The following is a 56,930-nucleotide window of genomic DNA, read 5'->3' as shown; positions in this document are numbered from 1 at the left end:
GCGTCGGAGTCGTTCGCCTCCGCCGGCGGATACGCCGCCAGGGTCAGCGATTGCATAGACGACGCGGGCGATTCCGGCGTCGATGAGAGCTTGGGCGCAGGGGCCGGTGCGTCCGGTGTGATTGCACGGTTCGAGAGTGACGATGGCAGTGGCGCCCGGGGCTTTGCCGTTCGGCACCTTCGCCAGGGCGTCGACCTCGGCGTGCGGAGTACCGGCGCCGCGGTGCCAGCCCTCCGCGAGTGTGGCTCCTGCGGCATCGAGGATGACGCAGCCCACCTGGGGATTCACGCCCGTGGCCGGTCCGTTCGTCGCGAGTTCGAGGGCGCGCCGCATACTGCGTGCGAAATCTGCCTGCCCGACCATTCCATCCTCATTCGTTGTGCACGAATTCCGGGGTTGGGGCGTCGCGAGTACACGAAACCAGTCGAACGGTCATAAAAACCATTCGACTCGTGCGCCTCCCATCCGGACTTTAACCGTCGGTGCTGGAATTTCACCAGCTCAACCACTTCTCCGGTAAGGGGGAAGCGGCTCGCGGACTTTCACCGCCGGTTCGGACTCTCACCGACCCCGGAGCACGTTTCTTACTTCTGATCTTAGGTCAACGGTGAGGCGGCACGAATAATTCCTCGGCCGGAACCCGTTGTTTCGCCGCACTCAGTTCGTGCCGGCGGCGGCCTGAAGCAACGCGCGCGCGGTTCCTTCATCGAGGATCAGGTCTGTCACCAGGCCGGCCGCGAGCGCGCCCTGCAGGCTTGACACCTTCGCCGCCCCCGAGGCGACGCAGATGCGCCGGGGGGTGCGACGCAGCACCTCGAATGCAGGTCCGGTGGACCGGGCGTTCACTGTCACGCCGTCGGTTGAGCCGTCACCACGGAAGAACACCGTGGCCACGTCCCCGACGGCACCCTCGCGAGCCAGCTGATCATAGTCGGCAGCGTCCAGGTAGCCGCCGCTGTAAACGTGGCTCGGAATCTCAGAAAAGGGTGAGCCGAGACCGAAGAGAACCACGTCCATTCGGGACTGCAACTCGAGCAACCGTTGGGTGCTGCGCTCTCGCCACATGGCGGTCTTGGTGTCGGGGTCGTCGAAGAAGGCGGGAACCGGAAACTGTTGCACATGGGCTTCGTAGGCTTCGCCGAATCGGCGCAGGATCTCACTCGCGTAGGCAAGCCCCGTCGTACGCGTATTCCCAGCGCCATTCAACTGCACGATTTGAGAGTTGTGAGTTTGCTTGGGCAGGAGGTGCAGCGAAATGGCTCGCACCGTCGAACCCCAGGCGATCCCCATCGACATGTTCGAGTCAAAAAACTGCCCGAGAATTCGTGCAGCAGAGAGGCCAACTCTGTTCAAGCGGTCGACGTCGCTGACTTGATCCGGCACGGGTACAACGTGCGCCTGAACGCCAAACCGCGCCAGAATGTCGCCCTCCAATCGGGCGGGAATGTCGAGGGGGGAGCGGATCTGGATATCGACCAGCCCACTCGCTCGGGCCTGACTGAGCAGTCGCGAGACCGACGAGCGTGAGGTGTGCAGTTCGCTGGCGATGGCGTCCATCGTGAGGTCTTGCATGTAATACAGATGGGCAGCGCGCAGCGCCTCGCCTGTCTTATCGAAGCGTGGGTGAGTTAAATCGGCCATGAACCTATTGTGCACGTATGTGCGGGCAGGTTGAAAGAATGTGTCGAACCACTCAGGATGGAGATGCTCGTGACGACGCTCTCTGCGCAGTCAGGGCCCACTGAGTGAAGGACAGAGCATGACCGCACAATCGCCAGCGCCCACGGCCGCACCCCGTTCCAACGTGAACAGCCTCAGCACCCGCCCGTCCGGTTCGGTACTCATCATCGGCGCCGGAATCAACGGCATTGCGACGTTTCGAGATCTCGCCCTGCAGGGCGTCGACGTGGCGATCGTCGACCGTGGCGACTACGTCTCGGGCGCGTCGGCGGCCTCCTCGCACATGATTCACGGTGGCATCCGTTACCTCGAAAACGGCGAGTTCCGCCTGGTCAAGGAATCCGTCGAAGAACGCAACGGTCTTCTGAAGATCGCGCCGCACTACGTGAAGCCACTGAAGACGACGGTGCCGATCTTCTCGACGTTCTCGGGTGTGCTCTCGGCCCCGCTGCGCTTTCTCACCCACAAGCAGGGCAAGCCGCAGGAGCGCGGCGCGCTGCTGATCAAGCTGGGACTTTCACTCTACGACTCGTTCTCGCGCGACGGGGGCACCGTTCCGCGCCATGAATTCCGTGGGGTGAAGAAGTCGCTCGCCCAGCTTCCCGAGCTGAATCCAGCGCTCAAATACACGGCCACCTACTACGACGCCTCGATGCATGACCCCGAGCGCCTCGCCCTCGACGTGCTGCGTGACGGTCTCGACGCCGGGCCGCACGCCCGTGCCGCCAACTACGTCGAAGCGATCGGAATGGATGCCGACGGGGTGCGCCTGCGCGACACCGTCACCGGCACCGAGTTCAGCTTTGCCGCCGATGTCGTCGTCAATACCTCCGGACCCTGGACCGACCTCACGAACCAGGCCCTCGGTGAAGCCAGCACGTTCATGGGCGGTACCAAGGGATCTCACGTGGTGCTCGATAACCCCGCTTTGTTGGCGGCCACCGGCGGCCGCGAGATCTTCTTCGAGCACAGCGACGGCCGTATCGTGCTGATCTATCCGCTGAAGGGTCGAGTGCTCGTCGGAACGACTGACCTCGAGCACGACATGACCCAGCCGATCCGGTGCACAGACGCCGAGGTCGACTACTTCTTCGAGCTCGTGAAGCATGTCTTCCCAGCCGTGACCGTCGACCGCTCCGACATCGTCTACCGCTTCGCCGGTGTGCGTCCGTTGCCCCGTCACGACGACGAGGTCCCCGGCTTCGTCTCCCGTGACTACCGCATTGAGTCTCGCCCCTTGGGTGCGCGCCCGGGCACACTACTCAGCCTCGTCGGCGGCAAATGGACCACGTTCCGCGCCCTCGCCGAGCACCTGAGCAATGACATCCTGAACCTCCTCGACACGCAGCGAGTCGTCTCGACCGAGGGACTCGCCATCGGTGGCGGGCGTGATTTCCCCACGACGGATGCCGCGCACCGCGTCTGGGTCGCCGCCCACGGCGACGAGGTGGGTGCGCACCGTGCCGCACAACTCCTGGCCCGCTACGGAACCCGAGCCGCCGATCTGATCGACTTCATGATCGAGGGTCCTGATGCGCCGTTGCAGCACAACGTCGACTATTCGCGTCGTGAGATCGAATATCTGGCGACGACGGAATCCGTCGTGCATCTCATCGATGTGCTGTTGCGCCGCACGAGCCTGGCCTTCGTCGGAGGTCTGAACCGTGACCTTCTCACCGAGCTGGCAACGCTGGTCGCCCCCGTGCTGGGCTGGAGCGACGAGCGCCGTCGCGACGAAATCGAGGCCGCGGCACAGGAACTGAGTGAGGCTCACGGCGTTGAGCTCGGCAGCAGAGCGGATGGCCTATTCGCGTCGGCGTGAAACCGTTGAAACTGCACGGACGTGCAGTCGCTACCGGCTTCTGCTGGTGAGTGAATCGCTAGGGTTCAATATGTTGCTCGGTGGTGAGTAGCACTCTTTCAGCATCGAAAGGACACGTGGGCATGAACACACACAGCGCCGTTGAGGCCCAATACATCCTCGCGATCGATCAGGGCACGACGAGTTCCCGGGCGATCATTTTTGACAAGGCCGGCTCGGTTATTTCGGTCGGTCAGCTCGAGCACAAACAAATTTTCCCGCAGGCCGGCTGGGTGGAACACAACCCCACAGAAATCTGGAACAACGTCCGCGAAGCGATTGGCCAGGCCCTGTCGAAGGCGAACTTGACCCGGCACGACATCGCCTCCGTCGGGATCACGAACCAGCGCGAGACTGCAGTGGTCTGGAACAAGAAAACGGGTGAGCCCGTCTACAACGCAATCGTCTGGCAAGACACGCGCACGCAGCCGATTGTCGACCGACTGGCCGCCGAGGGTGGTGTCGATCGTTTCAAGAAGCAGGTTGGTCTGCCGTTGGCCACCTACTTTTCTGGCACAAAAATCGTCTGGATTCTCGAAAACGTCACGGGGGTTCGCGAGGCGGCCGATGCGGGCGATCTCTATTTCGGCACGACCGATTCCTGGGTCCTGTGGAATCTGACCGGTGGTGTTGACGGCGGCGTGCATGCCACCGATGTGACCAACGCCAGCCGAACTCTGTTCATGGATCTGACAACTCTGCAGTGGGACGACGAGATCTTGGCTGCGTTCGACGTGCCCCGGTCGATGCTGCCTGAGATCAGGTCTTCCTCCGAGGTCTACGGCACCGTGGGCGAGCACAGCCTGCTGCGCGAGGTGCCAGTGGCCGGAATTCTCGGTGACCAACAAGCTGCGACGTTCGGCCAGGCCGCGTTCGATCAGGGTGAGGCCAAGAACACCTACGGCACGGGAAACTTCTTGATCTTCAACACGGGTGAGGACATTGTGCACTCCTCGAACGGACTGCTCACCACGGTCGGCTACAAACTGGGTGATGCCCCGGTGCACTATGCGCTCGAAGGCTCGATCGCGGTGACTGGGTCATTGATCCAATGGTTGCGTGACAACCTCGGCATGATCGAGTCCGCGAATGAGATCGAGGCGCTGGCTGCCTCGGTTGACGATAATGGCGGTGCGTACTTCGTTCCCGCCTTCTCGGGTCTGTTCGCGCCGTACTGGCGAGCGGATGCCCGGGGTGCGCTCGTTGGCGTCACCCGTTTTGTGAACAAGGCGCACATTGCCCGGGCGGCGCTCGAATCGATCGCCTTCCAGACCCGTGAAGTGCTCGACGCTGTGAACGCCGACGCCGGGGTTCCGCTCACCGAGCTGAAGGTCGATGGAGGTGCGACAGCGAACAATCTGTTGCTTCAGTTCCAGGCCGACATCCTGGATGTCCCCGTCGTTCGCCCGGTGGTTGCTGAGACGACGGCCCTCGGTGCCGCCTATGCCGCAGGCCTCGCGGTCGGCTTCTGGAATGGCCTCGACGAGCTGCGTGCTAACTGGCAGGAAGACGCGCGCTGGGAGCCGAACATGCAGGCGGACGAGCGTGACCGCCTGTTGCGCAGTTGGAAGAAGGCCGTCACGAAGTCGATGGACTGGGTCGACGACGACGTGAAATAGCGCCGAACGACGCAGGCGTCGCTGACCGGCCCGCCGCTGCTCTCGGCGCCTAAGGCACCGCCGAACGTGCCGACCGCGGCCGCACGTGCCGCCTACCCGCGACACGTGCCGCCTACCAGCCGCACGTGCCGCCTAACCACCAGCACCACCGGCGGCAGCCGACCATAGCTCCTGCATCTTTCGGAGCCGCAGCAGTGGAACTGCGTCGGCGTGGGGTGGCACGCGCCCGACGGCTACTTTCTGCAGGAGTTGTGGGTGGGGTGCCGGCCGTGGCCGATGGCTCGATGTACTAGCTGCCGCTGCCGCTGCCGCTGCCGCTGCCGCTGCACTCGCTGACCTGCCACCGATTCACTCGCCGAGTGACCACCGCCGATGCAGCCAGCGACCACAACTCCTGCAATTTCCGGATCCATTGCAGTAGAACGGCGTCGGCGTGGGGTGGCACGTGCCTCACGGATTCGTCGGGCAGGAGTTATGCACAGCCGCGCGGCACGAGGAGTAACTCACAGAAGTGGCGGAGTACCCGAAATTGACCGCCGTGCAGGGACATTCTCTGCGATATGCACACCTCACCTCACCACGGTTCTGATTTGCAGCGCATCTACCGGCGCTCTGAACTTCTAGCGAATGGCCTCACTGCTGGGGCAATTACCCACGCCGTTCGTGCTCGTACGTTAATTCGTGTTCGACGTGATCATTACGCGTTGCCCGACACCGATCGCCATACACTCGAAGCAGTTCGTGTCGGTGGCCGGCTGGGATGCGTTTCGGCAGCGGTGGAACTCGGAATCTTTGCCTTCGACGCGGCAACTACTCACGTCCATCTTGAGCGGGACGCCTCCCGGCTGAGGAGCCCTCGCAGTCGCCGCCATCGATTGGCAGATCTGCCCCGCGAGGATGTCCAGCTCCACTGGTGGCCGCTGATCGACCCGATGGAGGGGAACGAGTTCTGTATCGGCGCGCGAGACACCCTCGCGCAGATCATCCGCTGTCAGCGGCGCAATTTTGCGCTTGCAGCGCTGGATACCGCGCTACACGGGAATGTTATTGCGCACTCTGATCTACCGGTCATATTTGCCCATGTGCCCGCAAAATATCGAGCACTGTGGTCGCTGATTGATGCTCGCGCGGATGCGGGGCAAGAGAGCGTCCTTCGACAACTGATCCGAGACGCCGGCTTCAACTGCGAGATCCAAGTTCAGATCGGTGGAGTCGGACGGGTCGACGTTGTGGTTGAGAAGTGCGTCGTGGTCGAAGCCGACAGTCGCGGATTTCATAAGACGTGGGAGCAACATGTTCGCGACCGCACACGAGACCGTCTGCTCGCTGAGCGCGGTTACGTGTCACTCAGGGTTCTCTATCAGGACATCATGTTCGACCCGGACGGAGTGATCCGTGCCATCAGCGAACTGATCACACTGTGCCGGGACGGCAGCAGTCGCTCATAACTCCGGCAGACAGCGTCGAACTTCCGCGGCGAGACCGCATTCTGCGGCCATTCGAGTCGCTTGAATTAGATTTGCAGGAGTTATGCGTGCGGATGTTGGGTGTTGGGTGCTGGCAGCTGGACTCTGGTGGCCGGGGCGTACTGCTGTTGCGCCTGGCTAGAGGCGCGCCCGGTAGAACGGGGGGGGGGGGGGGGGGGCTTTGGTACGCCTGGTCAGCGAGCCCGGCCGGGCGAGGGTGAGCGGTAGGCAGGGGCGCCTGTTGGTGCGCTGGTTTAGCGAGCCAGGCCGAGAGCGAATGGAAGCTCCGCCAGCCCCTCGATGCGAATGACGCCAACCTGCTCGGCCTCGTTCGCCTCGGCGGCCTGCTCCGAGTCGAGTGCCTGCTGCGCCCCATCCGCAGCCCCCGGCGCTGCAGCGCCGAGCTCAGCGGTTGCACTCTCAATGGAATCCGCTACTGCCCGGACGGATGCAGCGGCATAACGGTTCAGCCACACCCCCGTGAGGCCGGCCCGCGCGGCTCCGATCGCGTCAGTACGCAGCCGATCGCCCACGTATGCCGCGGCGGCCGGCTCGACTCCGAAGAGCGCGCACGTGTGCCTGAAGATTGCGGGATCCGGCTTGGCAACGCCCAGTTCGCCCGAAGCGACGACGTGTTCGAAACGGCTGTCGAGCCCCGTCGCCTGCAATTTGCGGCGCTGAAAGGCCAGGTCGCCGTTGGTGATCAGACCCAGGCGGATTCCGGTTGCCGCCAGGGCATCGAGGCAGGGGAGAGCATCGTCGTGCAGTGTCCAGCTCTCTTGATAGTGCAGAAAATACGCGTCGAACCACGCGCCCGCGTCGGCCTCAGCCAGCTCGACACCGTGCGCCGCAGCGAAGTCCCGCGCCCGAGCCCGTCGCTGCCCCTGAAAGTCGAGTCGACCCGCGAGGTAGGAGTGGTAATGCCGCTCTTCGAGAGAATTCCACAGCGTGATTGCGGCAGCGGGCTCGGCCTGCGCGAACACGCCACCGGTCGAATGCATGTGCTGCAGGATGCCGTCCGCAACGGCCCGGCGGTGCGCGAACAGCGTGTCGTCGAGATCGAACAGCACGACCTGCAGGGCCGGGGCCATCATCGGCTCAGCGCCTCCGTCGGCCAACCGGGCTGGATGGACCGGTCGTCGGGTGCGTGGAGCCAGCCCTGCCACGATTGCGGATGCGACCCGTCACGATATGGCGCAATGGACGGCGCTTCGCCCGCAAAGGTGAAGCCGGCCTTCTGGGCGACCCGGGCCGAAGCGGCGTTGCCCACCAGGCATTCCCAATGAATCGCCGAGACGATGCCGTTTTCGAACGCCCAATCGGCGACGAGACGCAGCGCTTCCGGTACATAGCCGTGACCCCGGTGTGGGGCACCCAGCCAGAAGCCGACCGACCCGCTGGGCAGTCGCAGGCCGATGATGCCGAGGAATTCGCCCGTCTGGGGTGCTCGCAACGCCCAGGTGTATTCGTCGTTAGACTTCCAGCCGCTCGGAATGACGAGACTGATGAAGGTCTCGGCATCTCGGCTGTTGTAGGGCCATGGCACGGTCAAAAATCGCTCGAAGACCGGATCTTGGCAGAACTCGTACATCAGTGTGGCGTCGGCCAACACCGGCTGGTCGAGTTGGAGCAGCGGGGAACCGAGTTCAACGGGCTGCATGATTAGCGTTTCGGGAGCAAGCCGACGCGGTCGTACGCCTTGGCCAGCGTGGCGTCGGCTACCGCAGCGGCACGGTCGGCATTCTGGGCGAGCAGGCGGTCAAGCTCGGCCGGATCGTTCGTGAGCTCGAGCACGCGCTCACGAATCGGTCCGAACGTTCCGGTGACGACTTCGGCCAGCCCCTTCTTGAGATCGCCGTAGCCGCGCCCGGCGTACTCGTCTTCGAGCGACTGGACTGTGCGTTCGGCCATTACCGAGTAGATGGTGAGCAGGTTGGCCACACCCGGCTTGTTCTCGCGGTCGAAGACGATGCCGCCATCGGCATCGGTCACGGCGCGCATGATCTTCTTGGCGGTCACCGACGGCTCATCGAGCAACCAAATCACGCCCGCGTGAGACTCGGCCGATTTCGACATCTTCGCGGTCGGGTTCTGCAGGTCGTAGATCTTCGCGGTCTCTTTCACGATGTCGACCTCCGGCACCACAAACGTCTCACCGAATCGCGCATTGAAGCGCGTGGCGAGGTCGCGGGTCAGCTCGACGTGCTGGCGTTGGTCTTCGCCCACCGGCACGATCGCGGCGTCGTAGAGCAGGATGTCGGCGGCCATGAGAGTGGGGTACGTGAAGAGGCCCACTGTCGTTCCATCGGCGCCGTGCCGCTGCGACTTGTCTTTGAACTGCGTCATGCGGCTGGCCTCACCGAAGCCGGTGATGGTGTTCAACACCCAGGCGAGCTGCGCGTGCGCGGCGACATGCGACTGCACGTACAGCGTCGACTCGGCGGGGTCGATGCCGGCTGCGATGTACTGCGCGGCCGTGCGCCGCGTGTTTGTACGCAGCAGTTCCGGGTCTTGCGCCACGGTGATGGCGTGCAGATCGACGATGGAGAAGAACGCGTCATGGGTCTTCTGCAGCGCCTTCCAGTTGAGAAGGGCACCGATGTAGTTACCGATCTGCAACGAGTCGGCCGAGGGCTGCATGCCGGAGTAAAGGCGGGTCTTGGTCATAATCTGAACTTTCGTACAACGTCGGGGGCCCGAGCGGGCAGCGGGAGAAGGGGGGAGCGGTTAGAGTGCGTAGTCGACAACGACGGGCGTATGGTCCGACCATCGCTCGTCGTAGGCGGAGGCCCGGTCGACGGCATAGTTGGTGACGGATGCCGCGAGCGTGGGCGTCGCCAGCTGATAGTCGATGCGCCAGCCAGTGTCGTTGGTGAAGGCCTGGCCGCGCCACGACCACCAGGTGAACGGGCCGTCGACGTCGCCGGCCCATTTGCGGCCCACATCGACCCAGCCCAGGCCGGCTCCGGCGTTGTAGGCCGGATCGTCTTCGCTGCCCAGAATGCGGTCGAAATACGTGCGTTCGTCCGGTAAAAACCCGGCGCGCTTCACGTTGCCGCGCCAGTTCTTGATGTCGAGCCGGCGGTGCCCGACATTCAGGTCGCCGACGACCACGGCGCGCTCATTGTGAGCCTCGAGCGCCGGCAGTCGTTCGAGCATGGCGTCAAGAAAGGTGTACTTTTCGACCTGCTTGGGAGTATCGACCTCACCGGAATGCACGTAGGTGCTCACCACGGTGACGGATGTGCCGCCCACGTCATAGTCGGCTTCGAGCCAGCGGCCGGCGCTATCGAAATCGTCGGCGCCGAAGTCGACACGGTGAACGGTGGCCGAGGAGCGGCTCGCCAGCGCGACGCCGGCGCGCCCCTTCGACGTGGCTTCGTCGTGCAGAACATGCCACTCGGGCCCGAGCAGCCGCTGCAGGTCTGCGGTGGAAGCCCGAACTTCTTGAATGGCCAGGATGTCAACGTCGCGCGCGGCCAGCCACTCGCCCATGCCTTTGCGGTACGCGGCGCGCACCCCATTGGTGTTAATGCTGGCGATTCGAAGCTGCTGTGGTGACGATTGCGACATGCTGCCAGTCTAGTTTGGGCCGGCGACACCGTGTCGGTGGGCGTATTTTCGTGCGGCACGAAGCCGTCGGTCAGCCGACCAGACGGAGTACCACGGTGCATCCGCTCGTGCCTGCAGCGCGTTGCGCAGCTCCACCTCGGCCGCAATCCGCAGCGCATCGTTTTCACGCTGTGCGTCGTGCTCTGCCTGCTCGCTCTCGCTCTGTTTGTGGGCGGTGAGGCCGGCATCGGCCATCCCGACGGCGATCCAGGATGCCGCAAGCAAGATTGCCGTGCTCGTGAGCTTGAACCAGATCAAGAGGCCGATGATCACGGCAAATGCGGCGAGAAGCGGGTTTGCGCCGGCGCCGCGCAGCAGAACGCTGCCCAGAACCTTCAGCACGCCGAGCCCAATAGCGCCCAGCACGGAGCCGACCAGGAGGCGCCGGAACGGGATGTGAATTTGGGAGAGTACGCGAAAGAGCACGGCCAGAGTCACGGTATCGATCACAAGCACGATGGTGAGCCCGACGACGCGCACCGTTGCGTCGAACCAGAAGGAATCCACCGGCAGTCCGACGAGCGGAAAGAGGAGCTGCAACGCCTCCGTGCTGGCCACCGAGAGGGCGGCCGACGCCAGAAGAACGAACCCAAAGAGAAGCCCGAGGCCGAGTTCGCGCGCCTTCAGGAGCAGGAAGAATGTCGTGTTGGGCGGCATCCGAAATATGGTGCGTATCGCCTGCGCCGTGATCGACATCCAGCCGAGAGCGGTCGAGAGCAACCCAAGGAGGGCGATGGCGGCCGACCAGCTGAGCGCGGTGGAGTTGGTGAGCTCCGCGGGGTTGACGATGCCGTCTGCGCCGATCAGATTGGGGATCGACTGATTGATCGTGTCATAGAGAGCGTGCTGCAGTGCCGGGTTGGCGGTGAGCCACAAACCGGCGACAGAGAATGCCACCCAGAGCGCTGCGAACACCGCGAAGATCGACTGGTAGGACATCCCGCCGGTGAGGAGCGCGCCGCCGCTTCTCCCGAAATGGGCGAAGACGCGAACCGGACGCAGGCCGTTGACCCACTGGGTGACGGACTGCACCGCTCGGTTTACCTTGTTGATCATGGCGCTTGTTTTCACCCTCACAGCCTAGTCAGCGTGCGGCTTGGACGGCGGCAGGGCGCTCGAGCCTGGCGCCGCGAACAACACACCCCCATTACAGGGGGAATCTGGTTCTGAGGGTTCCTCGACTCTTGCCTGGCGCGGGGGCGTGAGGGAGGATGCTGAGTGCTGACCCGAACTGAGCCGGCTATCCATAACCCGAATGTGGATGGTTTGACATTGATCTCACTAACGCCGCGGCGATCCCGCGTGAAGGTCCCTCGACCTTCACGCGTTCAGTACGCCGCCATTGCGTTCGTGGCTCTGCTCGCCCTGCTCGGTTTGGGTCAGTTCTCCTCTGCCCAGGCAGTGAGCTCGTCCGATGTCCCGAGGGGCCCTGCGCATTCGTCGTCGGTACTGTGGCTTCACGCCCCGCGAGCCACAGGGCCCGGCGTCACGTCCGGCGGCGTCCCGTCCGGCGTCCCGTCCAGCGTCGACACGTCCAGTCGCGACGCCGTCAGCCTCGCCCGAACCGTGTCAGCCGAGAGCAGCGAGCCGATGCCTGACATTCCCGGCAGCGACGTGCAGCCGATCTGGTTGCTGCCGTTGGGAATCGGCGCGGTGACGCTCGGGGTGGTCTTTCTTGTCGCGCTCCGCCGGCAGAATCGCGACGATCGCGACTGATCAGGGGCGCAGACGTAAAAACGCATCCGCCCGAGAATTCGAGCGGATGCGTTTTTACGCGAACGGCAGGCTAGGCCTTGCCACGCATGATGGCCTGCTTGACCTCGGCGATGGCCTGGGTCACCTGGATGCCACGCGGGCAGGCCTCGGTGCAGTTGAAGGTGGTACGGCAGCGCCAGACGCCCTCTTTATCGTTCAGAATGTCGAGGCGCACGGCGGCGTTCTCGTCACGCGAGTCGAAGATGAAGCGGTGGGCGTTCACGATCGCGGCCGGTCCGAAGTACTGGCCGTCGGTCCAGAACACGGGGCAGCTCGAGGTGCATGCCGCACAGAGAATGCACTTGGTGGTGTCATCGAACCGCTCGCGCTGCGCGACGGACTGGATGCGCTCCTTGCCGTCCTTGGCCGGCTTGGTGGCCATGAGGAACGGCTGCACCTCCTTGAACGACTCGAAGAAAGGCTCCATGTCGACAATGAGATCCTTCTCGAGCGGCAGGCCCTTGATGGCCTCCACGTAGACGGGTTTCGTGATGTCGAGGTCCTTGATCAGCGTCTTGCAGGCCAAGCGGTTGCGGCCGTTGATGCGCATGGCATCCGAGCCGCAGACGCCGTGCGCACAGGAACGACGGAAGCTCAAGCTGCCGTCCTGCTCCCACTTGATCTTGTGCAGTGCGTCGAGGATGCGGTCCGTCGGGTACATCTCGACGTCGAAGTCCTGCCAGTGCGGCTCGTCGTCGACCTCGGGGTCGAAGCGTCGAATGATGAGGGTGACGGTGAACGGCTTGATGGCGTCGGAGGCGGGGGCCTCGGGGGTGATGGTGCTCACCGTTAGTACTTCCTCTCCATCGGCTGGTAGCGCGTGATGGTCACGGGCTTCCAGTCCAGCGCAATGTGGTCGGCGGCATCCGCGGAGTGCGGGTCGCCTGTCAGGTACGCCATTGTGTGCTTCATGTAGTTCGCGTCGTCGCGGTCGGGGTAATCGTCGCGCATGTGTCCGCCGCGGCTTTCCTTGCGGTTGCGGGCCGAGTAGACGACGACCTCGGCAAGGTCGAGCAGGAAGCCGAGTTCGACGGCCTCAAGCAGGTCGGTGTTGAACCGGCGACCCTTATCCTGCACACCGATGTTCTTGTAGCGCTCGCGCAACAGGTGGATGGTCTGGGTGACCTCGGCCAGCGACTCGTCGGTGCGGAACACCTGAGCCTTCTGATCCATCATCTCCTGCAGTTCCTTGCGAATCACCGCGATGCGCTCGGTGCCACTCGACGAACGGATGCTCTCAAGCAGGCCGCTCACAAAGCCGGCGGGGTTCTCGGGCAGCGGCACGAACTCGGCGGTCTTGACGTACTCGACGGCGTTGTTGCCGGCGCGCTTGCCGAAAACGTTGATGTCGAGCAGCGAATTGGTGCCGAGGCGGTTGGAGCCGTGCACCGAGACGCAGGCGCATTCGCCCGCGGCGTAGAGGCCCGGAACGACGGTCGTGTTGTCGCGCAGCACTTCGGCGTTCACGTTGGTGGGGATGCCGCCCATGGCGTAGTGCGCGGTCGGCATGACCGGAACCGGCTCGGTCACGGGGTCGACGCCCAGGTAGGTGCGGGCGAACTCGGTGATGTCGGGAAGTTTGGTTTCGAGAACCTCGGCACCGAGGTGGGTGCAGTCGAGGTAGACGTAATCCTTGTGCGGACCGGCGCCGCGGCCTTCCGCGACCTCTTTCACCATGCAGCGGGCGACGATGTCACGCGGAGCGAGGTCCTTGATGGTGGGGGCGTAGCGCTCCATGAAACGCTCACCGGACGCGTTCCGCAGAATGGCTCCTTCACCGCGGGCACCCTCGGTGAGAAGGATACCGAGGCCGGCCAAGCCGGTCGGGTGGAACTGGAAGAACTCCATGTCTTCAAGCGGCAGGCCCTTGCGCCAGATGATGCCCACGCCGTCACCCGTCAGGGTGTGCGCGTTCGAGGTGGTCTTGAAGATCTTGCCGAAGCCACCGGTGGCGAAGATAATCGCCTTGGCCTGGAAGACGTGGAGTTCACCGCTCGACAGGTCGTAGGCGACGACGCCGGAGGGCTGGTCCACACCGTCGACGTTGGTCATGATCAGGTCGAGCACGTAGAACTCGTTGAAGAAGTTGATGCCGCGCTTGACGCAGTTCTGATACAGCGTCTGCAGGATCATGTGACCGGTGCGGTCTGCGGCGTAGCAGGCACGGCGAACCGGGGCCTTGCCGTGATCACGGGTGTGACCGCCGAAGCGACGCTGGTCGATCTTGCCCTCGGGCGTGCGGTTGAAGGGCAGACCCATGTTCTCGAGGTCGATGACCGCGTCGATGGCTTCCTTCGCCAGGATCTCGGCGGCATCCTGGTCAACCAGGTAGTCACCGCCCTTGACGGTGTCGAAGGTGTGCCATTCCCAGTTGTCTTCCTCGACATTGGCGAGGGCCGCAGCCATCCCGCCCTGGGCCGCACCGGTGTGCGAACGGGTCGGGTAGAGCTTGGAGATGACAGCGGTTCTCGCGTTCGGGCCGGCTTCGATGGCCGCACGCATGCCGGCACCACCGGCTCCCACGATCACAATGTCGAATTGGTGGTAGTGCACGCCGTCAACGACGGTGGACTCCGCGGGCGCATTCACAGGGGCATCCGTAGTCATGGTGGGTGTGTACAGCTCCTAGCTGGCCGGGCAGAACGAGGGGAGGAGGTCGGCGGGCGAGCCAGCCGGGCAGGGGTCGAACGTGAACACGACGAGCGTGCCGAGAACGATCAAGACGACAACGGCTGCGAGAATCGCGCCCTTGAAGATGCCGCGGGTGAGGCGGGCGGATGCATAGTCGTTGACGATGGTGCGCATTCCGTTGCCGCCGTGGATGAGAGCGAGCCAGAGCATCGTCACATCCCAGACTTTCCAGAACGGGTCAGACCATTTGCCTCCGACGAAGGCGAAGTCAAGTGCGCTCACGCCCGTGCCGACCATGAGGTTGACGAAGAGGTGACCGAAGATCAGCACGACCAATACGACGCCGGAGACGCGCATGTAGATCCAGCCCCACTTTTCCCAATTGACGCCGCGCGTGCCGGAGCTGCGCGGGGTACGGGTGTAGGGGCTGCGGGGGGCTTCGATGGTGTTTGACATTGTTCTTCCCCTCCTAGTGGCTGAAGACGTTAATCAGGTGGCGGGGAACGAAGCCTGCCATCGTGATCACCCAGAGGGCGATGACGATGTAGAACAGAAGCGTCGAGTGCTTCGCATTCCAGAAGTCGATCAGGATGATGCGCAGCCCGTTGAACGCGTGGAACACGATGGCGCCGACGAGGGCGACCTCGCCGAGGCCCATGATCGGGGTTTGATAGGTGCCGATCACCGCGTTGTACGCCTCAGGACTGACACGCACGAGTGCGGTGTCGAGTATGTGGACCAGCAAGAAGAAGAAGATGGCAACGCCGGTGATGCGGTGCAGAACCCACGACCACATTCCTTGTCGGCCCCGATACAGGGTGCCGGCCGGGCGACGCGACGTTGTCTTTTGCTGAGATGTCAGGGTTCCTGCCGGTTGCTGTGGCATGAACTACCCTCCCTGGCTGAATAGTCGGCGGCCCGACGAAATTGGGGGGCCTCAGGTGCTCACCGAGCACGTGGGGCCAGTCTAGTTCCCGACGGTGACCATTTTCTGGTTAGGTATGCCTAACTAGCGAGGGACGCCGGGTAGTCTGGGCGGATGCCTCACTCCACTGATGCTCTCAGTCGCTTTTATGCAGTCATCCCCGCGGGCGGGATCGGATCCCGGCTGTGGCCGTTGTCGCGCGCGGATGCCCCGAAATTTCTGCACGATCTGACCGGATCGGGCCACACGCTGTTGCGGGACACCTGGGACCGCCTCGCCCCGCTGGCCGGGGAGCAGCGCATCATGGTGGTCACCGGTCGCGCCCACCGTGCGGCGGTCGAGGCGCAACTCCCCGAGCTCGCCGACGCCAACGTCGTTCTCGAGAGCGAGCCGCGTGAGTCCACCGCAGCCATCGGCCTGGCTGCCGCGATCCTGAATAAGAGGGAACCCGGCGTGATCATCGGCTCCTTCGCGGCTGATCATGTGATCAAGAACTCGACGGTGTTTCGCGATGCGGTGCGTCAGGCCGTCGCCGCGGCAGATTCCGGGCAGATCGTCACCCTCGGCATCCGCCCCACCGAACCCGCGATCGGGTTCGGCTACATCAAAACGGGTGAGGCGCTCACGATTGAAGGTGCCCCCAGCGCGCTGGCCGTCGAGTCGTTTGTGGAAAAGCCCGACCTGGCGACAGCGAAAATGTATGTCTCGAGCGGGCAGTACCTCTGGAACGCCGGAATGTTCATCGCACGGGCCGACCGGCTTCTCGAAGAGATCGGCGCGAGCGAACCCACACTTCTGGCGGGGCTGCTCGAACTGGCCGACGCCTGGGACACGCCGGAGCGTGGAATCGTCGTCGATCGGGTCTGGCCGAATTTGAAGAAGATCGCCATCGACTACACGGTGGCCGAGCCCGCAGCCGCAGCCGGCAAACTCGCCGTGGTTCCCGGCCAATTCGATTGGGATGACGTGGGGGACTTCGCCTCGATCGCCAAGATCCATTCGGGCGGGCGTAAGCGAGACCTGGCCATTCTGGGCGAGGGCGCGCGCGTTCTGGCTGACTCGTCGAGCGGCATCGTCGTGAGCCACACGAAACGGATGATCGCGTTGATCGGCGTCGAAGACATCGTCGTCGTCGACACGCCGGACGCGCTGCTCGTGACAACGAGCGCGAATGCGCAGCGCGTGAAGGCCGTGGTCGACGCGCTCAAGCTGTCCGGATCGACCGACGTGCTCTAATCTCTCGATCATGAGTTCTTCCTGACTGCTCGTATCCCTTCCTGACTGTTCTCACCTCTCTCCAAGGAATCACAATGCCTCGTCGTCGTTTCGTATTCTCAGCCGCGCTTGCGCTGGCCTCGACTGTCGTGTTCGTCGGCTGTGCGCCGGCGCCGGAGAGCACTCCGACAGGCGCCGACGCCGGGTCCGGTGCTGAGAAGGCCTATTGCGCACGCATGGTGACGAACTCGGGGGGACTGGAGGACAGATCGTTCAACCAGTCCAGCTGGGAGGGTTTGCAGCAGGCAGCCGACACGCTGGGGATCGACACCAAGGCCATCGTGTCGACGTCGGAGACCGATTTGGCCCCGAACGTGGCCCAAGCCGTCGACACCGGCTGTGGATTCATCCTCACTGTCGGCTGGGAACTCGCGGATGCCACGCTGGCCCAGGCCACGGCGCATCCGAAGGTGCACTTCTCGATCGTCGATGAGACCGTTGAGGGCGAGAACATCAAGCCGATCGTGTTCGACACGGCTCAGGCCTCCTACCTGGCCGGCTATCTCGCAGCCGGGGTGAGCAAGACCGGAAAGGTCGCCACGTTCGGCGGCGGCAACCAGCCGCCTGTCACGCTCTTCATGGACGGTTTCGTCGACGGTGTCGCGAAATACAACGAGATGCACGGCACGAACGTCGCCGTGCTGGGCTGGAACAAAGAGGCCCAGGACGGTTCCTTCACGGGCGACTTCGAAGACGTCACCAAGGGCAAGAACCTGGCCAAGGGTCTCATCGACCAGGGCGCGGACGTCATTTTGCCGGTTGCCGGCCAGGTGGGCGAGGGCGCGGCTGCCGCGGCCATCGAAGCGACCGGGGTGTCGATCATCTGGGTTGATAACGACGGCTACGAGACTCTTCCCGCCGAGTACCGTCCGATTCTGCTGACGAGTGTGCTGAAGAACACCCAGGATGCCGTTGTGCGCATCGTGGGCGATGATCTCGCGGGCTCCTTCGACAACACGCCTTTCGTCGGCACGCTGGAAAACGGGGGAGTGGACATCGCCCCGTTCCACGATCTGACCGGGTCGGTGTCTGCCGAGCTTGGTGCAGAACTGGACCAAATTCGAGCGGCGATTATCGGTGGGATTATCACCGTGGAGAGCCCCAGCAGCCCGCGCTAACTCCGGCTGATAACGATTTCGCGCGCCTAACCGTTATCGTGACGCAACACATTTGCTCGTTTGAGCACAGAATTGTTCGCTAATCTGTAGCAACACAGCCCCCGGCGACGACGCTGGGATGCATTTTCTTGGAGGTCAGTTTTGAAGATCACTACCCGTAAGACAGCCCTGAGCGGTCTCGCCGCGCTGGGTGTCGCCGCGTTGTTCGCCGGCTGCGCTTCGGCACCGAGTGACAGCGGCAACGCCTCCGGCGCACCCGTCGCGAGCGATTTCGTTCCCTGCATGGTGTCGGACTCCGGTGGATTCGACGATAAGTCGTTCAACCAGCTCGGCTTGGAGGGCCTGACCGCCGCGGCCGACACGCTCGGCGTGAAGCCCGTTTCTGTGCAGTCGAACTCCGACGCTGACTTCGCACCGAACATCAGCAACCTGGTCGACCAGAACTGCAACCTGATCGTGACGGTCGGCTTCAACCTCGCCGCAGCAACCAAGGAAGCCGCTGCAGCGAACCCGAAGACCAACTTCGCAATCATCGATGACAACTCGATCGTTTCCGACAACGTCAAGCCCATCGTCTTCGACACCGCTCAGGCGGCCTTCCTGGCCGGCTACGCATCGGCGAGCTACTCCAAGACCGGAGTCGTCGGCACGTACGGTGGCATGCAGATCCCGCCCGTCACCATCTTCATGGACGGCTTCGCCGATGGCGTCGCGTACTTCAACCAGGCGAAGGGCAAAGACGTCAAGGTCATCGGCTGGGATGTCAAGAGCCAGAACGGTGTCTTCACCGGCAGCTTCCAGGCCGGAACCGAGTCGAAGCAGGCTGCACAGGGCCTGATCGACCAGAACGCCGACGTCATCCTTGCCTGTGGTGGCCCGATCTTCCTGAGCGCCGCTGAGGCCATCCGTGACTCGGGTAAGCCCATCTCGATGATCGGTGTGGACGCCGACCTGTTCGAGACGGACGCCCAGAACAAGGATCTCTTCCTGACCTCGATCATGAAGGGCATGAAGCCCGGCGTGGAGTCGGTCACGGTTGATGCAGCCGCCGGCAAGTTCAACAGCACCCCGTTCGTTGGCACCCTCGCCAACGACGGCGTCGGTATCGCGCCGTTCCACGACTTTGATTCCAAGGTCGACCCGGCACTGCAGGGTGAACTCGACAAGATCAAGGCGGACATCATCGCCGGCACGATCACCGTCGAGTCGCCGTCCTCGCCGAAGTAACACTCCGCAGCACACTCAGCCGGGGGGCCAGCGCAGTCACGTGCTGGCCCCCCTGCATTTATTAACGGCTTTGTCGACAGAGCCACGCTCGCGTTTGTCGTTTCACCTGTTCCAATTTTCTTTGTTTTACTTTTTCATCTGTGCGCCTCATCGATGAGCGCGTCGGAAGGTAGATTGACACCCCATGAAGCTTGAACTTCGCGGCATCACGAAACGATTCGGTTCGCTCGTTGCCAATGACCATATTGACCTCACGGTCGAACCGGGCGAGATCCACTGCTTGCTCGGCGAGAACGGCGCAGGCAAGTCGACTCTGATGAACGTGCTCTACGGCCTGTACCAGGCCGAGGAGGGCGACATTCTGCTCGACGACGTCGTGCAACACTTCGAAGGTCCCGGTGATGCGATGGCAGCCGGAATTGGCATGGTGCACCAGCATTTCATGTTGATCCCGGTGTTCACGGTTGCTGAAAACGTCATGCTCGGGCACGAAGAAACCGGATTCGGTGGGCGCCTGAACATGGCCGCCACGCGCAAGAAGGTGCGCGAGTTGTCGGACCGCTTCGGTTTCGACCTCGATCCCGATGCTCTGATCGAAGATCTGCCCGTCGGCGTGCAGCAGCGCGTCGAGATCATCAAGGCGCTCTCGCAGAACGCCAAGGTTCTCGTTTTCGACGAGCCGACCGCCGTTCTGACGCCGCAAGAGACCGATGAGCTCATGGCCATCATGAAGCAGCTCAAAGAGGCCGGCACCGCGATCGTCTTCATCACGCACAAATTGCGGGAGGTGCGGGAGGTCGCAGACCGGATCACTGTCATCCGTCTGGGCAAGGTCGTCGGCGAAGCCGAGCCGACCGCGACCAACGAAGAGCTGGCCTCACTCATGGTCGGCCGCGCCGTCGACTTGGTGATCGACAAGGCTCCGGCCAGACCGGGTGACCCAGCTCTCGTCGTCACAGACCTGTCGGTCATCGACCACATCGGCCAGCTGGTCGTCAACCGGGTTTCATTCGAAGTACGCGCGGGAGAAGTCCTCGCTATCGCCGGAGTTCAAGGCAACGGCCAGACCGAACTCACCGAGGCGATTATGGGACTCCAACACCGGGTCACCGGTGAGATCAAGCTGGCCGGCACGTCACTGCGCAAGCGCAGCGTGCGCCACGTTCTCGACGCCGGAGTCGGTTTTGTTCCGGAAGACCGCAACCAAGACGGTCTTGTGGCGGAGTTCACCATCGCCGAAAACCTCATGCTCGACCGGTCGAGCAGCGAACCGTTCGTGAAGTTCGGCAACCTCCAACTGGGCTTCCTGGCCGAGTTTGCCGAAGAGAAGGTCAAGGAATTCGACGTGCGAGCCCAGGGCATCTCCACGCCCGTGGGACGCCTTTCCGGAGGAAACCAGCAGAAGGTCGTGCTGGCCCGCGAGCTCAGCCGCGACCTGCGTTTGTTCGTCGCCGCTCAGCCCACTCGTGGCCTCGACGTCGGATCAATCGAGTTCGTGCACGGGCAGATCATCGCGGCCCGTGACGCCGGCGTCGCAGTGATCGTCGTCTCGACCGAACTCGACGAGGTCAGCGCCCTGGCCGATCGTATCGCCGTGATGTATCGCGGAGGGATCGTGGGCATTGTTCCCGGCGACACCTCTCGTGACGTACTCGGTCTGATGATGGCCGGAGAACACCCCAATTTTGCAGGAGAAGCAGCATGACTGACGTGCACACCCCTCTGAGGCCCACGCCTCCTCCCGTCGAGGGAAACCCGACGACCCAGACACCCTCGCGCTGGCGTGTCGCCGCCAACGAGATCATGGGCGGTTCGGTGATGATCTCGATCCTCTCCGTCGTTCTCGCCATGATCGTCGGCGCGGTGCTGATCGCTCTGACCGACGAAACCGTGCAAAAGACCGCGGGATACTTCTTCTCCCGGCCCGGCGACATGCTCAGTGCCGTCTGGCAGTCGGTTTCGGGCGCCTACAGCTCACTGTTCCAGGGCGCGATCTACAACTTCCGTAAGCCTGACTTCGTTGATGCGATCAAACCGCTCACGGCGACCCTGAACTTCGCCACCCCGCTGATTATGGCCGGGCTGGGTATTGCGCTCGGGTTCCGTGCGGGCATGTTCAACATCGGTGGCCGCGGTCAGATGCTCATCGCCATTGGGATCGCGGGCTGGATCGGATTCTCGTTCGACCTTCCCTTTGGCATCCACATGATCGTTGCCGTCATCGGCGGCATGGTGGGTGGCGCGCTCTGGGCGGCGATCGTCGGCCTGCTCAAGGCGCGCACCGGCGCGCACGAGGTCATCACGACGATCATGCTGAACTTCATCGCGTACTACCTGATTTCGTACCTGTTGCGCACCCCCGGCGCACTGCAGGCTCCGGGCTCGAACAACCCGAAGTCGCCGGCCATGAAAGAGACCGCGATCTTCCCGCACCTGTTCGGCCCGAACTACCCGCTGAACCTCGGCTTCATCTTCGCCATCGTTGCCGTGATCGTGGTGTGGTGGCTGCTGTCGCGCTCGAGCCTCGGCTTCAAGTTCCGTGCCGTCGGTGAGAACCCGGATGCCGCGAAGGTAGCCGGCATCAACGTCGGAAGCATTTACGTCTGGGCCATGGTCATCTCCGGCGCCCTCGTCGGACTGGCCGGTGTCGCTCAGATTCTGGGCACCGTCACGACCGGGTTCAGCTCGGGTATTGACGCAGGTATCGGTTTCGATGCCATCACCGTTGCTCTGCTCGGACGCTCGCGCCCGTGGGGCACATTCTGGGCCGCCATTCTGTTCGGCGCGCTCAAGGCTGGCGGTTTCGCCATGCAGGCGGCTGAGGGCATCCCGATCGACATCGTGCTCGTCGTTCAGTCGATGATCGTGCTGTTCATCGCCGCGCCGCCGCTGGTGCGGGCGGTCTTCCGGCTCCCGACTCCCGGGGTCTTTCCGAAATCCTCGCTCGCTCGTCAGAAGGTTGAGGTTTCGAAATGACGACAGTGACACACCACTCCGCGCCTGAAGCGGCCACTGACGCTCTGGAAACGACCGTCATCACAAGCTGGAAAGCGCCTGTCTCGTTCGCCGTGATCACGGTGCTCGCCTTCGTTCTCTTCGTGCTGAACGGGCGTACCGGAACGAGTCAGTTCCGGCTCACCGAAGACAAGAACGCAATTCAGCTGGCGCCGATTGACCTTCCCACCGTCGCCACCTGCGTCCTCCTCACGATCCTGCTCGCCGGTATCACCGTCGTGTCGGTGTTCCTGGTGCGGGCCCGACGCAAGGTTCCGCTCTGGCTGGTGGCCATCTTCGGGTTCGCCTTCCTCGTCGCGTTCCTCACCTGGGCCGGTGCCGGAGCATCCATTCCGGTCTACGGTCTGCTTCTGGGAACCGTGGCGCTGAGCGCCCCGCTCATTTTCGGTGCGATGGGCGGTGTGATCTCGGAACGCTCCGGTGTGGTCAACATCGCCATTGAAGGTCAGATGCTGGCCGGCGCCTTCGTCTCGGCTCTCGTGGCCAGCATTACACGCAACCCGTTCGCCGGCTTGGTCGGTGCCATGATCGCGGGAATGCTCGTTTCGTTCGTGCTCGCAGCGTTCGCCATCAAGTATCTCGTCGACCAGATCATCGTCGGTGTGGTGTTGAACGTTCTGGTGACGGGCCTGACCAGCTTCCTCTATTCGACCGTCATGACGTCGAATCCTCAGATGCTGAACTCTCCGCCGCGATTCAAGCCGATCAATATTCCGCTGCTGAGCGAGATTCCGATCATCGGACCGCTCCTCTTCCAGCAGACGATCATCATTTACATCATGTATGTCACGGTCGCGGTCATCTGGTTCGCCCTGTACCGCACCCGCTGGGGCCTGCGGGTTCGCGCCGTCGGTGAGCACCCGAAGGCGGCAGACACCGTCGGCATCAACGTGGCTCGGACCCGGTTCTGGAACGTCTCGCTCGCGGGAGCCGTCGCCGGTCTCGGTGGCGCCTACTTCACGCTGGGCTCGGTCGGTGCCTTCAATAAGGAGATGACGGCCGGCGCCGGATTCATCGCGCTTGCCGCCGTGATCTTCGGCCAGTGGGATCCGATTAAGGCCACCCTCGCGGCGCTGTTGTTCGGCTTTGCGACGAACCTGCAGAACGTGCTCGGCATCATCGGATCGCCGGTGCCCAGCGAGTTCATGCTGATGCTGCCCTACGTCATCACGATCCTGGCTGTGGCCGGCTTCGTCGGAAAGTCGAGGGCTCCAGCCGCAGACGGAAAGGCGTACATCAAATGACGCCCGAATCGACTGCTCAGCCGCCGGCATCCGTCGAGATCGATTGGGACGCCCTCAAGGTCGTTGCTCTCGAGGCGATGGCGCGGGCGTACGTGCCATACTCGAAGTTTCCGGTCGGCGTCGCTGCATTGGTCAGCGACGGCCGGGTGATCAGCGGATGCAACGTCGAGAACGCGTCGTACGGGCTCACGCTGTGTGCCGAATGCGCGCTCGTCTCGTCGTTGCACATGACCGGGGGCGGCCACCTTGTGGCGTTCACCTGTGTCGACGGTAAGGGCAACGCCCTCATGCCGTGCGGGCGTTGCCGGCAGCTGCTGTACGAACACTCGGCACCGGGAATGCTTCTGCAGACCGTGTCGGGTGTGAAGACGATCGATGAAGTGCTGCCGGATGCCTTCGGGCCGCGAACACTCGTCGAATTCGCGGAGGAGGCATTGTGAGTGAGTCAGGGCATGTTATTGAGGCGTTTGACACCGTCGATCTGATCCACATCAAGCGAGATCGCGGGGTGCTCAGCACCGCTCAGATCAACTGGTTGGTCGACGCTTTCACTCGCGGCTACGTGGGCGATGAGCAGATGGCTGCCATGACGATGGCCATCTTCCTGAACGGGATGACGCGCACCGAGATCCGCGACCTGACGATGGCCATGCTGCACAGTGGCGAGCGCATGAGCTTCACCGGGCTCGGCAAGCCGACGACCGACAAGCACTCCACCGGTGGCGTGGGCGACAAGATCACCCTTCCCCTGATGCCGCTCGTGGCGGTCTTCGGTGCGGCCGTGCCGCAGCTGTCGGGTCGAGGCCTCGGGCACACCGGCGGCACTCTCGACAAGCTCGAGTCGATCCCCGGCTGGCGGGCAAACCTGACGAACGACGAGATGTTCGCCCAGCTCCGTGACGTGGGCGGTGTCGTTTGCGCCGCGGGCAGCGGTCTGGCGCCGGCCGACGGCAAGCTGTACTCGCTGCGGGACATCACCGGAACCGTCGAGGCCATCCCGCTGATCGCCTCGTCGATCATGTCGAAGAAGATCGCCGAGGGAACGGGCGCGCTCGTGCTCGACGTGAAGTTCGGCTCGGGCGCCTTCCTGAAAGACATCGCGAAGTCGCGTGAGCTGGCTCGCACCATGGTGGAGCTCGGTCAGGATGCCGGGGTGGCGACATCCGCTCTGCTCACCAACATGAATGTGCCGCTTGGCCTGGCCATCGGCAATGCCAACGAGGTGCGCGAATCGGTCGAGGTGCTCGCCGGTGGCGGTCCCGCCGATGTCGTCGAGCTCACTGTCGCACTCGCGACCGAGATGCTGGCGGTCGTGGGAATCGTCGATGTGGATGTCGCGGCGGCACTGCATGACGGCCGAGCCATGGACAAATGGCGGGCTGTGATTCGTGCGCAGGGTGGCGACCCGGATGCCGCACTGCCCGTCGCGAAGGAGACCCACACGGTTGTGGCCGACCGTGATGGCGTGCTCGTCGAGCAGCAGGCGCTGCCGTTCGGAATCGGCGCCTGGCGCTTGGGTGCCGGGCGAGCGCGCAAGCAGGATCCGGTGCAGCATGCCGCCGGCATCGATCTGCACGCGAAGCCCGGAGATGTGGTGAAGGCCGGCATGCCGCTGTTCACCCTCAGCGCCGACGAGCCAGAGCGCTTCGCGCGTGCGCTCGAGGCGATCGAGGGTGCCTGGCGCATCGGTGACCCGGGGGAGCCTGTGCAGGATGGCGGCCCGCTGATCGCGGAGCGCATCGCCTAAGCCCTGCTAGAACTTCGCGAGATGCCACAAATGGCCCCTTGGAACGCTTCCAAGGGGCCATCTGCGGCAATTCGTGTGCGATTTCGGCGGGCTCTTCCGATTCGGCAGGTTACTCCGGGTCGCCGATGCGTTCGAGCGCATCGACGATGAGCGCCCAGAACTTGGCGTGGTCGAGGTCAATCGCCACCTGCGTGGTGCAGTCGACGGGCGCAGGGGAGCGGAAGTCGGCCACCGTCATGCCGAGGGTGAGCGTTCCGGTGAGCTCGACGTCGAGCGGGGCACGACGCACGGTCATCACGCTGCGGTCGATCACGAACGCAACGGCACACGGGTCATGCACGGGCGGGTAGTCGAAGCCCTGCTGATCCTTGTAGGTCTCGCCGAAGAAGTCGAGCAACTCGCCGACGAAGCGTGCCGGGCCGGTGCCGAGGGCGGCGATGCTCGCCACGACGTCGGGGGTCGCGAGCGCCTGGTGGGTGAGATCGATGCCGACCATGGTGAGTGGCCACGTCTCGTTGAAGACGATGTGCGCGGCTTCGGGGTCGATCACCATGTTGAACTCGGCCGTGGCCGACCAGTTGCCGATGTTGTATCCGCCGCCCATCAGCACGATCTCCTTGACCCGGTCGACGATGCGCGGCTCCTTGCGCACGGCCAGAGCAATGTTGGTCAGCGCCCCCGTGGGAATGAGGGTGATCGTGCCCGGTTCGTTGCCCATGATCGTGTCAATGATGAGGTCGACCGCGTGGCGAGGGTCAAGCTCGAGGGTCGGCTCGGGCAGCACCGGGCCGTCAAGGCCACTTTCGCCGTGGATCGACGGCGCCGTCTCGATCTCGCGCACGAGCGGGCGGGCGCATCCGGCGGCAAACGGCACACCGGTGATGCCGGCCACACGAGCCACCGACAGGGCGTTGCGGGTGACCTTGTCGAGAGTCTGATTGCCCATGACCGTCGTGACAGCCACCAGGTCGATCTCGGGGCTACCGTGAGCGAGCAGCAGAGCAATCGCGTCGTCGTGGCCAGGGTCGCAGTCGAGGATGATTTTTGTTGCCATAGATGAAACCTATATGAAAGTGACATTCATATGTGTAAAGTTCTGAAAATGGATGAGAGAGTTTCTGCGGGCCGCGCCCGCATCGAGTGGATCCGTTCTCGCATGCCTCTGCTCGCGCAGGCACGCGCCGAATTTGCCGTCAGCCGACCGTTTGAGGGTCGGCGCATCGGCATGTCGCTGCACCTCGAACCGAAGACCGCGGTGCTGCTTGAAGCGCTGCAGGCGGGCGGGGCCGAGATCATCGCAACCGGCAACCACGGCTCGACGCAGGACGACATCGTTGCGGTGCTGCGCTCCACCGGAATGACGGTCTTCGGCGCGCGGTCCGACAGCTTCGAGCAGCACCTGCGCAACGTGCAGTCGGTGCTGGACGCCGAGCCCGACATCGTGCTCGACAACGGCGGTGACCTGGCCGCAGGCCTGGTGGCGCGTGGCCGCACGGCATCCGTCACCGGAGGAACCGAAGAGACGACATCGGGCGGCGCGAGGCTCCGCACCGAGTTGGCCGGTGCTGTGCCGTTCCCGGTGATCGTGATCAACGACAGCCTGCTCAAAGCCATCGGCGAAAACCGGCACGCCGTCGGCCAATCGGTCGTGGAGAGTTTCATGCGCATCACAAACCTGATGGTGCCGGGCCGACATTTCATCGTCGTGGGGTACGGCTGGTGTGGGCGGGGGATCGCGCAGTATCTGCGTGCGTTCGGCGGTCAGGTCGCCATCGTCGAGGTCGATGTGCTCAAGGCGTTCGAGGCCGCCCTCGACGGCTACCGGGTTGGTTCGGCGACAGAGTTGGCCACCTGGGCCGATGTCATCATCACCGCCACCGGCCGTCCCGACGTCATCAGCGCCGACGTCTTCCCGCTGTTGCGTGACGGCGTCGTGCTCGCCAACAGTGGGCATTTCCCCACCGAGATCGATGTGCCGGCGCTGCGGGAGCAGGCCGCCTCGGTGGTCACCGTCGCCGACGCTATCGAGCGCATCGAGTTCGCCGATGGTCGCCACGTCGTACTGCTCGCCGGCGGTCGCATGGTCAACCTCGCCGGGCCTGCTCCCAAGGGAAACTCGCTCGAGTCGATGGATCTGGGCTTTCTGCTGCAGGTTCTCTCGCTCGAACGCGTCGTCACCGCGCCCGAGACGCTGCTGCCCGGCGCCCAGCCGGTGCCGCATGACATCGAGCGCACGATCGCCACGCGGTTCCTCGCTGCGCTTGACGCGTCCCGCTAGCCGCCGTGACCAGCTACGCCGTCCCCGCTCTCGATAAAGCGCTCGATATCGTCGAGCTGCTGGCTTCCCGCTCCGACGGCCTCACCCAGGCACAGATCGCGCAGGACATTGGCCGCAGCGTCGGCGAGATCTTCCGCGTGCTCCAAACGCTCGAGCGCCGCGGTTACATTCTGCGCGACCGCGTGTCCGGACTCTATTTTCTGGCGACACGGATGCTCGAACTCGCCAACCAGCATCCGCCGCTGCGTGGCCTGGTGCAGCGTTCGCTGGGTGCGATGCAGCGGTTGGCCAGCGAAACGCGGCAGTCCTGCAACCTCTCGGTGCTCGATGGAGCGAACGTACGCGTTGTCGCACAGGTCGAGAGCCCGGGCGACTTCGGCTTTCGGGTGCGTGTCGGCGCGGCGTTCGAGATCGCGGCCACGACGAGTGGCGCGGTTCTTCTCGCGTTCGCAGCGCCCGATACTCGTCGTTTCGTACTCGACGAGTTGGCCGCGCGGGGCCTCGAGCGGTCCGGGCTCGCGGCCCTGGAAGCACGGCTGAGGCGTGCCCGAGAGCAGGGCTTTCTCGAGGAGGTCGATGCGGCGCAGGCCGGGATTCTCGATCTGGTGCATCCGGTCTTCGGCCCCGACGGCACGGCCGTTGCCGCGCTCACGGTACCCTGCGTGACCACGAGTTACGGCGGGAACGACGCCCCGCGGGTGAGTGCGTTGCTCGCCGAGACGGTGCGCGAGTTGGGGGCCGGGATGCCGGAGCTCTCGGGGGACTAGTTTCCCGAGCCTCCGTGGCACGGGATGCCGCAGCCTCCTCCACCGCCGCAGGACGTGAGTTGCCGCATCCGTATTCCCTTGAGTTGCCGCAGATCGCCCCATGGGCACGCCGCACGGGGCGATTCGGGGTATCTCGCGGTGCGCGGTGCGCAGCCGCGGGACGACGAGCGGACGGGGTGCGGCAGGAGGAGCCGACGCCTGTGCACAACCCGAGCGGCCCGAGGCGAATGCCTGGCACCCTGTCTGGATGCATCGACGCTCGCAGCTTCCTCGGGACCTGACCGCGAGGCCATTCACGTGTCTGGAAGCCCGTGCGCTCGGCGTCACACCGAAACGTCTCCTCTCAGGAGACCTCGAGCGGCCGTTTTACGGCGTTCGCGCGCCCGCCGGCAGCCTGACTGATCTGGGCGACCGCTGCCGCGCATGGGCCACACGGATGCCGCAGGACCAGCTCTTCAGCCACGTCACGGCAGCTCGTTTGCACGAGATGCCCCTTCCTCGGTTCGCGCAGACCGATGTGCTGCATGTCACGGCGGTGAAGCCCGGGCGGGCTCCACGCGGAGCCGGAGTCGTTGGACACACGCTCGATCGGTGGCCCGACGTCACCTGGATCAAGGGGGTCCGGGTCGTGGCTGCCGCACAGGTCTGGTGTGAACTCGCCACCGTGCTCAGCCTCGATGACCTTGTCGCGGCGGGAGACCGTCTTCTCGGCTACCGCAGCCCGCTTGCGACACGTCAGCAGGTTGCATCCGCTGTCATCGCCTCAGCAGGAAATCGCGGGGCGAAGAAGTTGCGCGCCGCATTCGAGCTGATCCGGGAGCGTGTGGAGTCGCCGCGCGAGACCTGGCTGAGGTTGCTGATCGTGCGCGCCGGGTTGCCCGAACCCGAAACGAACCTCGAAATTCCGATGAAGCCGGGACGTAAAAGAGTGCGCGGCGACCTGATGTATCCGAAATACAAGGTTCTCGTCGAATATGACGGTGAGCAGCATCGCACTGACTCGGCCCAATACGCGCGCGATGTGGAGCGGCTGGCCCATATCGCCGAAGAAGGCTGGATCCATATTCGAGTGTTGAAGTCCACGCGGGTGGCGACGGCTCTGGCCGACCTCGACCGCGCGCTGCGCTCGCGTGGCTGGCTGCCGTAGGTCCCGCCTATCCGTCGCGAATTGCCTCAGATCACCCCGTGAACCCGCTTCGTGGGGCGATCTGGGGCATTTCGCGAGGGCACATGGCGCGGTGCCGGCGAGAGGACGGCATCCGCGGAGCGACAGTGCGTTAACGAAGGCGAGGTCGCGGGGCTCGCTGAGCTAAGCGATGGCTTCCGCAGTCGGAGGAGAGCTCGTGCGAAACAGGGAGACTCCCAGCCGTCGCGCCGGTAGATTAGACGAGTGAACACCACACCATCGCGTTACCTGCTCCCCGGCACCACGACGAGTATCAACGACCTGCCCAAGGTCTCGTTGCATGACCACCTCGATGGCGGACTTCGCCCGGCGACCATGATCGAGTTGGCCGACTCGATCGGACTCGATCTGCCCACCACGGATGCCGCGGAGCTCGGCACCTGGTTCGCGAAGCAGGCGGACTCCGGTTCGCTCGTCGACTACCTGAAGACCTTCGAATTCACGACCGGAGTCATGCAGACTCGTGAGGGACTCACTCGAGTCGCCCGCGATTTCGTCGAGGACCTCGCCGCGGACGGCGTGATCTACGGCGAAGTGCGCTGGGCTCCTGAGCAGCATCTGGCGCGCGGGCTCACGCTTGACGAAGCCGTCGAGGCCGTGCAGGAGGGCATCGAAGCGGGAATCGAGAGCGTCGCCGGCGAGGGTTCACACATTCGTATCGGCCAACTCATCACCGCAATGCGGCACGCCGACCGCGGCCTGGAGGTCGCTGAGCTCGCCGTGCGCCACCGCGGCAATGGGGTTGTCGGCTTTGACATCGCGGGTGCAGAGCTGGGCTTCCCTGCCCGCAATCAGCGTGCGGCATTCGACTATCTCGCCCAGGAATTCCTGCCGGTGACGGTTCATGCCGGGGAAGCCGACGGGCTCGACAGCATCCGTGGGGCCTTGTTCGATGGCCGAGCTCTGCGTTTGGGCCATGGAGTGCGCCTGGCTGAAGACGTGACGATTGAGCGTGTGGATGGGGAGAACACCTTTGTCACACTCGGGCCCGTTGCCCAGTGGGTGCGCGACCGTGAGATCGCCCTCGAACTCAGCCCGTCGTCGAACCTGCAGACCGGCGCGATCTCCGCGTGGGGGGATGAGATGATCGACCACCCGTTCGATCTGCTCTACCAGCTCGGCTTTCGTGTGACGGTCAACACCGACAACCGGTTGATGAGCAAGACAACTTTGACCCGTGAATTGGCGCTACTCACTGATGCGTTCGGCTATGACGCCGACGATCTTGAGGTGTTCCAGCTCAACGCTGCTGCGGCGTGCTTCCTGCCGTTGGAAGACCGCGAAGCGCTCACCGACGCCATCATCGCCGGATTCGCACAGGCCTAATCCCCACCCACATCGTGAGCCGCGCACCCCACGCGACTGACGCAGAAACTGAGAGTTCTTATGCCGATGCCGCCACTGCCGCACTCCTCCATTGCGATCGGGGTGCATGTCACCGACTGGCGTTCCGCCGTCACGGCAGCCGGTGACGTGCTCGCGCGTTCGGGGGCGACGACACCGGACTACACCTCGCGCATGATCGGCGTGATCGATGAGTTCGGTGCCTACATCGTGATCGCGCCGGGACTCGCACTGGCGCACGCTCGACCGGGCCCCGACGTGCTGCACGAGGGGCTCAGCATCGTGACGTTGGCAGAACCCGTCGCCTTCGGCCACCCGCACAATGACCCCGTGAGCGTCATTGTCGCGCTCTGCGTCACCAGCCCCGATGAGCACGTGCAATTCGTCGCGAAGCTGGCCAACGTCTTTAACGACCCCACGGTGATTCCGGCGATTGCTGCGGCAACGACGCCCGACGAGGTCTGCCGTTTGCTGGGCACGACCGGCATCGCGAGTGACGACGACGCGGCTGGCACCGGCGACCCGGCAGACGTATGAAGGTCGTCGCGCTCTGTGGGGCGGGCATCGGAACATCCGCCATTCTGAAGGTTAACGCCGAGCGGGCGCTGCAACGGCTCGAGATCGAGGCCGAGGTCGTCGCAACGGATGTCGGCAACGTACGTGAGGTCGCCGCCGACGCCCAGGTCATCTTGACCTCGTCGGAACTCGTCGACGCGATCGGCAAGACAAACTCCGACGTCATCGTGATCAACAACTACTTCGACCTGGACGAACTCACGGCCAAACTGGAAATCGCCCTCGGCTGAGCGCCGCTGAGCGCCGCGGCCGGATCTCGACACGCTCGATCAACGGTTGTTCGCTGGTGGAGCGTGTCGCGGCTTCGGGGGCCATTCTCGTGAGCGGTCACCGGATATGGACACGCTCGATCAACGGTTGTTCGCTGGTGGAGCGTGTCGCGACCTCGTAATTCCCTCTCACGACTTAGCCGATCAGCTCACGCATCCCCGCGTCGACCACGGCCAGCGCAGCGGTCGCCGCGGCCGTGCGCTCCGGCACACTGCCGATCTCGCTGCGCGTGTCGATGTAGACCTTGAGTTTCGGCTCGGTGCCGCTCGGGCGCACCATCACCCGCGAGCCATCGGCCAGACGGATGCGCAGCACGTCACTCGGTGGCAAGCCATCGAAGCCGGCGCTCAAATCGTCGATGCTCGTCACTCGGATGCCGCCCACCGCCTCGGGCGGGCTCTGACGCAGCCGCGTCATCACGCGGCTGATCTCGGAGATGTCGGTCACGCGCACCGAGATCTGGCTTGACGCGAAGTGGCCAAAGCGCGCGCTGAAACGTTTGAGGTGCTCCGCGAGCGTCACACCCTCGGCCTTCAGATCACTCACCAGCGAGAGGAAGGCCAGCGCGGCCGAAATTCCGTCCTTATCGCGCACGGTGCCCGGGTTCACGAGGTAGCCGAGGGCTTCCTCGAAGCCGTAAATCAGGCCCGGTGCCCGCGAGACCCATTTGAAGCCGGTCAACGTGTCGGCGAAGTTCAGCCCATAGGCCTCGGCCACGGCCTGCAGCGCGGGCGTCGACACGATCGAACAGGCCAGAGTGCCGATCGGGGTGCCGGATGCCGCAGCCGAAGCGACCGCGTTCTCGGCCGCCCGCCAACCGAGAATCGCGCCGACCTCGTTGCCGCTGAGGCGACGGTAGCCGTTCTCGGCGGTCGGGTCAGGAATTGCGATGGCAAGCCGGTCGGCATCCGGATCATTCGCGATGATCAGCTCGGCGTTGACCTCATCTGCCGTGCGGTACGCCAGATCCATGGCGCCGGGTTCTTCGGGATTGGGGAATGCGACGGTGGGGAATGCGGCATCCGGAGCGATCTGCGCGTCGACGAGGGTCGGCAGGGCAAACCCGGCCGCCTCGAGAACGCGGCGTGTGGTGTCCCAGCCCACGCCGTGCATGGCCGTGTAGACGGCGTTGACCGGGGCGAGCGGCGCATGCACCAGGCCGGCGGTCGCACTGATGTAGGCCTGAACGACCGACTCGGGCGCGGTCTCGTAGGCGGAACGCGGCAGTTCGGGGACCAGGCGTTCCTCGGCCACCCGTAGAATCTCGGCGGCGATCAAGCCGTCATCGGGCGAGACGATCTGCGACCCTTCGTTGGCATCGCCGAGGTAGACCTTGTAACCGTTGTCGTTCGGAGGGTTATGCGACGCGGTCACCATTACGCCGGCGCTGACGTCGAGATGACGCACCGCGAAGGCGAGCACCGGCGTCGGCAGCAAACGCGGCAGCAGCACGGCGCGCACACCGGCACCGGCGAGCAGCTCGGCGGTGTCGGTCGCGAAGATCTGCGAGTTCTTACGGCCGTCATAGCCGATCACGGCCGATGGCGTGGTGCCCGGCTCTGCACGAGCGAGAAGATAGGCGGCGAGCCCGGCGGCGGCCTGGGCGACGAGCACGCGGTTCATGCGGTTGGGTCCAGCCGCGATCTCGCCGCGCAACCCGGCCGTACCGAACGCCAGGCGAGTGTCGAAGCGGCTATGCAGATCCGCGAGGGCAGCAGTGTCCCCGCCCGACGCGAACGTGAGTAGTGCACGCAACTCGGCGCGGGTTTCGGGGTCGGGATCCTGAGCGAGCCAGGCCTGGGCCGCGGCGAGCACCGGGTCGGTAGCCGAGTCGGTGGCCGCGTCGGTGGCCGCCGAGGAGGCCGCGTCGGATGCCGACCCTGCGGCATCCGTTGCCGCTGCAGCGCCGGTGAGAGGGGGCAATTCGATGGCAACCGTCGCGATGTCTTCGGCGCGAATCACCGGAGGCAGGGCCGAGTCGGTGTCGGCCGTGTGCCGCCCGCGGGGGCGCTCGAAACCGGCGTCGGTCACAGCGCCGCTACGATTCTGGCGAGAAGAGCGCTGATCACGGGCTCGGCCAACTGACCGGCCTCGATGACCTCTCCATGGCTGAGCGGCGTCTTCTGGATGCCGGCGGCCAGGTTGGTGATGAGCGACATGCCGAGGATCTCCATACCGGCCTGGCGCGCTGCGATGGCCTCAAGCGCGGTGGACATGCCGACAATGTGACCGCCGATGGTCTTCGCCATCTGCACTTCGGCCGGCGTCTCGTAATGCGGTCCGCGGAATTGGCAGTACACACCCTCGTCGAGGGTGGGCTCGATCCCGCGGGCCAGCTCGCGCAGACGCGCGGAGTAGAGGTCGGTCAGGTCCACGAAGGTGGCACCCTCAAGCGGCGAGTCGGCCGTCAGGTTGATGTGGTCGCTGATCAGCACGGGTGTGCCGGGCGTCCAGGACTCTTTAATGCCGCCGGCGCCGTTGGTGAGAATCATCGTCTTCACGCCGGTCGCGGCCGCGGTGCGCACGCTGTGCACGACCCGGCGCACGCCGTGGCCTTCGTAGTAGTGAGTGCGCGCGCCGATCACAAGCGCACGCTTACCGCTCGGCAGCAGCACCGAGCGGAGGGTGCCGGCATGTCCGGCCAGCGCGGGGGCGCTGAACCCGGTGATCTCCTGTGCGGGAATCGTGTGGGTGGTCTCACCGATCAGATCGGCGGCCTTGGCCCATCCGCTCCCCAAAGTCAGGGCGATGTCATGGGCGGAAACTCCCGTGGCGGCGGCGATCTCTTGGGCGGCGACGGCGGCGACCTCGAACGGATCGGTGCCCACGGCATCCAGCGGGTTGGTGTCGGTTTTTTGCATCCCACCACTCTAATTGGCTCCCGAAAATACGGCAGGATTTCTCGAAAATCCGCATATGAGCAGAGGATTGCGACAATCGCACAATTTTGCTGCACGGATGCGCTCACGCGCCGGTCGGAGATTCGCGCCGTGGTCGTCCGCACGGGAGAATGGACGCATGGCCTACGAGTTCGAACGCAAGCAACGCATCGCAGTACTCGGTGGAGGGCCCGGTGGTTTCGAAGCCGCTCTGGCCGGCGCCCAGCAAGGGGCCGAGGTCACGCTGATCGAGCGCGTCGGAGTCGGCGGCTCGGCCGTCATCACCGATGTGGTGCCGTCGAAGTCGCTCATCGCCACGGCCGAAGCCTCGAACTCGATTCGCGAAGCCACAGACCTCGGCGTGCAGTTCTTCGTGCGCGGTGAATCCGGAAAACCAGCCCGCCCGGACGTCGCTATCAACCTCGCCGCCGTCAACAAGCGACTGCTCGGCCTCGCCCGCCAGCAGTCCGAAGACATGAAGGCAATCCTGATTCGCGCCGGTGTGCGTCTGGTGCAGGGCCAGGGGCGTCTCGACGGCGCGTCCGGGGTCATCGTGTCGACGGCCCCCGGTGATTCTGGCACCGACTTCGACCGCATCGACGCGGACACCATCGTTGTCTCGGTCGGCGCGAGCCCGCGTCTACTTGCGTCGGCGATGCCCGACGGTGAGCGCATCCTCACCTGGACGCAGCTCTACAACCTCAAGGCCGTGCCCGAACACCTCATCGTCGTCGGCTCGGGGGTGACCGGCGCCGAGTTCGCGTCGGCCTACCGCGCGCTCGGCTCGAAGGTCACGCTGATTTCGAGCCGCGATCAGGTGCTGCCTGGCGAAGACGCGGATGCCGCAGCCCTCATCGAAGACGTCTTCATCCGCAACGGCATGGTGCTTCTGGCGAAGTCGCGCGCCGAATCCGTCGTGCGCACGGCCACCGGCGTGCTCGTCACGCTGTCGGATGGCCGCACCGTCGAGGGCAGCCATTGTCTGATGGCCGTCGGCTCGATCCCGAACACGGCAGGCATCGGACTCGAAGAGGCCGGCGTGCAGCTGAACGAGTCCGGGCACATCCGGGTCAACCGAGTCGCCCGCACCTCGGTGCCGAACATTTACGCGGCCGGTGACTGCACGACCAGCCTGCCGCTGGCCTCCGTCGCGTCGATGTCGGGCCGCACCGCGGTCTTCCATGCGATGGGTGACGTGGTCAGCCCGATCGAGGTGCGCAACGTCGCCGCGAACATCTTTACCCAGCCCGAGATCGCCACCGTCGGCTGGACCCAGAAGCAGATCGAAGAGGGCCTCGTCCGCGGCGAAATCTACAAGCTGCCGCTCGCCTCGAACCCCCGCGCCAAGATGATGGGCATCAAAGACGGCTTCGTGAAGCTCTTCGCGAGTGTCGGCAGCGGCGCCGTCATCGGCGGCGTCATCGTCGCGCCGAAGGCCAGTGAGCTCATCTTCCCGCTCGCGCTGGCGGTCGAGCACCGGCTCACGGTCGACGAGGTCGCCCGCGCGTTCCCGGTCTACCCGTCGCTGACGAGCTCGATCACGGATGCCGCCCGCGCCCTGCACGTGGTGCAGTAGGCCCCGCGTCCCGCTCGGACCGTCGCTGGGGCGTCACGAGTAACGACTTCGCATCGACGTGACGCTCTCTCTGGTGTGTCCAAAATACAACGCGGTAACCTTAAAAAACGTCTGAGGCGACTCATTCGTTCACAGGGGGCTCCACATGCGATACACACGTCCACTAGCGACTCTCATCGTGTGCGCCATTGCGCTGACGGGATGCGCCGCAGCGCCGATTCCGACCCCGCCGCGGAGCCCGAGCAGCGCGCCGTCTGACGGGCCGCACGCCGCGCCCCGTGCGACTCCTGAGCCGCAGACCGTGGACCCGCTGGCGGCGGTCACATCAATTGTCGTGCGCCCCGAGAATCTCGATCTCAACGATGCGGACGGCACCACGATTCAGGAACTCTCTTACGATGCCGATGCCGCGGAGTTCGTTGCGGCGCTGAGTGGCGTGTTGCACGCCACTCCGGCCGTCGCTGAAAAACCAGGCGGCATCGAATGGTCGCCGTCGACGGAGTACGTCTGGCCCGGCGTGACGCTGCGTGACGACCACGAGCGGGGCGACTACCAGCAGGACATGAATCTCGAGGTGGAGTTCAGCCTGCCGATGGTGGGATTGGGGGTCTCCGTCGCGACGATCCAGGGCTTCCAGCCCGGCGCTGACCTGGAATGGCTCGCCCGTTGGATGGACGAACCGTTCAGCGCCGAGAATTTCAATGTGGTCCAGGCCGAACACGGACCAGAAATCGGACCGCGTACACACGATACGTATGCGAACGCGAACTCCGTCGCTGTTCGGGACTTCACCGGTTCCACAGTGATCTATGCACCGTGGAACTTCGGCATCGGCCACGTCTAACCGGGAACTCCGCCCGGGCGCTCCACCCCAGCGATCCATCCCGGAGACCTGCCTCGGCGACCTGCCTCGGCACGGCGACCTGCCTCGGCACGGCGACCTGCCTCGGCACGGCGAGCCGCTCCAGAGACCGGGATCCGCCTTCCCGTTTACTGTCCCCGGATTCGGTGTGTGGTGCGACACGCCGTCTGTGGACGTGCGACGCGCCGGAAACTGTCTCGATTTCCGAATCCGGGGACAGAAAAAAGTGGCCGCTGCCCGAACCGGGAGCGGCCACACTTTCGTGCGCGTGAAGCGTCGGTTACGCGGCGACCGCGTCCAAAACCGTCAGCAGCAGATGACCCGACGAGACTGTGGCGCCGACCTCGGCCGAGAGCGAGCCGACGACGCCGTCTTTATGAGCGGTGAGCGGCTGTTCCATCTTCATGGCTTCGAGCACGAGCAGCAGGTCGCCCTTGACGACGACGTCGCCCTCGGACACGAGCAGCTTCACAACGGTCGCCTGCATCGGAGCCTTGACCGCGTCGCCGGTCGCCGTGTTCACCGAACTGCTGCTGCCACGACGGCGCGGTGCGACGCCGGCGGTGTGCTGCGATGCTGCGCCGGGCAACAGTCGGGTGGGCATCGTCACTTCGATGCGGCGGCCTTCGACCTCGACGACGACACTGTGGCGCTTCTCTGCGCCGGATGCGTCTTCCATCGTTCCGCTCCACGGCTCGATGTCGTTCTCGAATTCGGTTTCAATCCACCGGGTGAACACCGAGAACGGCGCGCCGTCGGCCGGGGCGAATGCAGGGTCGCGCACGATCTTGCGGTGGAACGGCAGAACGGTCGGCAGGCCGGCGACCTCGAACTCGTCGAGGGCACGGCGTGAACGCTCGAGGGCCTCTTCGCGGGTGGCACCGGTGACGATCAGTTTCGCCAGCAGTGAGTCGAATGAGCCAGAGATCACGTCGCCGGCTTGCACGCCGCTGTCGACGCGCACGCCGGGGCCGCCGGCCGGCTTGAAGACGTGGATGGGGCCGGGGGAGGGGATGAAGCCTCGGCCGGCGTCTTCGCCGTTGATGCGGAATTCGAATGAGTGACCGGTGGCGACCGGGTCGTCGTAGTCGAGAATGCCGCCGGCGGCGAGGCGGAATTGCTCGCGCACCAGGTCGATGCCGGTGATCTCTTCAGAGACGGGGTGCTCCACCTGCAGGCGCGTGTTGACCTCGAGGAACGACACGGTGCCGTCCTGCCCGATCAAAAACTCGCAGGTTCCGGCGCCGACATAGTTGACCTCGCGCAGGATGGCCTTCGATGCGCGGTACAGCTCGGTGGTCTGCGCCTCGGTCAGGAACGGCGCAGGCGCCTCCTCGACCAGCTTCTGGTGGCGACGCTGCAGTGAGCAGTCGCGAGTCGAGACGACCACGACGTTGCCGTGCGCATCCGCCAGGCACTGGGTTTCGACGTGTCGGGGGGAATCCAGGTATTTCTCGACGAAACACTCGCCGCGCCCGAAAGCGGTGATCGCCTCACGGGTCGCCGACTCGAAGAGCTCGGGAACCTCGTCGCGGGTGCGGGCGACCTTCAGGCCGCGTCCGCCGCCGCCGAAGGCCGCCTTGATGGCGACCGGGAGGCCGTGGATGTCGACGAAGTCAAGAACTTCTGCGGCATCCGCCACCGGGTTGAGCGTGCCGGGGGCCAGCGGTGCGTTGACCTTCTGGGCAACGTGCCGGGCCGAGACTTTATCGCCGAGCTGCTCGATGGCCTCGGGGCTGGGGCCGATCCAGATCAGGCCGGCATTGATGACGGCGCGGGCGAAGTCGGCGTTCTCGGCCAGGAACCCGTAGCCGGGGTGCACGGCGTCGGCACCGGAGCGGCGGGCCACCGAGAGGATTTTGTCGATCACGAGATACGTTTCGGCACCGGTGGTGCCGTCGAGGGCGTAGGCCTCGTCGGCGAGGCGCGCGTGCAGGGCATCGCGATCCTGGTCGGCGTAGACCGCGACCGAGAGGATGCCACTGTCTTGGGCAGCCCGAATTACCCGGACGGCGATCTCGCCCCGGTTGGCGATGAGGACCTTCGTTATGCGAGACACAGTGATCTAGCTTAGGGCGCGCTTCACCTGCGCTTTTGGTTCAGTTCAACAAAATAATGCCCGGAACTACCACGGATACCTACAACTGCCGCGCTGAGGGAGCCGCGCTAAGAGCCGCCACAACGCTCACAGCGGTGCGCGCAGCCGTGCGCTCAGCAGCACTCACCGCCACCGCCACCGCAGCCGCAGCCGCTGGCTCAGGCGTCACGGTTCCAGAGTGAGGTCCACTCGTGGCCGAGCTCACGCACCAGCGTGCGAAGAGTGGGCAGCGACAACCCGACCACCGTGGACGGGTCGCCCACGATGCCGCTGATGAACGGGGCTCCCAGGCTGTCAATGGTGAACGCCCCCGCCACGAAGAGCGGCTCGCCGGTGGCGATATAGGCGTCGAGCTCCCCGTCGGTGATGTCGGCGGCGAAGGTGACCTCGGCCACCGCCCAAGCGCCAACGGCCCGAACCGACACGCCGCCGCGCTGTTCGATCAGCCAGTGTCCGGAATAAAGCGAACCGGTGTGGCCGCGCTGAGCCAGCCAGCGTTCCTTGGCGCGCTCGGCGGTGTGCGGCTTGCCATAGACGATCCCGTCGAGCACGAAGACGGAGTCCCCGCCCAGGATCAACCCGTCGAGGTCGCGGGCTGGCCCGGACGCCACGGCTTCGGCCTTGGCCTGAGCGAGCAGTTGCACGACCTCTCGGGGGTGCAGGGGAGCGCCGGCAGCCTGCGCCGCGGCATCCGCCACCGCGGTCTCATCGACGTCGGGCGCGTGGAGCACCGGCTCGATTCCGGCCGAGCGCAGCAGGGCCAGGCGAGCGGGCGAGGTGGAAGCGAGGCAGAAGTTCATGGTTCCCTTCAGAGGTGGCAGGGCTCCCGTGCGCAGGCATCCGGGCAGTGTGAGATTCTTAAAGGATGGGCACTCAGAATCAGACCGGTCAGAATGATCGACGCAACGAAGCCGGCATCGTCGGCGCCGAACTCGAACTCGACGTCACCAACGTAGCTCACGGCGGCATCTTCGTCGCCCGGCACGAAGGTCGCGTCGTCTTCGTCACCGACACGCTGCCGGGGGAGCGCGTGCGCGCCCGGCTGACCGAAGCCAACAAGAAGAGCTTCTGGCGCGCCGAGACCGTCGAGGTGCTCGACGCCGCTCCGGAGCGCCAGCCGCACGTCTGGTCCGCCGCCGCCATCGAGCGCGCGCCTGAGAACCGCGCCGGCGGTGCCGAGTTCGGCCACATCGAGCTCGCCCACCAGCGCGAACTCAAGCGCCAGGTTCTGGCCGACGCGATGAAGCGCATGGCCGGCATCGAAACGGATGTCGCCGTCGAGGCCGTTCCCGTCGGCGAGAACGCGTCCCCGGGTGACGCACTCGACGGCACGGGCTGGCGCACGCGCATCCGTCTGCAGGTGGCCGAAGACGGCCGGGTGGGTCCGTACGCGGCTCGTTCGCACCGTGTGATCTCGGTCGACGATCTCCCGTTGGCCGACCGTGGTGTCGAAGCCGCAGCCCCGCTCGATGAGTATTTCAAGGGTGCCGCGTCGATCGACGTCGTTGCTCCGAGCACCGGACGTGTGCAAGTGCTGGTTGCCGAACGCGACGCCAAGGGTAAGCGCGTTCCCACGCCCAAGCGCCCGATCATCGAAATGGTCGGCGACCGCGAATTCCAGCTCGACGCTGCCGGCTTCTGGCAAGTGCACTCCAGCGCTGCAGCGACGCTGACCTCGGCCGTTCAAGACGCCATCGATGCCTCGCTTTTCGACCCGCGGGCCGACAACCTCGATCTGTACGGTGGCGTGGGGCTTCTCGCCGCCGCGGTCGGTGACCGTTTCGGTTCCACGACACGCATCACCTCGGTCGAAAGCGACATGCAAGCCACCGAATTCGCCGGAGAAAACCTGGCCGACTGGGTCGGCGCGAGCGCCCAGACCGACCGGGTGGACCGTTTTCTGGCCCGTATCGCACGCGAAGCCACGGCCGCAGACCGGGCCCGCCAGCAGGCGGCAACCGTGGTGCTCGACCCGCCGCGCGCCGGCGCGGGCAAGGCCGTTGTCGACGCGCTCGGTGCACTGTCGCCGCGCCAGATTGTCTACGTGGCCTGCGACCCTATCGCATTGGCCCGCGACGTCGCGCTCTTCGCTGCACACGGGTATCAGCTGTCGACGCTGCGTGCCTTCGACCTCTTCCCGAACACCCATCACGTCGAAGCTGTGGCGCTTCTGACCCGATAATCGCTTCGGGATCGGTACTGTGAGGGTAGACAACCCTCGTTCTAGAATTGAAGGCACCGTGACATTGGCAGAATCGCTCAGCGCAGCCCGCACCGACACCCTGGTGCGCGTCGGAATCGTCGATGACCACGAATCGGTCAGGCTGGGGCTCGCCGCAGCCTGCGAGAAAGCGGGCTTTGACGTCATCGCGACGGCATCGACGGCCAGCGAACTTGTGGCGGCGTTGAAAGGCTTGCGCTGTGACGTGATCGTTCTCGACCTGTCGCTGGGCGACGGATCACGCGTGACCGACAACGTGAGGATCACCCAGGACACCGGTGCTTCCGTTTTGGTGCACAGCATCGCAGACCGGGTGGCTCTCGTGCGTGAGGCACTGGCGGCCGGGGCTGCCGGTGTCATCCCGAAGTCGTCACCGACCACCACGGTGATGGCTGCCGTCGCCACCGTGGCCCGTGGTGATGTTCTGAACAATCTCGAATGGGCTACCGCGATCGACGCGGATCGGGCTTTCTCGAAGGCCCAGCTCGGTCGGCGCGAACGCGACGTGCTGCACCTCTACGCTTCGGGACTGCCGCTGAAGATGGTGGCCATGCAGCTGGGCATCGCGCATTCGACGGCGCGGGAGTACCTCGACCGCATCCGCGTGAAATATGTCGAGGTGGGTCGCCCGGCCCCCACGAAGGTCGACCTGTTGCGGCGCGCGGTCGAAGACGGCATTCTGCCCGGGCTCGACTCAGGCAGCGGGAATGGCAACTTCTGAGCAGTTGATCGGTGAGCAAGTGGGATCCGAGATGCAAGCCGGTGCGGCTGACGGCGGCAGACGCGCCGTAAATAGTGGGCAGCTCGGCTCCCGACAGCCCATCAGCCGAACCCAGATCGAAGCGGTGATTTCACGGTCGGTCGCCGGCGTCGGGCTGATCTTCACACTGCAGAGCATTCCGCTCTTTCTCGATCAACTTGATCTGCGCATTGCCCCCCTGGCCCCGATACTCGCGGCGGTGATGGGGCTGGCCGTCGTGGCTCTGGTGGTCGCCGCCGTCAGCAAGCGCGCGGTACGCCCAATCGCGAGCACCGTCGCCGCGCTATACATCGTCACGCTCGTCTGCTGGCCCTCGCTCATGATTGACCCCTCGGCCGTTCTCGGGGGCGCACCGTGGATCTGGTTTCTCTGCACGGTGGCGACGTCGTGCGCGGCTATCGCCTTCCCGGTGTTCTGGGCGGGCGTTTATACCGTGGCCGTGCCGGTGATGTACGGGATCATCCGGATGCTCCCGTCGGGTGGCGACAAGGGCGTAGTTCTGGCCTCGATCGATACGGTCTACGCGATTCTGCTCGGCTTTGTCGTGCTCACGATCATCGCCATGCTCCGGCAAGCCACGGCTGCCGTCGACCTGGCGCAGACGAACGCCCTGATCAAGTACGCCGTCGCTGTGCGCCAACACGCCACCGAGCTTGAGCGGGTCGAGGTTGATTCGATCGTTCACGACAGCGTGTTGGCCACTCTTCTGTCGGCCGCCTCGGCCAGCACGCCGCACGCGTCTGAACTGGCCAGCGCGATGGCCAGCCACGCCATTGTGCGCCTGAACGACGCGGGAGAGGTGCCGTTCGGGGAGCACGGCGAGATTCCGCTCGAAAGGCTCAGCCACCGCATCCGGGCAGCCGCTGGCTCGTTTGCCACGCCGTTCACGGTGATCGAACGCGACCATGACTGTCTGAGCCTGCCCATCTCTGCAAGCGAGGCCCTCTACTCGGCCAGTGTGCAGGCCATGGTGAACAGCGTTGAGCACGCGGGATCCGCCGAGGGGGCGCTCGTTCGCACACTCACAATCGCGGCCAATCTGCGCGGCGGATGCACCGTTGTCGTGTCGGACAACGGCGTCGGCTTCGACCCGAACGCCGTCTCACACGACCGACTGGGTTTGCGGGTCTCCATTCTGGAACGCGTGGCCGGAGCCGGCGGTACCGTGCACGTGCAGTCGGCCCCCGGGCAGGGGACCACCATCACCCTCGACTGGCCGAGCACCGAGTCCGACTCGAACGCGGTTTTGGGCCTCTTCAGCGGTGACGAGATTCCGGCGCTCGGGCTCGACGATGACGGTGACGGCGGCACCGCTTCTACCGTTTCGAGCGCTTACTCCTCCACCACAAGCACCGCGTCCACTGCCGACACCGAAGCCGCGATCGCGCCCACTCAGACGGGAGAACGCGCATGATCACCGTTCCCCGCGGCCTCGTACTGGGGCTGGCCGCACTACTCAGCGGCTACCACGTCATGCTCGGGGTCTATTCACTCGGGGTGCCGGCGCATCCGGGCCCTCCACTCGTCGCGTTGACCCTCTATTCTCTTGCGACGGTGATGAGTCTGTGGCCGACGTCGCCGATGCGGATGCCGCTGTGGTTGTCGTTCTTCTCCCTCGCCGTGTGCGTGGCGTTGCCGCTCCTCGTGGGCAGCCAGCTCAACGGAGCAGACCCGAGTGGCGGCTATGCGAGCGGCTATGCCACCTGGTACGTGGCAGCGGTCGGCACCTTGATGACCATCGTCGCAACGCGTAAACGCCAGGTGGTGGCCTGGATCGGTATCGGGTTTCTGGTAGTCCACACCGTCGTCTGGGCCGGACCAGCGGCACTGGTCGGCATGGGAGTGATCGGGAGCGTCGTATGGGTGACCATCGCGGTGACTCTCTCGCGTGGTTTGGCACGGGCCGGCCGGGATGCTCGACAGTTTGCGCGCGCAGAACGGGAAGCCACAGAATGGCAGGCCGCCCAGGAGGCACGTCTCTACGAGCGCCAGGTACGGCTTGAACACACCAACCGGTTGGCGGTTCCCATGCTGCGGCGGATCGTTGCACGTCGGGGCATCCTCACCGAGGAGGAGCGCCAAGAGTGCCGCTATCTTGAAGCCGCGATTCGTGACGAGATCCGCGGACGCCAACTCTTGAACGATCCGGTTCGCGATGCGGTCATGGCGGCCCGACGCCGTGGAGCGCTCGTCACTCTGCTCGACGAAGGCGGTATCGACGACATCGAAGCGTCGGAACTCAACTGCATTCTGAACGAACTTGCCGCGGCCATTGCCCAGACGAGCGCCGACACCATCATCGCGCGCACGGTGGCCGACGGAGGTGCCACGGCGATTACGGTCGTCGGGCTGCGCAGCAGCGATCCGAGTGTCAGCGCTCTGGGGCTCGACTCACCCGACGATGAGGTCGATCTTTGGCTCGAAATTCCCCGGCTGCGGGCGACGGCGTCGCACGCCCTCGGCGCCGGAACGTCGGCCGCACGCGCCTGAGATGAGAAGGCACGCGCCCGAGATGAGAAGGCACGCGCCCGATCTGAGAGGCACGCGCCCGAGATGAGAAATGGGGACCGGCCGAAGCCGGTCCCCATTTCTGAGTTTCCAGTCTGGCGGCAACCCGAATGCCGCACAAACTTGCCTCCAAAAATTCGTCCGCTTACCCTAGTCGACGAATCAGTGGTGGTGGTCCCACAGAGAACCACCGGGCAATTACTATGCTTTCGCACAAGTACAGGTAGGAACAGTCAGCACTTCGGGGGACACCGGTTCCGGCCGCTGACCGCGGTTTAGCCCGAGAAGCTGCGCCAGCGACCGGCTCCGGGCGTCAGCGGCGCACGCACGTCGCGCTGGCTGAGACGCCAGGCATCCTGGGCACGAGCCGGGCTGACACGCAGACTGTCGGATTCCTCCTGCAGCAGTCCATGCAGCAGCGCAGACACGGCCGACACCTCGGTCGGGGTGACCCGGCGAGTGACGAAGCCGAGCTGCGCGAGGGAGTTCTCGCCGGTAGGTGCGGCGTCTGAGTTCGATGCGATTGTCATAGCGCCGCCTACAGCGGGATGTTCCCATGCTTCTTGGGCGGCAGGCTCGCGCGCTTGGTGCGCAAGGCCCGCAGCGCCTTCGTCACCGCGACACGCGTGGTGGCCGGCTCGATGATGCCGTCCAGCTCGCCACGCTCTGCGGCCAGGAACGGGCTCGCGACGTTGTAGGTGTACTCGTTGGCCAGCTGTGTGCGCACCGCGGCGACATCCTCGCCGGCATCCTCCGCGGCCTTGATCTCGGCACGATAGAGAATGTTGACGGCACCCTGGCCACCCATGACTGCGATCTCGGCCGTGGGCCAAGCCAGGTTGATGTCGGCGCCCAGCTGCTTCGAACCCATGACGATGTACGCGCCGCCATAGGCCTTGCGCAGAATCACGGTGATCAGCGGCACCGTCGCTTCGGCGTAGGCGTAGAGCAGTTTTGCGCCACGACGGATGACGCCGGTCCATTCCTGCTCGGTGCCCGGCAAGTAGCCCGGAACGTCGACGAGCGTGAGGATCGGAATCGAGAAGGCATCGCAGAACCGCACGAAACGAGCAGCCTTCTCGCCGGCCTCGATGTTCAAGGTGCCGGCCATGGCGTTGGGCTGGTTGGCGACGATGCCCACCGAACGGCCCTCGACCCGGGCGAAGCCCACGACGATGTTCGGCGCGAACAACGGCTGAGTCTCGAGAAAGTCGCCGTGGTCCACGATGTGCTCGATGACCGTCTTGACGTCGTAGGGCTGGTTGGGTGAATCGGGAATGATCGTGTTGAGCTTGCGATCGGCATCCGTCGTCTCCAGCTCAACCTCGCTGTCGAACACCGGCGGTTCGGCCAGGTTGTTGTCGGGCAGAAAGCTGAGCAGCGAGCGAGCGTAGTCGAGCGCGTCCTCTTCATCGCTGGCGAGGTAGTGCGAGACTCCGGAGATTGTGTTGTGGGTGAGCGCGCCGCCGAGCTCCTCCATGCCCACATCTTCACCGGTGACGGTCTTGATGACGTCCGGGCCGGTCACGAACATCTGGCTGGTCTTGTCGACCATGATCACGAAGTCGGTCAGGGCGGGCGAGTAGACGGCGCCCCCGGCGGCCGGGCCGCAAATGATCGAGATTTGGGGGATGACGCCGGATGCAGCGGTGTTGCGACGGAAGATCTCACCGTACTTGCCGAGGGCGACGACACCCTCCTGGATGCGCGCTCCGCCCGAGTCAAGAATGCCAATGATCGGAACGCCGGTCTTCAGCGCGAGGTCCATCACCTTGATGATCTTCTCGCCGGCGACCTCGCCGAGTGAGCCGCCGAAGATGGTGAAGTCCTGCGAGTAGACGGCGACCTGGCGACCGTGGATGGTGCCGGTGCCGGTGACGACGGCGTCGCCGTAGGGCCGCTTCTTTTCCATGCCGAAGGCGTGGGTGCGGTGGCGCACGAACTCGTCGAGCTCGACGAACGATCCCGGGTCAAGCAACAGGTTGATGCGCTCGCGGGCGGTCATCTTGCCCTTGGCATGCTGTTTGGCGATCGCCGCTTCGCCGCTGGCCGTGACGGCCTCGTGGTATCGGGCTTTCAGATCGGCCAGCTTGCCGGCTGTCGTGAACATGTCGGGGGCTGCCGCAGGAGAATTCAGAGTCACGCCGTTCACTCTACCGGCCAAGTACGGGGCTGAACCGTTGACGATTCTCTACAAAAGTGTCTCAATACGCTGGTCGATTCCACCTGGGGCGGCGCCGCTCGACCCATTTCTGCTCGTGGTCGCGCCGTCCCACGCGCGTGACTCCTGCATTTTTGCTCGTTCCGGCCCGAAAGCGGCGAATGCGCGGGGTATCCGAGAGAATTGCAGGAGTTACGCAAGGGAAGAGGCACGCATGCAGTTTGAGGTCAGTCGCGAGACGGTGTCACGGTTCGAGTATTTGGCCGAGGCCGGGTCGACCAACGACGTGTTGGTTGCGGCAGCGACCGGAATGGATGCCGATACCTGGCCGCATCTGTCGGTGGTCGTCACCGACAATCAGACCAGCGGACGCGGCCGCCTCGGACGCACCTGGCTGGCGCCCACCGGCAAATCGCTGGCGATCTCAGTGCTGCTGCGTACCGAGGCTCTGACGGGTGACACGCTCGGGTGGATTCCACTTCTCGCCGGAGCCGCCATGACGCGTGCCGTGCGCTCCGTCGTCGGCGAGAGCCTCGAGGCCCAGCGGGTGGCCCAGTCGGCCCTGAATGACACGTTGCGCGAGGTGGAGAATCCCGTCCATGACGTGTCGCTGAAATGGCCGAACGACGTTCTGATCGATGGCTACAAGGTGTCCGGCATCCTCTGTGAACTGCTGCCGGGCGCGACCGGTGTCGTGATCGGCGCCGGACTCAACGTCTCACTCGACGAGCACGACCTGCCCACGCTCACCTCGACGTCGCTGTTGCTCGTCACGCAGCGGCCGGTCGACCCCGACGACGTTCTGGCTCGGTACCTCCGCGAGCTGAGCGGGCTGGTCAACGCCTTTCTTGCTGCGGATGGCGACGCGCAGCAGAGCGGCCTGTTCGCGGCTGTCACGGAGGTCTGCGGAACGTTGGGCACCGTGGTGCGCGTCGAGTTGCCCGGCGGTGACAGCCTCGTCGGTACGGCCACCGCGCTTGACCCGCAGGGGCGGTTGGTGGTCATCGACCAGACCACCGGGGAATCGCGTCCGGTCGCCGCCGGCGATGTGACCCACCTACGCTATTAATGAAACTATGACTAAAAGCGTGGCGGGCCACAGCAACGGCGAAGCCGAGGGGCGAACTGAACAGGTCGTCGCGCGGCTCCGTTCGCACGGCCGAGCGCTATTCTGGCCGACACTGCTTTTGTTTGCGGTGTGCGGCGCGACCGGATACGTCTACGGCACGCTCCCCGAACCGTGGCAGAACGCGGCAGTGTTGATCGGGGCCGGATTGATCGTCTTGCTGCTGTGGTTCCTGCCGCTCATGGTCTGGCTGACACGCCGGTACACCATCACCACCCGCCGCGTGATCGTGCGCACAGGGTTCTTCATGCGGGTGCGGCAAGAGATTCTGCACAGTCGCGGCTATGGCGTGAGCGTGCGCACAAACTGGATCCAGGCGATGATCGGCACGGGTGACGTGCGCATCACAGCTGGGCAGGGAAATCCGATTGTACTGAAGGATGTGCCCGGTGCCACGCTGGTCCAGCAGGCCCTGCACGACCTGATTGAGCAGACGGCTCCGGCCGACTCACAGCACGCTCTCGGTGAGTGACACTCCCCGATCAGTCACGCGGATCCTTCACGAGATTTCGAGCCGCCCCCGGCGTGCGTCGTCTGGCACAGGTGCGGTCGCCGAACCCGGACCAGTCCCCTCCGCACGGCCGCGACCCGGTGCAAATACCCAGTAGCGGTAGAGCACGAAGCGGAACGCGGCGCCGAGTCCAAGCCCGATCACATTCGATGAGATGTTGTCGGCCAGCACGCTCGTCATGCCGAGCACGTAGTGCGAGAACCAGAGGCAGGCGAGCCCGATTCCCATCCCCACCAGGCTCACGGCGAAGAACTCGATGCCCTCGCGCACAGTTCGTGATTGACGGTTGGAGCTGAAGGTCCAGTAACGGTTTCCGAGCCAATTGACGACGATGGCGAGAATCGTCGAGACGATCTTCGCGTAGATCGGTCCGGCATGGACCAGGTGCGGGTCGAACACGGTGGCGCGCAGAAGATTGAAAACGGTGACATCCACGGCGAACCCGACGAGGCCGACGGCACCGAACTTGCCCACCTGCGCGCCGAGGGCGAAAACTCGTGAGCGGGTCCAAGGAGAAGTCGACATTTCAGGGTCCGGCCGGTTCATCGAAGCAACAACAGTGAGGGAAGATAGAGGTGCGAAAAGTAACTGCGCGCTCGGCAGTCTACGACGCAGCCGAGAACCTTGCCTGGGCGGGGGCTGACGGCGATATGAAAGCTCGCACAGAAATTGGTGAAGACATGACGACGATTGTTGGTGTCATCGGCGGCGGCCAGCTGGCCCGGATGATGATTCCCGCGGCGGTGAATCTCGGTATCGAGATTCGGGTGCTCGCGGAGAACGACGGCATGTCAGCCGACCTGGCCGCCTTCGGCGTGGGGGACTACCGGGACCTCGAGGTCGTGCTCGCATTTGCCGAGACGGTCGACGTGATCACTTTCGATCACGAGCATGTGCCGCAAGAGATTTTGCGTGAACTCGTCGCACGCGGTATCGCCGTGCACCCGGGCCCCGACGCCCTGCTGTACGCCCAAGACAAACTGCTGATGCGTCAGAAGCTCAGCGACCTCGGACTGCCGGTGCCCGAATGGGCGCGCATCGAAAACGTCGAGCAACTGGCCGAGTTCCTGGCCGACCATGGCGGCCGCGCCGTCGTCAAAACCGCCCGCGGTGGTTATGACGGCAAGGGTGTGCGCGTTGTGAGTCACGCCCACGACGTCGACGACTGGTTTATGGCGCTCGCCGAAGATGCCAACGGCGGCGCACTTCTGGTCGAAGAACTCGTCGACTTCACCCGCGAACTTGCCCAGTTGGTGGCCCGTCGTCCGTCCGGCGAAATCGTGGCCTGGCCGGTCGTCGAGACGGTTCAGCAGAATGGGGTCTGCGCCGAAGTGATCGCACCGGCACCGCACTCCTCCGGAAAACTGGCCGAGGTCGCCGAGGCGATCGCCGTCGCCGTCGCGGAGGGCATTGGTGTGACCGGTGTGATGGCCGTGGAACTGTTTGAGACAACGGATGAGCGGCTGCTGATCAATGAGCTGGCCATGCGGCCGCACAACAGCGGGCACTGGTCGATGGACGGCTCGACGACGAGCCAGTTCGAGCAGCACCTGCGTGCGGTGCTCGATCTGCCGCTCGGCGGAACTGCGGCGCGTGATGCCTGGTCGGTTATGGTCAACATTCTCGGTGGGCCGACGACAGGCTCACTGGTCGAACGTTACCCCGGCGCTTTCCAGGCCTACCCGAGCGTCAAGGTGCACAACTACGGCAAAGACCCTCGGCCTGGCCGTAAGGTCGGTCACGTCACCGCGGGTGGCGATGATCTGGACGATGTCGTCTACCAGGCGCGCGCCACTGCGGCGTTTTTCCAGGACTGATGCATAAGATCGACTCCGTGCCCGAGACCACCCTGACGGAGATCCCTGTGACAGACACCCCGTTCACCTCCCCGACCGACGACGCCGTCGCATCCGTCGACTCGTCGAACCGTCAGGTACCGCTCGTCGGTGTGGTCATGGGGTCGGACTCCGACTGGAACGTCATGAGTGACGCCGTGCAGATTCTGCGCGACTTTGGAGTGCCGTGCGAGGTGGACGTCGTTTCGGCTCACCGCACGCCGCAGAAGATGATCGACTATGGCACCTCGGCACGTGAGCGCGGGCTCAAGGTGATCATCGCGGGGGCGGGCGGTGCCGCTCACCTTCCCGGCATGCTCGCCGCGGTTACCACTCTTCCCGTCGTGGGCGTTCCCGTCCCGCTCGGACGACTCGACGGTCTCGACTCGCTGCTGTCGATCGTGCAGATGCCGGCCGGCGTGCCTGTCGCGACAGTCTCCATCGGTGGGGCACGCAATGCCGGCCTGATCGCGATCAAGGTGCTCGCGACATCCGATGACAGCCTGCGGATCAAGCTCGACGACTACATGGTCTCTCTGGCCGCTCAGGTCGAGCAGAAGAGCCGGGATCTGCAAGCCAAAATATGAGCAGCGTCAATAACCCGATTCGGTATCCCGAGCTTGGCTCGACCCATGTCATGACTAAACGCGGGTGGTGGCTCGTGCTGCTGAACCTCGTGGTACCCGGATCAGCGCAGGTGCTCGCCGGAAATCGTAAACTCGGGCGGTTTGGCCTCCGCGCGACACTGACTCTGTGGACTCTCGCGATTCTGCTCGGTGTGGCCTATCTCCTCTGGCCCGCAACGGTTCTCACCCTGTTCACCTCGGCGATCGGCCTCTGGGTGCTGGCCGCCGCGTTGGTCTTCTATGGCGTCGTCTGGGTCATCCTCACGCTCGATACCCTCCGTCTGGTGCGACTGGTCAAGGCAGCCCCCGGCGCACGGCCGCTCATCGCCGGCTTCGCGACAGTGCTGATGGTCGTGCTCGCGGGCACTGCCGGTTATGGCGCTTATGTGGCGACATCCGCCAGCAACTTTCTGTCGTCGGTTTTCGTGGCAGGCCCGAGTGTTCCTCCCGTCGACGGACGATACAACATCATGCTGCTCGGCGGTGACGCCGGAGCCGATCGCGACGGTTTGCGCCCGGACAGCATCTCGGTGGTCAGTATCGATGCCGAGACCGGGCAGGCCACAATGATTGGGCTGCCGCGCGATTTACAGTGGTTCCCGTTTTCGGATGGACCGCTTGCCGACCTGTATCCCGAGGGTTACGGCTCGATCGACGGGTGTGAGGTTGATGTTTGCCAGCTGAACTCGGTCTTCACGGAGGTCGAGTTGAAGAGCCCGGAGATGTATCCGAAGGCGATCAAGAACGGCAGCGAACCCGGTATTGAGGGTATGCGGGATGCCGTCAGCGGTATTACCGGATTGACGATTCAGTACTACGTGCTGATCGACATGCAGGGCTTCTCTGACCTCATCGATGCTCTCGGCGGCGTTGACATCGATGTGCAGAGCCGGGTGCCGGTGCATTCCGATGACACCTTCACGGATGTCGCGTTTTGGTTCGAGCCAGGCATGCAACACATGGACGGGTATCACGCATTGTGGTTCGCGCGCTCGCGCCATGGCACGAGCGATTATGACCGTATGAACCGGCAACATCAGCTGCAGGAAGCGATCCTTGCGCAGGCGAATCCAGCCAACGTGATCGCCAAGTTCGAGGCCGTCGCTAGTGCGGGAACCCAGGTCGTGAAGACTGACATTCCACAGGGCATGCTCGGCTACTTCGTGAACCTGTCGTCGAAGACGAAGACGCTGCCGATCAAGGCGGTGAACCTGACGCCCGACAACGATGTCGACCCGACGGATCCGGACTTTGTCTCAATTCATCAGATGATTGACGAAGCGCTGGCGCCGCCGCCCACCGAGGCTCCCGCCGAATAACGAGGTCGCCTCCGCCGCTCGGGCCGCCTCCGCTGGTCGTGCCGCCCCCGCCTCCGCTGGTCGTGCCGCCCCGTTGTCGGGCCCACTCCGTTGGTCGGGCCCACTCCGTTGGTCGGGCCCCCTCCGTTGGTCGGGCCCCCTCCGTTGGTCGGGCCCCCTCCGTTGGTCGGGCCCCCTCCGTTGGTCGAGCTTGTCGAGACCCCGTGACCCGTCCCCGAGACCGGGTGCAGTGTTCTCGACACGCTCGATCACCGGTTTTGCCGGTCGTCCCCACTCCGTCGGTCGTCCCCACTCCGTCGGTCGTCCCCACTCCGTCGGTCGGGCCCCCTCCGTTGGTCGAGCTTGTCGAGACCCCGTGGCCCGTCCCCGAGACCTGGTGCAGGACCTCAACGAGCTCGATCAACGGGTTCGTGGGTCGGGTCGCCCCGCTCAGCTGGTCGAGCGTGTCGAGACCCCATGACCCGTCCCCGAGACCTGGTGGGGTGATCTCGACACGCTCGATCAACGGGTTCGCGGGCCGGGTCGCCCCGCCGGTCGTCCCCGCCCCGCCGGTCGAGCCTGTCGAGACCCCATGACCCGTCCCCGAGACCTGGTGGGGTGATCTCGACACGCTCGATCAACGGGTTCGCGGACCGGGTCGCCCCGCCGGTCGTCCCCGCCCCGTTGGTCGAGCTTGTCGAGACCCCGTGACCCGTCCCCGAGACTCTGTGCGGGGATCTCGACGGGCTCGATCAACGGGGGCAGCTCGATCCGCGCCCGCCGGTCGAGCCTGTCGAGACCCCATGACCCGTCCCCGAGACCTGGTGGGGTGATCTCGACACGCTCGATCAACGGGTTCGCGAGTCGGGTCGCCCCGCCCCGTTGGTCGAGCTTGTCGAGACCCCGTGACCCGTCCCCGAGACTCTGTGCGGGGATCTCGACGGGCTCGATCAACGGGGGCAGCTCGATCCGTGCCCGCCGGTCGGTCAGTGGGTTCGTGAGTGCGTTCGATTCACGGACGTGTGGTGTGTTGCAGCAGGTTGACGCTGCGGAGGCGGATCGGGGTCTGGTTCGGGTCGATGTCGCCTGGTGGGACAAGCCAGTAGGCGTCGCCGTGTCGGTCGATGTGCCAGCCGTTGTTGTGCAGCAGCATGTGGTGGAAGTAGCAGAGCAGAATGCCAACGGCGAGGTCGGTGTTGCCGTGTTCATCGACCCAGTGCTCGATGTGGTGCGCTTCGGTCCAGGAGGCTGGTTTGTCACAGTCCACCCAGCCGCACCCATCGTCGCGGGCAGCCAACGCGGCGCGTTGTGCCGTGGTGAAGAAGCGTTGTTCGCGTCCGAGGTTGACCGGCTGACCGGTGGGACCGAACTGCACGGCGATGTAGCCGGAGCAGAGGTGCCGTTCAACCGTCGCAAGCGAAACCGGGACACCGTCGATATGACCGAACCCGCCCGCTGCGCCTGATGTGCTGGGTGCCGGACGTGGCAGGGGCGCGGCTGGTCGGGGCGCGGGCGCGTGTGCTGATACTGAGCCTGGTGCTGGTGCTGGTGCTGGTGCTGGTGCTGGTGCTGGTGCTGGTGCTGGTGCTGGTGGCGACAGGGCCGAGCTCGACAGGGTTTCGCCGCTGCGCGGATGCTGATCGCGGTCATCGCTGGCGGTGCCGCGCGTGGCGGGCTCGGGGTGCTCGGGCGGGTTGGCCGCGGGAAGCGCTGCGGCGTTCACGTGCACGGTGACGGTGGGGCGGCGGCCGAGAAGGACGACGTGGGGGTCGGCCTCGGTGCCGAGGTGCAGCAGGGTGAGGATGCCGTCGGCGGCGATCTGGTCGGTTGTTCGGGGGTCGTCGCGCAGGGCCTGAGCTTTCGCGTGGGCTGTGGGGTCGACAAAGCGCGGTCCGCCGCGGCGAGGGCCGGTGATTCCCTCGACGATCAGCTCGATCTGCCGGCCCTGTTCGGGCGCGAACAGGCCGCTGGTCCGGTACATGCCGTTGGGCTGCTTCCAGAGGCGGAAGAAGCGTTCACCGTGCTGGGTCTTCTCGCGGCGGCTGATGCCCTCGATGTCGAGTTGATCCCGCAGCACCCGGGCCCGCTTCCAGAGCGTGTCGGCGCTCAGGGTGCGCGCCTCACCGATCAAAAGCACGGCTGCCGCGTGAAGCTTCTCGGCCGACACGCCGGGGCCGGTCTCGCCCAGGCCCTTGCGGATGGCGGCTGTGGCATCGGCCGACAGTGTTCCCGCGTTCAACGCCGCCGAGACCTCGGCCAGCCACGACAACGCACTCGGCGCACCCGGCGGCGGGCCGGCCTCCGCGTCGACAGCGCCGGGATCGTCGGCGTGTGAAGCGTCACCCGATTCGGCGGCGGCATCCTCCGCATCCGTAGCAGCAGCGGCAGCGGCGTCAGCGTCAGCAGCAGCAGCAGCAGCAGCAGCCACAGCAGCCTCGGCGGCATCCGCGGTGTCGGCGAGCATCACGCCCAGGCTGACCAGTTTCACAGCGTCGGCGTGGGTCGTACCGGCGGTGCGTTCGATCATCGACTCCGGGCTGCCAAAGCCGTGCCGCCGGGCCAGGCCCCGCTGACCGAACTCGGGCTTCGATCGAAGCGCGATCTCGCCGGCCGCCCACACCGCGTAACTGTCGACCTGTCGCCGCAGCGTCGCAATCAGACCCTGCGCCCCGAGCAACTCGGCGTCGGAGAGCCCGTGGAACGCGGCCACACCATCACCGAGCCGGGCGACCGCTGCGGCGGATTCCCTGAGTCGATCGGTGAGTTTTTCCATACCCCCACTCTAAAACTTTGCGCAGATGAATACGAGCAAATCTCAGGATCTGTGCATAAGTCATCGAACATTTATCTGGGGAGGAGTTCTCTCTGATGCGAGACAGAAATCCGCACCCGGTCTCGCCGACTCGGCTTACTGCACCCGTGCCGCCGGCCGCAGCCATGTCAGTGCGCGGTCACACAGTCGTCGCATCCGGGAAGCCGCCCGCCAAAGCGCAGGCCGTCGTGGTACTGGATCCGGCGACTCAGGACTCTCGGTCAGCTTCCCGTATGCGGTCTTCGTGATTGTGGTCACGTCGGTCTTGTTCGATACCGGGGCCGATTGAAACCGTCGAGTTTCGTCCAACGAGACTTGAAAAAGCAGGCGATGAGATGCATTCGCCCACTGAGAGCGTTCCATTGTCACAGTGCGAAATCGCAGTGCGGTTCGGCCCCGGCGCCCGCACGGGGAACGCGCAGTGCGTGGTTCGACCCGGCGACGATGACCGTGACGTTTTCGAGGTCCGGACCCGCGTCTTCGGTCCGATTCCCGTTGTCGTCAAAGGCAGAAAGAGTGCGCAGACGGATGCGAGCGAGCCAGCGATCCACACGTCGTGCTCGGGAGTATCGGGAATCAAGCGAAGCTCGCCCGAACTCCTACAGATCAGCGTGTAACTGCCACACCCGTTCGGCTGAATCCCGCCAGCTGAACGCCCGGGAGCGATCGCTGCCGTACACCCTCAGCCTGTCGGCCAACTCCCGATCGCCCAGCACTGTGGTGAGGGCTGCGGCGAGGCGTCGCGGATACCCGTCGGCGTCGTTGCGCTCGACGACGAACCCAGCGTCACCACTGGTTTCAACGAGTGCGGGGGCGTCCGAGTGAATGACGGGGGTGCCCATCTGGAACGCCTGGATCATCGGCAGGCCAAAGCCTTCATCCAGGCTGGGGTACACGAAGGCTGAGGCGCGGGACATGACCAGCGCAAGATCCTCGTTGGAGAGCGTTGGGAACGCCTGAACCCGCCCGGGCTTCAAGCCAGCCTCGTCGGCCACCGTCGCCAGATTCAGCTCGCCCCAGGAATCAGGGCCGAGAACCACGAGCGGCAGATCGGGTGCGCCGGGTTCGCCAAGCGCCGCGATGACGGCGGCGACCCCCTTCCTCGGTTCAAGGGTTCCCGCCGTGAGAATGTACTCGCTCGGCAGATTCAGCGCGCCGAGTCGCTCGTCGATGAGTTGGGCAGCAAACTCTCCGGCCAACCCGGCGCCGGGAAGCTGGAATGTGCGGCTGAGCGCCGGGCCAATCACTCGAACTCGATCACCGAGGTCAACGATCTCGCTGAGTTGCGCAGCAACAGCGTGGCTCGGAACGACGATGGCATCCGCATGCTTCTTGGCCCGTCGGATCATGCCCTTGGTCCAGGCCACTGTCGTGGCGGTGAAGGCCTCCGGATGCGACCACACGAGCGTGTCGTGCACCGTCACCGCGACCTGAGTACCGCTATTCACCCGGTCGTGTCGGCGCAGCGGGGCGAGGAGTCCGGGCGCGTGAATCATGCCGGGGCCGGGTGACGTCGATAGCCCGAGCTGCCAGGCTGCAGACAGTTCTCGGCGCGCCAGGGTGGTCTTGTAGAGACTGGCCAGGCCAGGAAGCCGCTCTTCGATCGAGGCGTAGTCCGCCTCGGACGACGACGAGACAATTCCTTCGACCGCGCAATTGGCGGGGGCGGCGGCGATCAGGGCCTGTGTCAATTCTTCGGTGTACCGACCGATCCCACCGGGTACCGGTGCGGCCATTTGGTCGACGACGACGCGTAGCGTTGTCATAGTGCCCCCAAAGCTTCTTGATGTGTGGCTGTTCCCGACGTGTCGATTCTGCTGCGGGATAGGCTGCTCGCGCTGTGACAAACGCAGCTTCCACGGGGAATCTTCACATCAGGAGTCTAGACGAGCGATGCTGCAGAGCACATGTGAAGGCCCCTGAGCGAGGTAGCGCGTTCAGGGGCCGAAGTCGATCGAGTATACGCGGCTTAGCTGGCCCCGAGGGCGCCCGTCGCGAACGCCTCAGTAAGCGCATCCTGCCAGGGGCGCATTGGAGCAAGTCCCACGGCGTCCCAGGCGG

General features: G+C 64.8%; 53 protein-coding genes and 1 riboswitch (2 of these 54 only partly in view). Of the genes, 29 read left to right on the top strand and 24 right to left on the bottom strand.

Going from position 1 to position 56,930, the window contains the following annotated elements:
• Together ribD and HNR05_RS10385 are read right to left on the bottom strand one after the other, a co-directional pair.
• On the bottom strand, window positions 1-363 hold the 5' portion of the coding sequence (ribD, locus tag HNR05_RS10390; protein ID WP_179578942.1) for a bifunctional diaminohydroxyphosphoribosylaminopyrimidine deaminase/5-amino-6-(5-phosphoribosylamino)uracil reductase RibD. The gene continues 741 nt to the left of window position 1, outside the view; the window shows 363 of its 1,104 coding nt (coding positions 1-363); it begins with the start codon at window positions 361-363; the stop codon falls past the left edge of the window.
• A gap of 86 nt (window positions 364-449) precedes the next feature.
• Window positions 450-582: riboswitch (FMN riboswitch) on the bottom strand.
• Between the two features lie 75 nt (window positions 583-657).
• Window positions 658-1,641, bottom strand: a complete 984-nt coding sequence (locus HNR05_RS10385; RefSeq protein ID WP_179578941.1) for a sugar-binding transcriptional regulator — start codon at window positions 1,639-1,641, stop codon at window positions 658-660.
• 118 nt (window positions 1,642-1,759) lie between these two features.
• Here HNR05_RS10385 and HNR05_RS10380 point away from each other — a divergent pair, with 118 nt between their 5' ends.
• From HNR05_RS10380 to HNR05_RS10370, 3 genes are all read left to right on the top strand, one after another.
• On the top strand, window positions 1,760-3,502 hold the full coding sequence (locus HNR05_RS10380) for a glycerol-3-phosphate dehydrogenase/oxidase (RefSeq protein ID WP_179578940.1): 1,743 nt from the start codon (window positions 1,760-1,762) through the stop codon (window positions 3,500-3,502).
• Between the two features lie 122 nt (window positions 3,503-3,624).
• Window positions 3,625-5,160: a glycerol kinase GlpK gene (glpK, locus tag HNR05_RS10375; RefSeq protein WP_179578939.1), complete on the top strand. Its 1,536-nt coding sequence runs from the start codon at window positions 3,625-3,627 to the stop codon at window positions 5,158-5,160.
• 560 nt (window positions 5,161-5,720) lie between these two features.
• Complete coding sequence (locus HNR05_RS10370) at window positions 5,721-6,608, top strand: DUF559 domain-containing protein (RefSeq protein ID WP_179578938.1); 888 nt, start codon at window positions 5,721-5,723, stop codon at window positions 6,606-6,608.
• A 272-nt stretch (window positions 6,609-6,880) separates the two neighbouring features.
• Here the strand turns inward: HNR05_RS10370 and HNR05_RS10365 are convergent, their stop codons facing one another.
• From HNR05_RS10365 to HNR05_RS10345, 5 genes are read right to left on the bottom strand one after another with little or no spacing between them, the layout of a single operon-like run.
• On the bottom strand, window positions 6,881-7,720 hold the full coding sequence (locus HNR05_RS10365; protein ID WP_246318385.1) for an HAD family hydrolase: 840 nt from the start codon (window positions 7,718-7,720) through the stop codon (window positions 6,881-6,883).
• Complete coding sequence (locus tag HNR05_RS10360; RefSeq protein WP_179578937.1) at window positions 7,717-8,286, bottom strand: GNAT family N-acetyltransferase; 570 nt, start codon at window positions 8,284-8,286, stop codon at window positions 7,717-7,719. The genes HNR05_RS10365 and HNR05_RS10360 overlap by 4 nt, the downstream gene beginning before the upstream one ends.
• Window positions 8,287-8,288: 2 nt before the next feature.
• Window positions 8,289-9,293 (bottom strand): tryptophan--tRNA ligase, encoded by a 1,005-nt coding sequence (gene trpS, locus HNR05_RS10355; RefSeq protein ID WP_179578936.1) that lies wholly within the window; start codon window positions 9,291-9,293, stop codon window positions 8,289-8,291.
• A 60-nt stretch (window positions 9,294-9,353) separates the two neighbouring features.
• Complete coding sequence (locus HNR05_RS10350) at window positions 9,354-10,199, bottom strand: exodeoxyribonuclease III (RefSeq protein ID WP_179578935.1); 846 nt, start codon at window positions 10,197-10,199, stop codon at window positions 9,354-9,356.
• A 9-nt stretch (window positions 10,200-10,208) separates the two neighbouring features.
• Window positions 10,209-11,294 (bottom strand): YihY/virulence factor BrkB family protein, encoded by a 1,086-nt coding sequence (locus HNR05_RS10345; RefSeq protein WP_179578934.1) that lies wholly within the window; start codon window positions 11,292-11,294, stop codon window positions 10,209-10,211.
• A 534-nt stretch (window positions 11,295-11,828) separates the two neighbouring features.
• Here HNR05_RS10345 and HNR05_RS17790 point away from each other — a divergent pair.
• Complete coding sequence (locus tag HNR05_RS17790) at window positions 11,829-11,954, top strand: hypothetical protein (RefSeq protein WP_281369811.1); 126 nt, start codon at window positions 11,829-11,831, stop codon at window positions 11,952-11,954.
• Window positions 11,955-12,024: 70 nt separating this feature from the next.
• Here the strand turns inward: HNR05_RS17790 and HNR05_RS10340 are convergent, their stop codons facing one another.
• Genes HNR05_RS10340 through sdhC form a run of 4 tightly spaced genes read right to left on the bottom strand, consistent with a single transcriptional unit; the run spans window position 12,025 to window position 15,510 of the window.
• Window positions 12,025-12,780, bottom strand: coding sequence for a succinate dehydrogenase iron-sulfur subunit (locus HNR05_RS10340; protein ID WP_179578933.1), 756 nt, complete (start codon window positions 12,778-12,780; stop codon window positions 12,025-12,027).
• A 2-nt stretch (window positions 12,781-12,782) separates the two neighbouring features.
• On the bottom strand, window positions 12,783-14,600 hold the full coding sequence (gene sdhA, locus HNR05_RS10335; RefSeq protein WP_179578932.1) for a succinate dehydrogenase flavoprotein subunit: 1,818 nt from the start codon (window positions 14,598-14,600) through the stop codon (window positions 12,783-12,785).
• 18 nt (window positions 14,601-14,618) lie between these two features.
• A complete protein-coding gene (locus HNR05_RS10330) occupies window positions 14,619-15,080 on the bottom strand; it encodes a succinate dehydrogenase hydrophobic membrane anchor subunit (protein WP_179578931.1) in 462 nt (153 codons plus the stop codon).
• 13 nt (window positions 15,081-15,093) lie between these two features.
• On the bottom strand, window positions 15,094-15,510 hold the full coding sequence (gene sdhC / locus HNR05_RS10325) for a succinate dehydrogenase, cytochrome b556 subunit (RefSeq protein WP_179578930.1): 417 nt from the start codon (window positions 15,508-15,510) through the stop codon (window positions 15,094-15,096).
• Between the two features lie 153 nt (window positions 15,511-15,663).
• Between sdhC and HNR05_RS10320 the strand changes: the two genes are divergently transcribed.
• From HNR05_RS10320 to HNR05_RS10285, 8 genes are all read left to right on the top strand, one after another.
• Entirely contained in the window at window positions 15,664-16,785 is a 1,122-nt protein-coding gene (locus HNR05_RS10320) for a mannose-1-phosphate guanylyltransferase (protein ID WP_179578929.1), read from the top strand.
• 74 nt (window positions 16,786-16,859) lie between these two features.
• Window positions 16,860-17,942: a BMP family lipoprotein gene (locus HNR05_RS10315; protein WP_179578928.1), complete on the top strand. Its 1,083-nt coding sequence runs from the start codon at window positions 16,860-16,862 to the stop codon at window positions 17,940-17,942.
• Between the two features lie 141 nt (window positions 17,943-18,083).
• Window positions 18,084-19,169 (top strand): BMP family lipoprotein, encoded by a 1,086-nt coding sequence (locus HNR05_RS10310; protein WP_179578927.1) that lies wholly within the window; start codon window positions 18,084-18,086, stop codon window positions 19,167-19,169.
• Window positions 19,170-19,353: 184 nt separating this feature from the next.
• Complete coding sequence (locus tag HNR05_RS10305) at window positions 19,354-20,874, top strand: ABC transporter ATP-binding protein (protein WP_179578926.1); 1,521 nt, start codon at window positions 19,354-19,356, stop codon at window positions 20,872-20,874.
• A complete protein-coding gene (locus tag HNR05_RS10300) occupies window positions 20,871-22,145 on the top strand; it encodes an ABC transporter permease (protein ID WP_179578925.1) in 1,275 nt (424 codons plus the stop codon). Before HNR05_RS10305 ends, HNR05_RS10300 begins: the two co-directional genes overlap by 4 nt.
• On the top strand, window positions 22,142-23,428 hold the full coding sequence (locus HNR05_RS10295; RefSeq protein WP_179578924.1) for an ABC transporter permease: 1,287 nt from the start codon (window positions 22,142-22,144) through the stop codon (window positions 23,426-23,428). Before HNR05_RS10300 ends, HNR05_RS10295 begins: the two co-directional genes overlap by 4 nt.
• On the top strand, window positions 23,425-23,868 hold the full coding sequence (locus HNR05_RS10290) for a cytidine deaminase (protein ID WP_179578923.1): 444 nt from the start codon (window positions 23,425-23,427) through the stop codon (window positions 23,866-23,868). The genes HNR05_RS10295 and HNR05_RS10290 overlap by 4 nt, the downstream gene beginning before the upstream one ends.
• Window positions 23,865-25,175, top strand: coding sequence for a thymidine phosphorylase (locus tag HNR05_RS10285; protein ID WP_179578922.1), 1,311 nt, complete (start codon window positions 23,865-23,867; stop codon window positions 25,173-25,175). The genes HNR05_RS10290 and HNR05_RS10285 overlap by 4 nt, the downstream gene beginning before the upstream one ends.
• A 109-nt stretch (window positions 25,176-25,284) precedes the next feature.
• Here HNR05_RS10285 and uriH read toward each other — a convergent pair whose 3' ends face one another.
• Window positions 25,285-26,229 (bottom strand): uridine-preferring nucleoside hydrolase UriH, encoded by a 945-nt coding sequence (gene uriH / locus HNR05_RS10280; protein WP_179578921.1) that lies wholly within the window; start codon window positions 26,227-26,229, stop codon window positions 25,285-25,287.
• A gap of 48 nt (window positions 26,230-26,277) precedes the next feature.
• Here uriH and HNR05_RS10275 point away from each other — a divergent pair, with 48 nt between their 5' ends.
• The 6 genes from HNR05_RS10275 (at window position 26,278) to HNR05_RS10250 (ending at window position 31,556) form a co-directional block, all read left to right on the top strand.
• Window positions 26,278-27,453, top strand: a complete 1,176-nt coding sequence (locus tag HNR05_RS10275; protein WP_179578920.1) for an adenosylhomocysteinase — start codon at window positions 26,278-26,280, stop codon at window positions 27,451-27,453.
• Between the two features lie 5 nt (window positions 27,454-27,458).
• Window positions 27,459-28,220, top strand: coding sequence for an IclR family transcriptional regulator domain-containing protein (locus HNR05_RS17955; protein ID WP_179578919.1), 762 nt, complete (start codon window positions 27,459-27,461; stop codon window positions 28,218-28,220).
• A gap of 247 nt (window positions 28,221-28,467) precedes the next feature.
• A complete protein-coding gene (locus HNR05_RS10265; protein ID WP_179578918.1) occupies window positions 28,468-29,367 on the top strand; it encodes a hypothetical protein in 900 nt (299 codons plus the stop codon).
• A gap of 243 nt (window positions 29,368-29,610) precedes the next feature.
• Window positions 29,611-30,732 (top strand): adenosine deaminase, encoded by a 1,122-nt coding sequence (locus HNR05_RS10260; RefSeq protein WP_343062549.1) that lies wholly within the window; start codon window positions 29,611-29,613, stop codon window positions 30,730-30,732.
• A gap of 66 nt (window positions 30,733-30,798) precedes the next feature.
• Complete coding sequence (locus HNR05_RS10255; RefSeq protein ID WP_343062548.1) at window positions 30,799-31,287, top strand: PTS sugar transporter subunit IIA; 489 nt, start codon at window positions 30,799-30,801, stop codon at window positions 31,285-31,287.
• Window positions 31,284-31,556: a PTS sugar transporter subunit IIB gene (locus tag HNR05_RS10250; protein ID WP_179578916.1), complete on the top strand. Its 273-nt coding sequence runs from the start codon at window positions 31,284-31,286 to the stop codon at window positions 31,554-31,556. The genes HNR05_RS10255 and HNR05_RS10250 overlap by 4 nt, the downstream gene beginning before the upstream one ends.
• A 175-nt stretch (window positions 31,557-31,731) precedes the next feature.
• On the opposite strand, the gene HNR05_RS10245 is transcribed toward HNR05_RS10250, so the two are convergent.
• Together HNR05_RS10245 and HNR05_RS10240 are read right to left on the bottom strand one after the other, a co-directional pair.
• The gene (locus tag HNR05_RS10245; protein ID WP_179580814.1) at window positions 31,732-33,411 is read right to left on the bottom strand and encodes a phosphohexomutase domain-containing protein; all 1,680 of its coding nucleotides are present in this window, start codon (window positions 33,409-33,411) and stop codon (window positions 31,732-31,734) included.
• A 212-nt stretch (window positions 33,412-33,623) separates the two neighbouring features.
• A complete protein-coding gene (locus HNR05_RS10240) occupies window positions 33,624-34,457 on the bottom strand; it encodes a purine-nucleoside phosphorylase (RefSeq protein WP_179578915.1) in 834 nt (277 codons plus the stop codon).
• A gap of 157 nt (window positions 34,458-34,614) precedes the next feature.
• On the opposite strand from HNR05_RS10240, the gene HNR05_RS10235 reads away from it, so the two are divergent.
• Window positions 34,615-36,051: an NAD(P)H-quinone dehydrogenase gene (locus tag HNR05_RS10235; RefSeq protein ID WP_179578914.1), complete on the top strand. Its 1,437-nt coding sequence runs from the start codon at window positions 34,615-34,617 to the stop codon at window positions 36,049-36,051.
• Between the two features lie 178 nt (window positions 36,052-36,229).
• Window positions 36,230-36,895, top strand: coding sequence for a hypothetical protein (locus HNR05_RS10230; RefSeq protein ID WP_179578913.1), 666 nt, complete (start codon window positions 36,230-36,232; stop codon window positions 36,893-36,895).
• Window positions 36,896-37,193: 298 nt separating this feature from the next.
• On the opposite strand, the gene HNR05_RS10225 is transcribed toward HNR05_RS10230, so the two are convergent.
• From HNR05_RS10225 to HNR05_RS10220, 3 genes are all read right to left on the bottom strand, one after another.
• Window positions 37,194-38,972, bottom strand: coding sequence for an ATP-binding protein (locus HNR05_RS10225; protein ID WP_179578912.1), 1,779 nt, complete (start codon window positions 38,970-38,972; stop codon window positions 37,194-37,196).
• A 79-nt stretch (window positions 38,973-39,051) separates the two neighbouring features.
• The gene (locus HNR05_RS17780) at window positions 39,052-39,180 is read right to left on the bottom strand and encodes a hypothetical protein (RefSeq protein ID WP_281369809.1); all 129 of its coding nucleotides are present in this window, start codon (window positions 39,178-39,180) and stop codon (window positions 39,052-39,054) included.
• Complete coding sequence (locus HNR05_RS10220; protein WP_179578911.1) at window positions 39,170-39,811, bottom strand: Maf family protein; 642 nt, start codon at window positions 39,809-39,811, stop codon at window positions 39,170-39,172. The genes HNR05_RS17780 and HNR05_RS10220 overlap by 11 nt, the downstream gene beginning before the upstream one ends.
• A gap of 65 nt (window positions 39,812-39,876) precedes the next feature.
• Between HNR05_RS10220 and HNR05_RS10215 the strand changes: the two genes are divergently transcribed.
• The 4 genes from HNR05_RS10215 (at window position 39,877) to HNR05_RS10200 (ending at window position 44,482) form a co-directional block, all read left to right on the top strand.
• A complete protein-coding gene (locus HNR05_RS10215) occupies window positions 39,877-41,193 on the top strand; it encodes a class I SAM-dependent RNA methyltransferase (RefSeq protein ID WP_179578910.1) in 1,317 nt (438 codons plus the stop codon).
• Window positions 41,194-41,293: 100 nt separating this feature from the next.
• Window positions 41,294-41,953, top strand: coding sequence for a response regulator transcription factor (locus HNR05_RS10210; RefSeq protein WP_179580812.1), 660 nt, complete (start codon window positions 41,294-41,296; stop codon window positions 41,951-41,953).
• The gene (locus HNR05_RS10205; protein WP_179578909.1) at window positions 41,940-43,406 is read left to right on the top strand and encodes a sensor histidine kinase; all 1,467 of its coding nucleotides are present in this window, start codon (window positions 41,940-41,942) and stop codon (window positions 43,404-43,406) included. Before HNR05_RS10210 ends, HNR05_RS10205 begins: the two co-directional genes overlap by 14 nt.
• Window positions 43,403-44,482: a hypothetical protein gene (locus tag HNR05_RS10200; protein ID WP_179578908.1), complete on the top strand. Its 1,080-nt coding sequence runs from the start codon at window positions 43,403-43,405 to the stop codon at window positions 44,480-44,482. Before HNR05_RS10205 ends, HNR05_RS10200 begins: the two co-directional genes overlap by 4 nt.
• Before the next feature lie 293 nt (window positions 44,483-44,775).
• Here HNR05_RS10200 and HNR05_RS10195 read toward each other — a convergent pair whose 3' ends face one another.
• Window positions 44,776-45,030 carry an acyl-CoA carboxylase epsilon subunit gene (locus HNR05_RS10195; protein ID WP_179578907.1) on the bottom strand — a complete coding sequence of 85 codons (255 nt, stop codon included), beginning with the start codon at window positions 45,028-45,030 and terminating at the stop codon, window positions 44,776-44,778.
• A gap of 8 nt (window positions 45,031-45,038) precedes the next feature.
• A complete protein-coding gene (locus HNR05_RS10190) occupies window positions 45,039-46,610 on the bottom strand; it encodes an acyl-CoA carboxylase subunit beta (RefSeq protein ID WP_179580810.1) in 1,572 nt (523 codons plus the stop codon).
• Window positions 46,611-46,875: 265 nt separating this feature from the next.
• On the opposite strand from HNR05_RS10190, the gene HNR05_RS10185 reads away from it, so the two are divergent.
• Both HNR05_RS10185 and HNR05_RS10180 read left to right on the top strand, forming a co-directional pair.
• A complete protein-coding gene (locus HNR05_RS10185) occupies window positions 46,876-47,730 on the top strand; it encodes a biotin--[acetyl-CoA-carboxylase] ligase (protein ID WP_179578906.1) in 855 nt (284 codons plus the stop codon).
• Window positions 47,731-47,737: 7 nt separating this feature from the next.
• Window positions 47,738-48,259 carry a PH domain-containing protein gene (locus HNR05_RS10180; RefSeq protein WP_179578905.1) on the top strand — a complete coding sequence of 174 codons (522 nt, stop codon included), beginning with the start codon at window positions 47,738-47,740 and terminating at the stop codon, window positions 48,257-48,259.
• Between the two features lie 27 nt (window positions 48,260-48,286).
• Here HNR05_RS10180 and HNR05_RS10175 read toward each other — a convergent pair whose 3' ends face one another.
• A complete protein-coding gene (locus HNR05_RS10175) occupies window positions 48,287-48,823 on the bottom strand; it encodes a GtrA family protein (protein ID WP_179578904.1) in 537 nt (178 codons plus the stop codon).
• 125 nt (window positions 48,824-48,948) lie between these two features.
• Here HNR05_RS10175 and HNR05_RS10170 point away from each other — a divergent pair, with 125 nt between their 5' ends.
• The 3 genes from HNR05_RS10170 (at window position 48,949) to HNR05_RS10160 (ending at window position 52,078) form a co-directional block, all read left to right on the top strand.
• Window positions 48,949-50,115: a 5-(carboxyamino)imidazole ribonucleotide synthase gene (locus HNR05_RS10170; RefSeq protein WP_179580808.1), complete on the top strand. Its 1,167-nt coding sequence runs from the start codon at window positions 48,949-48,951 to the stop codon at window positions 50,113-50,115.
• A gap of 137 nt (window positions 50,116-50,252) precedes the next feature.
• Window positions 50,253-50,720, top strand: a complete 468-nt coding sequence (gene purE / locus HNR05_RS10165) for a 5-(carboxyamino)imidazole ribonucleotide mutase (protein ID WP_246318604.1) — start codon at window positions 50,253-50,255, stop codon at window positions 50,718-50,720.
• Window positions 50,721-50,770: 50 nt separating this feature from the next.
• On the top strand, window positions 50,771-52,078 hold the full coding sequence (locus tag HNR05_RS10160) for an LCP family protein (RefSeq protein ID WP_179578902.1): 1,308 nt from the start codon (window positions 50,771-50,773) through the stop codon (window positions 52,076-52,078).
• Window positions 52,079-53,069: 991 nt separating this feature from the next.
• Here the strand turns inward: HNR05_RS10160 and HNR05_RS10155 are convergent.
• The 4 genes from HNR05_RS10155 to rfbD form a co-directional block, all read right to left on the bottom strand.
• Window positions 53,070-54,830 (bottom strand): HNH endonuclease signature motif containing protein, encoded by a 1,761-nt coding sequence (locus HNR05_RS10155; RefSeq protein WP_179578901.1) that lies wholly within the window; start codon window positions 54,828-54,830, stop codon window positions 53,070-53,072.
• Between the two features lie 404 nt (window positions 54,831-55,234).
• Complete coding sequence (locus HNR05_RS10150; protein ID WP_179578900.1) at window positions 55,235-55,420, bottom strand: hypothetical protein; 186 nt, start codon at window positions 55,418-55,420, stop codon at window positions 55,235-55,237.
• 48 nt (window positions 55,421-55,468) lie between these two features.
• A complete protein-coding gene (locus tag HNR05_RS10145) occupies window positions 55,469-56,635 on the bottom strand; it encodes a glycosyltransferase family 4 protein (protein ID WP_179578899.1) in 1,167 nt (388 codons plus the stop codon).
• Between the two features lie 203 nt (window positions 56,636-56,838).
• A protein-coding gene (rfbD, locus tag HNR05_RS10140; RefSeq protein ID WP_179578898.1) for a dTDP-4-dehydrorhamnose reductase crosses the window boundary here: on the bottom strand, window positions 56,839-56,930 show its final stretch. Its footprint extends 760 nt past the window's final position; 92 of the gene's 852 nt are visible here — the last part of the coding sequence; its start codon lies beyond the right edge, outside the window; the stop codon is at window positions 56,839-56,841.

Source organism: Leifsonia psychrotolerans, from assembly GCF_013410665.1.
Taxonomy (GTDB): Bacteria; Actinomycetota; Actinomycetes; order Actinomycetales; family Microbacteriaceae; genus Cryobacterium; species Cryobacterium psychrotolerans_A.
The sequence above is the reverse complement of the archived record's forward strand: the minus strand, read 5'-3'. Positions and strand labels throughout refer to the sequence as shown.

Coding starts and splice junctions, on each gene's coding strand:
- HNR05_RS10345 (WP_179578934.1), bottom strand. CDS start 11,294: ATGATCAACAAGGTAAACCGAGCGGTGCAGTCCGTCACCCAGTGGGTC.
- HNR05_RS10220 (WP_179578911.1), bottom strand. CDS start 39,811: ATGAACTTCTGCCTCGCTTCCACCTCGCCCGCTCGCCTGGCCCTGCTG.
- HNR05_RS10250 (WP_179578916.1), top strand. CDS start 31,284: ATGAAGGTCGTCGCGCTCTGTGGGGCGGGCATCGGAACATCCGCCATT.
- HNR05_RS10320 (WP_179578929.1), top strand. CDS start 15,664: ATGCCTCACTCCACTGATGCTCTCAGTCGCTTTTATGCAGTCATCCCC.
- HNR05_RS17790 (WP_281369811.1), top strand. CDS start 11,829: ATGCCTGACATTCCCGGCAGCGACGTGCAGCCGATCTGGTTGCTGCCG.
- HNR05_RS10195 (WP_179578907.1), bottom strand. CDS start 45,030: ATGACAATCGCATCGAACTCAGACGCCGCACCTACCGGCGAGAACTCC.
- HNR05_RS10385 (WP_179578941.1), bottom strand. CDS start 1,641: ATGGCCGATTTAACTCACCCACGCTTCGATAAGACAGGCGAGGCGCTG.
- HNR05_RS10305 (WP_179578926.1), top strand. CDS start 19,354: ATGAAGCTTGAACTTCGCGGCATCACGAAACGATTCGGTTCGCTCGTT.
- HNR05_RS10350 (WP_179578935.1), bottom strand. CDS start 10,199: ATGTCGCAATCGTCACCACAGCAGCTTCGAATCGCCAGCATTAACACC.
- HNR05_RS10190 (WP_179580810.1), bottom strand. CDS start 46,610: ATGTTCACGACAGCCGGCAAGCTGGCCGATCTGAAAGCCCGATACCAC.
- HNR05_RS10205 (WP_179578909.1), top strand. CDS start 41,940: ATGGCAACTTCTGAGCAGTTGATCGGTGAGCAAGTGGGATCCGAGATG.
- HNR05_RS10255 (WP_343062548.1), top strand. CDS start 30,799: ATGCCGCCACTGCCGCACTCCTCCATTGCGATCGGGGTGCATGTCACC.
- HNR05_RS10235 (WP_179578914.1), top strand. CDS start 34,615: ATGGCCTACGAGTTCGAACGCAAGCAACGCATCGCAGTACTCGGTGGA.
- HNR05_RS10215 (WP_179578910.1), top strand. CDS start 39,877: ATGGGCACTCAGAATCAGACCGGTCAGAATGATCGACGCAACGAAGCC.
- HNR05_RS10240 (WP_179578915.1), bottom strand. CDS start 34,457: ATGCAAAAAACCGACACCAACCCGCTGGATGCCGTGGGCACCGATCCG.
- HNR05_RS10170 (WP_179580808.1), top strand. CDS start 48,949: ATGAAAGCTCGCACAGAAATTGGTGAAGACATGACGACGATTGTTGGT.
- sdhA (WP_179578932.1), bottom strand. CDS start 14,600: ATGACTACGGATGCCCCTGTGAATGCGCCCGCGGAGTCCACCGTCGTT.
- HNR05_RS10160 (WP_179578902.1), top strand. CDS start 50,771: ATGACTAAACGCGGGTGGTGGCTCGTGCTGCTGAACCTCGTGGTACCC.
- HNR05_RS10175 (WP_179578904.1), bottom strand. CDS start 48,823: ATGTCGACTTCTCCTTGGACCCGCTCACGAGTTTTCGCCCTCGGCGCG.
- HNR05_RS10330 (WP_179578931.1), bottom strand. CDS start 15,080: ATGTCAAACACCATCGAAGCCCCCCGCAGCCCCTACACCCGTACCCCG.
- HNR05_RS10145 (WP_179578899.1), bottom strand. CDS start 56,635: ATGACAACGCTACGCGTCGTCGTCGACCAAATGGCCGCACCGGTACCC.
- HNR05_RS10290 (WP_179578923.1), top strand. CDS start 23,425: ATGACGCCCGAATCGACTGCTCAGCCGCCGGCATCCGTCGAGATCGAT.
- HNR05_RS10370 (WP_179578938.1), top strand. CDS start 5,721: ATGCACACCTCACCTCACCACGGTTCTGATTTGCAGCGCATCTACCGG.
- HNR05_RS10295 (WP_179578924.1), top strand. CDS start 22,142: ATGACGACAGTGACACACCACTCCGCGCCTGAAGCGGCCACTGACGCT.
- HNR05_RS10180 (WP_179578905.1), top strand. CDS start 47,738: ATGACTAAAAGCGTGGCGGGCCACAGCAACGGCGAAGCCGAGGGGCGA.
- HNR05_RS10380 (WP_179578940.1), top strand. CDS start 1,760: ATGACCGCACAATCGCCAGCGCCCACGGCCGCACCCCGTTCCAACGTG.
- HNR05_RS10275 (WP_179578920.1), top strand. CDS start 26,278: ATGGATGAGAGAGTTTCTGCGGGCCGCGCCCGCATCGAGTGGATCCGT.
- HNR05_RS10155 (WP_179578901.1), bottom strand. CDS start 54,830: ATGGAAAAACTCACCGATCGACTCAGGGAATCCGCCGCAGCGGTCGCC.
- HNR05_RS10360 (WP_179578937.1), bottom strand. CDS start 8,286: ATGCAGCCCGTTGAACTCGGTTCCCCGCTGCTCCAACTCGACCAGCCG.
- purE (WP_246318604.1), top strand. CDS start 50,253: ATGGGGTCGGACTCCGACTGGAACGTCATGAGTGACGCCGTGCAGATT.
- HNR05_RS10200 (WP_179578908.1), top strand. CDS start 43,403: ATGATCACCGTTCCCCGCGGCCTCGTACTGGGGCTGGCCGCACTACTC.
- trpS (WP_179578936.1), bottom strand. CDS start 9,293: ATGACCAAGACCCGCCTTTACTCCGGCATGCAGCCCTCGGCCGACTCG.
- HNR05_RS10315 (WP_179578928.1), top strand. CDS start 16,860: ATGCCTCGTCGTCGTTTCGTATTCTCAGCCGCGCTTGCGCTGGCCTCG.
- glpK (WP_179578939.1), top strand. CDS start 3,625: ATGAACACACACAGCGCCGTTGAGGCCCAATACATCCTCGCGATCGAT.
- HNR05_RS10265 (WP_179578918.1), top strand. CDS start 28,468: ATGCATCGACGCTCGCAGCTTCCTCGGGACCTGACCGCGAGGCCATTC.
- sdhC (WP_179578930.1), bottom strand. CDS start 15,510: ATGCCACAGCAACCGGCAGGAACCCTGACATCTCAGCAAAAGACAACG.
- HNR05_RS10300 (WP_179578925.1), top strand. CDS start 20,871: ATGACTGACGTGCACACCCCTCTGAGGCCCACGCCTCCTCCCGTCGAG.
- uriH (WP_179578921.1), bottom strand. CDS start 26,229: ATGGCAACAAAAATCATCCTCGACTGCGACCCTGGCCACGACGACGCG.
- HNR05_RS10185 (WP_179578906.1), top strand. CDS start 46,876: ATGCAGTTTGAGGTCAGTCGCGAGACGGTGTCACGGTTCGAGTATTTG.
- HNR05_RS10365 (WP_246318385.1), bottom strand. CDS start 7,720: ATGATGGCCCCGGCCCTGCAGGTCGTGCTGTTCGATCTCGACGACACG.